The organism is Fundicoccus sp. Sow4_H7, from assembly GCF_052115865.1.
In the GTDB taxonomy this organism is placed as follows: domain Bacteria; phylum Bacillota; class Bacilli; order Lactobacillales; family Aerococcaceae; genus Fundicoccus_A.
This window is the reverse complement of record NZ_JBQKME010000003.1, coordinates 57,672-115,342: the sequence shown is the minus strand read 5'-3', so window position 1 is coordinate 115,342 and position 57,671 is coordinate 57,672. Positions and strand designations below refer to the sequence as shown.

Here is a 57,671-nt window from a genome sequence, read left to right as displayed (position 1 = left end):
TTGGATATTCAGTTCGTTTTCATTAGGTTGCAGCGTAGCTTGGTAGACAAAATAATCAAAAACAGACTGTAATTCTGTGAATAGAAAACTCACTGACAGTCTACTTTGTTGATTTAAACGTTGTTTTTCTACCCAATCTTCATAATTTAAAATTAAAATCCTTCGATTAAATAAATAACTTTCCGTTTGAAGATTAGCTGTTGAAATTTTTTGAGCTTCCATTAATATTAAATCAGTTTTCTTTGCTGCTTTAATTAAAGATGAGTAAAAAGGATTCACTTTGTTGGCCAGCGTTGACCGACAATATTTCTCAAGTAGTGGTTGCACGACTAATTCATCTCGGATTTCCGCATAATCCCCTGTCTGTGTAGTAGACAACCAGCGAATCGTAGCCGCAATACTAATAATTTCTTGTTGATTTAATAAATGAATTTCCTTAGTTGCGATTAATTCTTCAAATGCAGGTAAATGTAAATAATGATTGTCCTTTTTTAAAACCACGACTGAGCCTTTATCCATTAATTCATCTAATTGCTCCACAAACCAATTTAGTCGATTTAGTGATTCAAATCCTATGACCATTGGTTTAGTAAAAGCTAATTGTTTGATAACGTCAACCAACTCACTATTTTTAATCGCTGGATTCATCTTTTCAAAGATTAACCTAGGATGATGGCTTATTTTCTCAACAATTAATTGACTTATTAAAGAATAATTTTGCTCATGTTCAATAGTTAGATTGTCATTGAAAACAATTGAATCATATTGTGTTTGAATTAAAAACATTTGTGGCTGGTCAAAAAATTCTTTTTCATCATGTGGCAAATGCACAATATAGGGATATAATCGATTAAATAATTCATTGTCTAAGTTAAGTACTTCATCCCCTAGTTTTGATAATATTTGCATCGTTATATAAGCATCACTGGCGGCATCATGTGCATCCTTATAAGGCAATTCATAATAATTCGCGAGTTGGGTTAAATTAAAGCCATCCGCCCACGGCACTAAAATTTTTGCTAATTTTACGGTATCGATAGCAGACGGATTAAAATTTACTTCATTTGCCCAAAGAAAACTCTCTTGCAGCATGACTAAATCAAAAGCTAAATTATGAGCAACAATCAAACAGTCTTTTAACCGTTCGTACCATAAAGGAGCCACTTGTTTGAAAGTAGGTGCTTTTTCTACAACATCTTGTGTAATTCCTGTTAACTGTTGAATATGTTGCGGGATGGCCATTTCAGGATTGATGTACATATTATGTTGCCCAAGTATTTTACCATCTTGGTAAATAACCGCTGCGATTTGAATCATACGATCACCTTTTTCAAAGTTAGGACCTGTTGCTTCAATATCAACGACAGCAATTTTCTTCATTAAATATGACCTCATTTCACTGAATCTTTTAAATAGGAACTAACAAAAGCTTCAATTGCCTCCTGTGTATTATCAAGCTGTTGTAAAATAATATTTCTTTCGATTTCAGCAATCAATTCACCAACAATTGGTTTCCCTTTCGTTAAACCTAACATCTTCATAATATCAGCTCCATTGACAACGATGTCTGTTCTTTGTTTAATCGGTAATGAATTAAACATGACTTCAATGGATGGTTTTTGGATAATCGCTTGTGACTGCATATATTGTTCTACTTCCAATAAAATTTCATTTTGATAATGATAGACCGTTTCAAGATCAATTTGATTTGCTTTAAATAACGGAATTAATTCAACAATATTTTTTATATCTTTAATGGTCTGATTACTATGGGTCCATACTTTCAGAAAATGTCTTTTATCTGTAACACTGTTAAAAGGCAATTCCATTAAGAATATGGCCCAACTCATGGATTCTGAAAATTCATAATCGTGTTGATGCATGGCATAATATTTCTTAGCAAGTTGATCTAACACTTCTTGAATATTAGCCACATTCATCATTGGTAAATATCGATAAATATTGGCATCAATCAATAATTGATAACTATCATTGAAGTATTTACCTTGCAAAAACTTTGTCATTTCAATTCGAATGCGTTCCATTGAAACTTGATTAAGGTTTTTCGCTAATGCCTTCATAGAACGGAAAGTTTCTCCGTCTACAGTAAAACCGAGTTGCGAAGCAAAACGAATAGCCCGGAATATGCGCAAAGCATCTTCGTAAAAACGCTCCATAGGATTGCCAACAGCGCGAATTATCTTTGCATCTAAATCAAGTTTCCCACCATGGTAATCATATAATCGTCCATTCATATCGAAAGCTAAGGCATTAATCGTGAAATCACGACGTAAAGTATCTTCTTGCAAATTTCTGACAAATTGAACATTATCTGGATGACGGAAATCACTGTACGAATCTTCCGTTCTAAAAGTTGTGATTTCATATGTTTCTTTTTGCCAAACAACAATCACCGTTCCATGTTGTTTCCCTAAGTCAATGGTATTAGCAAAAATCATTTCAACTTCATCTGGACGAGCACTTGTTGCAATATCGATATCATGTATGGGTAAATTCAATAGTGTATCTCTTACACACCCACCAACAAAATAAGCCTCATAGTTATGAGACTCAATTTGCTTCATCACTGATTTTGCTTTTTGAAATAGTGGATTAGTCAAACTATAAATCATAATCAGTTCCTTTCAATTGCTCAATCAAATTGACAAAGTAATCAGCTTGTTCGTAATTATGCTGATCCAAAGCTTCATCTAATTGCTGGGTAATGTATTTAATATAGGCTTGTGTACTTAGATGGTTTAAAGTTTGATTCGTATTTTTAAGTAAATCTTCATCCTCTGGCACAAATGGATTTTCCTCAAACACATCTAATACATAGGCCAACTGAAAGTATTGTGGGACATTCAATTCTAAATAAAAGAGTTCTTTTTTATACATCATATTTAATCTCAAGTCATGAAAAGCTTGCTCATAATTTGTATACGTTCGTTGATTTTTATAGTAAATAAAAGGCACAGCCGAATTATATTGATAAGATACATATATTCCTCTAGGAGCATATTTAACTTGATCAGTAAATACAATGGTCTCCATAATATTCGGTTGTTTAATTAAATAATTCATTAGATATGTAACAGATGGATTAACATGTTCATATCGATTGACAATCTGAGTTAAAAACTCTCTTTTCATTTGATTCTTATTCAACATACGGCACCTCCATTTATCGTCTTATTTTTCTCCACCAAAATGATTTTCTATTTGCTTAGACAAAATAGTTAATTCTGGTGATTGATAAATACTTGTTTCAAATCGTTTAACAAGTTTCCTTGCTTCTTCATAATTATTTTCATTCATTAAAAAACGACTATAATCTAAAATTAAATCTGGTTCGTTAATTAAATAATCAATTGCTTTCATAAAGTACTTATTTGCTTCTTCTGAGTTAGCTAAACTTTCAAATGTAATGGCATATAAATAACTCAAGTAATTTTGATCGTCAAACTCTTCTCCTAACGTACGTAGTTGATGTAAAGCAATCGCAGGGTTATTTTCTTTTAAGTAATATTTTACAATCAGTGAAATAATTTGATACTGATCTACTTCTTCGTCAGCAAGGAAATAATAATCTTCCAGTTTATTAATGAGCTCAATGCTGACTTCATCCACTGTTAGAGCAACTTCTACTAATTTTAATATCGTTGGATCAAAAGGCGGCAAAGATTTGGCTAGCCAGGTAATTTCTTTTTTCAAGGCAGATTGTCGATTAGTGTCTTGATAGAGTTCCATCAATAGAAAATGACTTTCAAAATTGTCTGGATTCATTTGAATGGATTTTTCCGCCATCGCAATCGCTTTTTCGAATTGCTTAGACCTTTGATAGGCAATTGCTAATAAATAATAATCTTCATCACCATTCTCTAAGTTCTCATTAGCATACATTTCTTCAATTTTTTCGATATTCATCATTTCTTTACTGATTTCGAAATTGGCTAATTTTTTCCGTATTTCTAATTGATTAATTTGGTTGGGAAAATATTCATAGGCAACATTTAAATAGTACTCTGCTCGATCTACGATGCCATGTTCTTCATATAATTTTGACAAAATAATATAAGGTTCTACTTGAGTCGGAAATTCTTTAATCAATTCGATTAACAATTCCCGTGCTCCATTATAATGATCTAGAGCATTTAAAATTTGTGCTTTTAAAAAAGCATATTTATACGTTAATTTACTAGGACTAACTTCATCAAGCCAATCATTTGCTTGCTCATAATATTGATATTGGTAATAAGCTAAAGCAATTTGATAGCCAACATTTTTTAGCGGATTTATATCATAAAGTCTTTCTAAAATAACAATACTAAAATCACGATAGCCTAAGCGATTTAAATACTGTGCAATATCTAACAGTGCTTGATAAGATTCTTTTTCATCAGCTGCTGATTGATAATATGGAGCTAAACTTACGTTTAAATCTTCAATCGTTTCAATTGTTTTAATTTCATCTAATATTTGGTCAAACAACGACATCCAATAACCTCCAGTTATTCATTAAATATATTATAACATGAAGCTCACGATTAACGTTATGTAAATGTGAAGAATTATATTACTTTTAAAATAATAATGAGCGTTCAAATAAATATTAGCCTATATGGGAGTTTAGCCAATAAAATTATCCAAAAAAAACCGTCAGAGCCTAGGCTCCAACGGTTGAATAGTATAAATTATTTTACTGCGTCTTTAAGAGCTTTTCCAGCTTTGAAGCCTGGAACTTTGCTTGCAGCGATTTGGATTTCTTCACCTGTTTGAGGGTTACGTCCTTTACGAGCTGCGCGGTCGCGAACTTCAAAAGTACCGAAACCAATGATTTGTACTTTTTCGCCTTCAGCTAATAATTCTTGAACTGTTTCAAATAATGCTTCAACAGTTGCTGTAACGTCTTTCTTAGTTAAATTTGTTTTCGCTGCTACTTTTTCTACTAATTCTGCTTTGTTTGCCATAATAAATTCCTCCCATATAATTGCTAATAAGCAAGTTTTTGAAATTTCATTGTTAAAACTTTTAACAATTATTTCATATCTAAGAATAGCATATCAAACTTGATAATACAACATTTAGGACTTGATTCGATGCATTTTAATCGATTATTCACGTTCACGGACAATTAACCTTAAAGGAGTCCCATCAAAATAGAAAGATTGTCTTAATTGGTTTTCTAGAAAACGTTCGTAACTAAAGTGCATCAGTTCCTTATCATTGACAAAAACAACAAATGTTGGTGGATTGACTGCAACTTGTGTTAAGTAGAATATTTTTAATCGACGACCTTTATCGGTAGGTGTAGGATTCATCGCAACGGCATCCATTAAAACATCATTTAATAATGATGATTGAATACGACGATTACGGTTTTCATAAATCGTTACTAAAAGCTCTGGTAATCGATTTAGGCGTTGACCTGTTTCAGCGCTGACAAATAAAATCGGGGCAAAACTTAAATATTGGAATTCTTGACGAATATCTTTCGTAAATGAATCAAATAAATTATCGCTTTTATCAACTAAATCCCATTTATTGACTAAGATTACGATACCTTTATTAGCTTCATAGGCATAACCTGCTACTTTTTTATCTTGTTCACGAATACCTGTTTCAGCATCAAGAACTAAACAAACAATATCACTACGCTCAATAGCAGACATTGCACGAAGAACACTATATTTCTCTGTTTTTTCATATACTTTCCCACGTTTACGGATACCTGCCGTATCAATCATGGTAAAAGTATTACCGTCTTCATCAGTAAAATAAGTGTCTACAGCTTCACGTGTAGTTCCTTCTATGTTGGATACAATTACTCTTTGCTCATTTAAAATTGCATTAACTAAACTTGATTTGCCAACATTTGGACGGCCAATAAAACTAAATTTAATGGAGTTGTCCTCATCTTGATGGCTAGCATCCTCTGGGAAATTAGCAATAACTTCATCCAATAAATCACCAAATCCGGTTCCATGGGCGCCAGAAACAGGGAAAGGTTCACCATGTCCCAAAGCATAAAAATCGAAAACTTGTAATCTTTCTTCTGGATTATCGGTTTTATTAACAGCTACGACAACAGGTTTCTTAGTTCGATGAAGTTGATTAGCAATATTTTCATCAATATCCGTTAATCCTTCACGAGCAGAAACAACAAAAACAATCACATCGGCTTCATCCATGGCTATTTCAGCTTGATAACGAACTTGATTCATTAAGGGTTCATCAGACAGATCAATCCCACCTGTATCGATTAATCGAAATTCACGACTTAACCAGCTTGCGGTTGCATAGATACGGTCACGTGTAACACCCGGTTCGTCCTCAACAATGGATAAACGTTCTCCAATTAAACGATTGAAGACTGTCGACTTCCCAACATTCGGTCTACCAACCAAGGCAACAATTGGTATACTCATAAATTCACCTCATTTGTTTTAAAAATAAGAAAAGACTGATGCATCAAGCGTCAGTCTTCATATTAAATGAATATTTAATTATTCATCATCACTTTCAGATCTTAAAGCTTTTAACTCATCGGCACCTAATAAATCAGCAAATGAGAATCCAGAATCTGAACTATCATCTGATGCAAATGTATTTGCATTGTTTTGTTTATTATTACGTGGACGATTGTTATTTGATTGAGGTCTGCGATTTGATTCAGCAGGAGCTTGTCCTTCTTCAAATGCTGGTTTATCTAATAAAGCTTTAATAGATAATGATAAGCGTTGCTCTTCAGGGTTAGCACTTAATACTTTAACTTCAATTTCTTGACCTTCTTCTAGCTTCTCGTGTGGAGTTGCAATGTGGTCGTGTGAAATTTGAGAAATATGTACTAAACCTTCAACAGCTGGGAATACTTCAACAAAGGCACCAAAGCTTGTTAGACGTTTAACAGTACCTGTTAAAACAGATCCTTCTGGCGCTTTTTCTTCAATATCATCCCATGGTCCAGCTAATGTATCTTTAATAGATAATGATACACGTCCTCTTTCTTTATCTACAGATAAGATTTTAACATTAACATTATCGCCAATTGTTAATTTATCACTTGGTTTGTCAATGTGTTCATGCGCAATGCGGCTAATATGAACTAAACCATCAATTCCACCTAAGTCAATGAACGCACCAAAGTTCGTTAAACGAGCAATAGTACCTTCAACAATTGAACCTTCTTCTAAGTCGTTTAAAATTTCAGCACGTTTTTCTTCACGTTCTTTACGTGCAATTTCTTTATGAGATAAAATTAAGCGGTTTTCGCTTGGTTCAATCTCAACGATTTGGAATTCTAAAGTTTTACCTTTGTATGGTGAGAAGTCTTCTACAAAGTAGTCTTCTACCATTGATGCAGGTACGAAACCACGAACACCAGCATCAACAACTAAACCGCCTTTAACAACATCTTTAACAGGTGCTTCAATTGTTTCACCGCGCTCAGCTTTTTCTTGGATTTCTACCCAAACTTTTTTAGCATCGATACGTTTTTTAGATAAATAATAATTTCCATTTTCTTTATCTTTAATTGGGCGTAAAACAACTAATTCTACTTCATCCCCAATATTTAAAATTTCTGATGGATCTTCAAAAGGTGTAGCAGACAATTCTTGACGTTCAATAACACCTTCTAAACCGCCACTCTCTTTAATTGCAACACGTACTTGTTTATCATCAAATGCAAGCACATCTGCTAATACAGTATCACCAACTTTAATTTCAACAACGCTGTCTAATGCATCTTCCATTGTTTCCATTGTTTCCATTGTTGCTGGTTCTTCTGCTTCAGTTGTTTCTTCAGTTGTTTCAGCTTCTGTAGCTTCAACTTCTTCAATTTCAACAGTAGTTTCCTCAACTACCTCTTCAGTTGTCTCTTCAACTGTTTCTTCATTATTAACTTCTTCGTTCAATTCATTGTTCTCAACAAACTCTGCCATGTACCAGTTCCTCCTAATAAGCAATTGCCTTAAAATTGTCGCCAAAAATGTATATTGGTCCACATAATTATATTTTATCAAATTTTTTAACTATCGTCCAGTAAAGGATTGCTTTATTAGATATAATCTTAAATTTGATAGAATACATCTTATAAATTATCATCAATATTTTGAATAATAAATTCTATAACATCATTAGTTGATAAATCACTTGAATCAATTAAAATTGCATCGTCCGCTTTTTGTAATGGGCTATTTGCTCTTGTAGAATCATATTGATCACGTCTGATAATATCAGCTTCAATTTCTTCTAAACTTTGTGAGGTCATATTATTTTCTAAATTTTGTTTATAACGGCGCTCTGCCCTAACTTTTGACGATGCAGTCAAGAAGAATTTATATTGTGCATTTGGTAAAACAACTGTACCAATATCACGACCGTCCATGATAACCGATTGGTCACTCGCAATTGCTTGTTGTTTTTCAACTAACAAATCTCGTACAACAGAAATGGCAGACACTTCTGATACATTTTGAGTAACTTCCACTGAACGGATTTCTTTGGTAAGATCTTCACCATTAATAAATAAATGAAGTTCTTGATTGATATATTTAAAATCAAAGTCAATGTGTTTAATGAACTCTTCAATTTTTTCTAATTGATCAAAAGCGATCTGCTCTTTCATTAATAAATAAGTTACTGCTCGGTACATTGCACCTGTATCAATGTAAGTGATATTTAAACGTTGCGCGATTTCTTTTGCAACTGTACTTTTACCAGATGATGCTGGCCCATCAATAGCGATTGCGATTTTTTCCATATATTTGCCTACTTTCAACTTAATATCATAATTTGTTTACTATATACACCATTTCAACCCCTAGCCCAAACAGGCTAGGGGTTGAAATGAATTTTAAATAGTTATGTAATGCCTTGAATTATGGCACAACGATTTGCATTCCAGGATAAATTGGTGTTTCAATTGTTGCTCCATTCATTTGAACGAGCTCATAAACATCGACACCGAAGCTTACAGATATACTCCACCAAGAATCTCCTGCTTGGATTGTATAACTTCCTGTCGCAGGTGTCTCTGGTATAACTGGTGTTTCTGGAACATAAACTTCAGCTGATTCAACTGGTGGTTGAATTGGCGTTTCTGGTACTTCAACTGAAGATTGTTCAACGACTGAAGACGATTCTTCAATTTCAATTGAACTTACACTTTCTTCACTTGAAGCAGATTCAGATTCTGAAGAACTTTCATCAGACTCTTCTGATTTACTCTCTGATTCACTAATAGAACGATTAATCGATAGATTTTCCATAGAAGAAGTTTGAGCGCCTTCTTCTTTACGAGTAGCATTCACTGCCCAATATAGCATAAAAGGCGAAATTAACACGACAACAATAAGGAATAATAAAACTTTTGACAAGGTTGTTGCTTCCTTGTTTGGTTGGTTACGTGCTGATCTTGAAAATTGGCGTTTCTTAGGATTTTCATCTTGACCAAAGCCACGATTCCAAGGCATTTTATTATTTGATTGTTGATTTGAACGACTCACATTTTCATGACGTTCATTTTGATTCTCATTATTTTGATTTGGATAATTATCATTTGACATTCAAATTCCTCCTACATGTGTTACAATATTTAATGTATTAACAGAATATTAAGTTATAAAGCATGAGCTCGCAACACTTTCTGAACTATACTAACATAAATATACACGATATTGTCTTAAATTAACAAAAGTTAAACGCTTTTACATTAATTTGATGCTTATTTGTAAACTAATTGTAACATATGGAGGAGTTTTTGTGAAACTATTTGTTAAATCTGAAAAATGCATCGCCTGTGGAAGATGTTATTTAAATTATCCAGACCTATTTGACACAAATGATGAAGGAATTGCGTTTGTCAAAGAAAGTGCCAATGAAAAAGACCACATTAGCAGTCGCAATGCAGTCTTTGAGTGCCCTACGCGTGCGATTCAGATGATTGAATCGAATGAGGCAATTTAATAGTTTCTTGGTAATTAGGGTATAGAATTTGACGTTTTTCTAAAATAGGTACGATTGATCTTAAAACAATAATTTGTCCAATACTTAAAATAATTCCTTTGATTAGATTAAATGGCACAATTATGGATAAAACATAATCAAAGAAGTCATTAATTGGAAAATTTAAGACGGTTGTATAAATAGGAAGAGCTACATAATAATTAAATATAGCCATTGTTAAAACTAAGGCAGTTGTTAAGCTAAGACTCAATGAAATTGTTTTAGCCATTGATTGTTTAGTAGATGTAAATTTCAAAATATAATGTGTTGGTAAAAACATCACTAATGTAGCCATAAAACTCATGATAACACCAATTGGCAAACCAGCTTGACCACCACTAGTAATATAGTTGATTAAATCTCGAATTCCTGCAACAGTAATTAATCCGACCGGACCATAAGTTAACATTCCAATGAAGGCCATTAAATCACTAAAATCTATTTTCAAAAACGGAGCTGCAGGTAAAATTGGAAAATCAAAAAACCGTAATACAATTGCCCATGCCCCTAAAATAGCTAACAAAATCATAGTTCTAACCGACAACTTTCTTTTAACCATAAATCTTTCTCCTCTATTTCGTCTTACAATAGAGCCTTATGCAATAAAAAAATACGCCATCTACCAAGTCCTCAGCAAATAGCGTACATTAAATAATCTTTAAAAAGATATATTGCACAAAATTCTTCTTCCATCCAGACTTTACTGTCGGTTCTGGAGTTACACCAGATCAACCAAAACAAAATTATTTCGGTTCGTGGACTTTACCACCGGTCGGGAATTTCACCCTGCCCTGAAGACGTTATTTAATTTTATGATACTATCATAACATAATTGTAAATAAATTCAAGTCTTTTTAAGTGGCTTTGTTCATTTCTTCACATTTTTTTATTCAGTAAATTATATCTTAATTTGCTGATCCTTTAGCCAATTTGCTTAATTTATCAACTTCAAAAGCTGTTAATTCACGCCAGTCACCTGGATTCATTTTATGTAAGTTCAAGAAGGAAAATCGTTCACGTTTTAACTTAATCACTTCATGTCCAACTGCTTTAAACATTTTTTTCACTTGATGGTTCCAACCTTCGTGGATCGTCAACTCTACGATGCTTGTATTTTGCTTGATATTCTCTTGTAAGACTTTCACTTTAGCACGACTAGTTCTCTTCCCATCAATTACAACACCATTGGTTAGTTTAAATATTTCATCAGAAGTCATTATACCTTCTACTTTTGCCACATAAACCTTATCAATTTGGTATTTCGGATGCATGAGTAAATTAGCAAATTCACCATCATTTGTCAGCAATATTAATCCTGTCGTATCATAATCTAAGCGTCCAACTGGATAAATGCGTTCATCAATCAAATGAATATAATCCGTTACCACTTCTCTACCTTTATCATCCGCTACTGCACTAATAACATTTTTAGGCTTATATAATAAAATATATCTTGGTTCTTCTTTATAAATTGGCACTCCATCAACTTCAATCAAATCACTAGTATTCACTTTAGTGCCTAATTCAGTTACTTTATCACCATTGACAGAAACACGGCCTTCTAAAATCAATTCTTCAGATTTTCTTCGACTTGCGACACCTGCATGTGCCAGTACTTTTTGTAATCTTTCCACACTTCCACCTCCTAATTTTCATACTCGTTTTCTTCATCAAAAAAATCGACTTGCCATTCTTTTATATTAAACAAATCACTATAGGAGGCTTCAGAATTTAATGGAAGTTCTTGAATCTCTGGCAAATCATTGAGTGATTTCAATCCAAAGTAGTCCATAAAATAATCTGTGACAGCATACAAAATCGGTCTTCCAGGTGATTCCACACGGCCAACTTCTTTTATTAAATCACGGCTTTGTAGCCGTTGTATCATGGCTGCTGAATTTACTCCTCTAATTTGGTCAACCCCCATACGGGTGATTGGTTGTCGGTAAGCAATAATAGCTAATGTTTCAACCGCTGAGCGCGATAGCTGTGTTACAAATGGTGAACGAGCAAAATCCACTAGTACTGATTCTAACTCCTTCTTAGTAACCAAACGATAGCGTTGATTATAGTTAACTAATTCAATTGGACTTTCAGGATTTTCTTGTAATTCTATTTGTAATTGCTGCAGTGCATTCGAAATGGACTCTAAATCTACAGCTAAAACTTGCGCCAGTTCTTCTCGGCTAACACCGTCTTCCCCTGCTACAAATAATAGTCCGTGAATTTGCATTTTTATGGTCAAATAGTCACATCCTTTGCCAATCTAATACGTTTAATTTTAATCATTTCCAAGGCATGAGGTTGATGGAAAATAATTTGTTGCTTTCTTACTAATTCGAGCATCGCTAAGAATGTTGCAATATATTCCTGCTTTGAGCCAGAAGATACAAGATCGGTTAATTGAATTTCATCTTCAAAATTCATCTCGTCAAGTAAAATCATAATATCTTTAATTTTCTCATCCACTGTAATTGGGTCATGTTGTATTTCTTTTAATTGTGGTTTGCGTTCAAAGGCGTTCACTAAGGCTTGAATCATTGCTTGATTTAAAACAGCGACACTTAATTCATTTTCTTCTAAAGGAATAAAAGTTTGATGATGTGATAAATCTACTGGTTGGCGAGTGTATAATTTAGCCCTTTGTTCCTGTTTTTCCTCTAAACTATCGGCAACCGATTGAAATTGCTGGTATAATAATAATTGTTGAACAAGCAATTGTCTGGGATCTTGCCCTTGATAGTCGTCATCCATTTCAGTACTAGGTTCAATAGGCAACAAAAGGCGACTCTTTATTTCTAATAAAGTCGCCGCCATCACTAAATAATCCCCTGCAATATCTAACTCTAATTCTTGCATTGAGCGAAGATAATTCATATATTGAGTTGTTATTTCATGCATAGGAATATCATTAATATCAACTTTAAGTTGTTTGATTAAATGCAGTAGTAAGTCAAATGGCCCTTGATAGGCTTGTAGCTCCAACTTTAAACTTTCTTGACTCATGCTTCCTCTACTCCATCAATTGCTTCATGGTATCTTTTTGACCATCTTGCTAACAGATCACTCGTTTTAATAGAACCAATTAAAGTTGCATTAGGATACAATTGGCGTAAATTTTGATAAATACTAAAACCTACACCTTCATTTCGAAAAGAAGGGATTACAGCAATCCGTGGAACTAAAATCGTTTCAATCTCATCTTCAGACGCATCATCTAAATGATTACGTTCAATTGTAACGATGCCGACAAAATTATCTGATTGATCATCTTTATATAAATAAATTTCTTTATCTGGGTCATTACGATATTCTTCAAGCAACTTTTTCTGCTCTTCAGTCGAAGAATGATCCAAAGTATAAGATAATAAACCCATAACAATTTTTTCATTTTTATTTTTCGAACGTATTAACATCTATTTCCCCTCCTTTTCAAAAATCACTTGTTGAATCATAACATTATCTTTCACATAATTCAAATAAATATCTCTGCCGCTATCTTTTATACAACCGTTAAATGTATAAACTATAACTTTAATATCAATTTTTCAATCAATTGCTTAAATTTAGGTTTTACTATAGTTGAGACTTCAACCACTTCTTCATGATTTAAACTCGATTGCATTCCAGCAGCTAAATTTGTAATACAAGAAATACCAATGACTTCAAGTCCACAGTGTTTGCCAACAATGGCTTCTGGTACCGTAGACATCCCAACAGCATCTCCACCAATTGTACGTGCAAATTTAATTTCAGCAGGTGTTTCATATGTTGGTCCTGTAAACCAAGTATAAACACCTTCTTTTAAAGAAAGATTGAGTTCTTCATCAATTTCATGAAGTAACTGTTGACCTCTTTTACTATACGTTTCAGTCATATCAACAAATCGAGGTCCATGTGCATCGAGATTTTGACCAATTAAGGGATTTTCACCTGTTAAATTAATATGATCGGTTATAATCATCAAATCACCTGGTGTAAAGTTTTCATTGACCCCACCAGCAGCATTCGTAATGATAACTGTTTTGACACCAAGTTCTTTAAAAATACGAACTGGATAAGTGACTGTTTGTAAATCATAACCTTCATAATAATGAAAACGACCTTGAAGAGCGATAACTTTTTTAGAAGCTAAATCTCCATAGACAAGTTTTCCAGCGTGACCTTTAACAGTTGAAACAGGAAAATCAGGTATTTCCTCATATGGAATTGATATAGCTGATTCAATTTGATTGGCTAAGTCACCTAAGCCTGATCCTAAAATTAGGGCAACTTCAGGCTCTGTCATGCCCTTATCTTTTAAATAATTAACCGTTGTTTCAAACATACTATCTCTCCTCTTTATTTTAATTGACTTAAAAATGTTTGACCATTTTCAGTTTTTTCAATATTAAAATTATCTGAGATTGTGGCAGCTATATCACTGAAATAACGAGCATCAAGTTCCTTAGCTTCTTTGAATGAAGGACTGTAAACTAAGATTGGGACATACTCACGTGTATGATCTGTTCCAATATAAGTTGGATCATTTCCATGGTCAGCAGTAATCATCAACAAATCATTTCCTTTCATATGAGAAATAATTTCAGGTAAACGTTGATCAAAGTCTTCAAGAGCTTGCGCATAACCTTCAGGATTACGACGATGACCGTATAAGGCATCAAAGTCTACTAAATTGGTAAAGCTTAAACCATTAAATTCTGTATCCATGACTTTGATTAATTGATCAACGCCGTCCATATTAGACTTAGTCCGAACAGATTTAGTAATACCTTGGCTGTTAAAGATATCATCAATTTTCCCAACTGCGACTACATCGTAGTTGGCGTCTTTAAGAAAATCTAATGTTGTTTTTGAAAATGGATTTAAAGCATAGTCGTGACGGTTACTTGTTCGAGTAAAGTTTCCTGGTTCTCCTATATAAGGACGTGCGATAATTCTTCCAAGCATATAAGGATCATCTAAAGTAATTTCACGGCAATATTCACAAATTCTGTAAAGTTCGTCTAATGGTATGATATCTTCATGGGCAGCTATTTGCAGCACTGAATCGGCAGAAGTATAAACAATCAAATCACCTGTTTTCATTTGATGTTCACCTAGTTCATCAATGATTTCAGTTCCTGAAGCAGGTTTATTCCCTACTATTTTACGACCAGTAAAATCTTCTATTTGTTTAATTAATTCGTCAGGAAAACCATCTGGAAAAACACGGAAAGGAGTCTGGATATTTAAGCCCATTAATTCCCAATGACCTGTCATCGTGTCTTTACCAGCCGATACTTCTTCTAATTTTGTCCAATAAGCTTTGGGAGAATCTGTCGTCTCTATACCCTCAAGAGCTTCAATATTCCCTAAACCAAATGCTTCTAAGTTAGGCAAAGTTAAGCCAACCGTTTTAGCGATATTTCCTAATGTATGGGCTCCTACATCATTAAACTCGGCTGCATCAGCTGCTTCACCAATACCAACTGAGTCTAAAACAATTAAATGTATACGATCAAATGTCATTTTATATCTCCAATCTTTTATGCTCTGGGAAAAGTCTTACGATAAACTTCTTGAAGCCTTAATTTAGATATATGTGTATAAATCTGTGTGGTAGATATATCAGAATGTCCTAATAACTCTTGGACCATTCTCAAATCAGCTCCATTTTCAAGCAAATGAGTTGCAAAGGAATGTCTTAACATATGTGGTGAAACAGATTGTTTAATCCCTGTTTGTTGAACATATTTTTTTAAGTTTTTCCAAATTCCCTGCCGGCTAAAAGCTACGCCACGTTCAGTTATAAATAAGGCCGTTGTTTCTTTAGCATTTTTTCGACTAAATCCAGGCCGCACTTCATCCAAGTAACGCTGAATCCAATAAGATGCCTCATCACCTAAAGGTACAATCCGCTCTTTATCACCTTTACCAATCGTTTGAATAAAGCCTAAATCTAAATGTAATTCTTCTAAAGAAAGATGAATTAACTCACTAACCCTTAAACCTGTTGCATACATCAATTCAAAGATAGCACGATCACGCAAGCCCCAAGTTGTATTAGTATCGGGGGCTTCAATAATTTGATCGACTTCATTCATAGTCAAAGCTTTCGGTAATGACTGAGGTTTTTTAGGTAGTTGAATGGTTTGAACTGGGTTTTTATCAATATGTCCTTCTTTAAGAAGAAAAAGGAAAAATTGTTTTAAAGCAGATATCATTCGACTAGTTGAGCTAGCAGCATAATGACTTAATTTTAACTGTGCTAAATATAACTGTATGACAGCTTGATTAATATCGGCTAAAGTTTCGATTCCTTGCTCTTCAATAAATAACTTAAACTTGTTTAAGTCACGCATATAAGAGTTTACTGTATTCTCAGCCTTACCTTCATCTATAATCATATAGTGTTTAAAATCTAAAAAATAGCTATCTAGAAAGTTAGTCTGCGTCATTATTGTCACCTTCTGACAATAACCAAATTCCTTTACCTTTTTCATGTTGTATTAAGCGTTGCTTTAACAATTGACCTACTGCCCGTTTGAATTGGCTTTTACTGATGCCAAGTTCTCGTTGAATCTCTTGTGCATCCGATTTATCATGATATGGCAAAAATTGATTGGCTTGTCTGTTTAATAAAACCATTAGCATTTGAGCATCATCATCAATCATTTCATGCGCTCTAGGTTTTAAGGATAGATTCATGCTTCCATCTTTATGAACATCAATCACACGTCCACGAACAGATTCTCCCATTCTCAAAGGTGAGATTTGTTCATTTTCATGAATAAACACACGATAGCCTTCAACAGAAATGCCAATTGCACCATCTAATTTCATTCTTATTATCCGAGCATCAATTGTCTGATTTTTCGTATTTTCTTTGGCAGGCTTATATAACTTGCTTAATTCTTCATCTGCTGCTAATTTACCCCATAAGCGATTTTTAGCATCAACTTCCCAAGTTAAATAGAGTTGATCACCTTTACGTGGCCAAATGTCTTTATTTTCAGGTAAATCATCAAGTGATACAACAACATCTTTATCAATTAAACCAACCGATACAAAAGCCCCTAAGTCTTTACGAACTTGAGTGACTGTCCCCCAACCAAAATAGCCAGGTCGTATATCAGGAAGTTGATATTGCAAGACTTTACGACGATTCATATCTTCATAAATCAAACCTTCAATGGTTTCACCTTGCTGAAAAGTCTCACCATCTAATTGATTTTTGGCAACGGTAAAAGTTTCTCCATTTACTTGTGCGAAATAGCTTTTATCATTTTCATCTGTAATGATTGCTTCTACAATTTGTCCCCATCTATTCATTATTTCACGCCTCCTTTACTTCTTAATATATAATTTTCTACATTTTATTCGGTGCCTTAATCCCTAATAAGGTTAAGCCATCTTTTAAAACAATGGTTACTGCTTTTACGATGGCAACCCGTGCTTGAATTTGGTCATCTTCATCTAAAATACGGGTATTACCATAGTATTTATTAAATAATTGGGCTAATTGGACAACATACTTAGCGACAACAGAAGGTTCATAGCGGTTAGCAGCTTGTTGAACAATCATTGGATAGTCATCTAGTTTTTTTACAACAGCCCAGGCATAGTTGTCATTGATTTCCAATATAGCTTGTGTATCAATTTCGCCATGGAATTTTTCCAGAATACTATGAGCTCTCGCGTGCGTATATTGTACGTATGGACCTGTTTCACCTTCAAATTGAACAACTTCTTCTAAATTAAAATCAAAGTTATTTAAGCGGTCGGTTTTAAGGTCATGGAAAACAACAGCTCCAACCCCAACTTGATGAGCAACTTCCTCTTTGTTCTCTAGGTCTGGGTTTTTAGTCACAATTTGTTCCATTGCTAATTCAATGGCTTCATTAAGGACATTTTCAAGTAAAACTATTTTACCTTTACGAGTCGATAATTTCTTACCATTTAAAGTTATTAAACCAAATGGAATATGATGCATATCATCGGCCCATTCACGGTCTAAGCGTTTTAATACAGCCTTTAATTGCTTAAAGTGATTAGATTGTTCGTTTCCTACAACATATAAACTTTGATCAAATTGATATGTATTATAACGATAGTAAGCTGTTGCTAAGTCACGGGTCATATACAATGTTGCCCCGTCAGATTTCTTAATCAAAGCAGGTGGTAAGTTTTCAGCTTCTAAATCAACAATTGTAGCACCATTGTCAATAGTTGAAACACCTTTTTCAGCAAGTTCATCAATGATAGCTTGCATTTTGTCATTATAAAAAGCTTCACCATTATAAGAGTCAAACTGAACATCTAACATATCATAGACACGTGTAAATTCTTTTAGAGATTCATCTTTAAACCATGTCCATAACTGATGCATTTCTTGGTCGCCTTCTTCTAAATTTTTGAAAGCGGCTCTTGCTTCATCTTCTAAACTAGGATCATGTTCAGCTTTATCATGGAAATCGACATATAACTTAACCAACTCATTGACTGGATCAGCAGTTACGGCTTCTTCATTACCCCATTTTTTATAGGCTACAATTAATTTACCGAATTGCGTTCCCCAATCACCTAAGTGATTAATACGGATAACATTATAGTTTAACTTTTCTAAGATATATCCTAGTGAGTTCCCAATAACGGTTGAACGTAAATGTCCCATCGACATAGGTTTGGCAATATTCGGAGAGGACATATCAATAGGCACATTTTTTTGATTACCGATATCAGCAGCCCCATAGTTACTGCCTTGAGCTAAAATGTTATGTAAAATTTGGTTACTCGACTCAAAGCGATTCAATAAGAAATTAATATAGGGTCCGATGACAACTACTCGATCAAAAGCAGAAACATCCATTTGTTCAACTAAATCTTGTGCAATAAGGTTAGGTGCCTTACGGAATGTTTTTGCTAAAGAAAAGACTGGGAACGCTAAGTCACCATGTTCAGGATTAGCTGGTACTTCAATTAACCGTTCAATTTCTTTTGCATCCATATGCTCCTCAAGTAGAGGTAATAAGCTATCAATAATTTGTTGTTTGCCTTGCATCTATCTCTCTCCGTTCTTTCAATAAAAATAACCTCTAGGATATCACCCTAGAGGCGAATTTAACAAGTAAAATCCATAGTTTCTTCCGCTTTTTCATTTAAAACTGACTCATAAAATCAATTCAAATACCAAGAGCCAATTTTTCTATTAATCTAAACCTGTCGAAAGTTGTCCTAAATCGCATAAAGACATCCATTAACTTCACGATTTCGTTAGTCATTATAACATACTCATTGCCTAGGTTCAATAAATCAAGGATAAGTAAAAAACTGACATTAAGTGTCAATTAAACTTAATGTCAGTCTTTATTTATTGAATTAAATACTAATGGTTGCACCACGGAAGATAACGCCGCGACGAGCATCAACAGTGATTAATTCATTGTTTTTAATGTTTTCCACTGCATCTTTAGTACTTACAATTACTGGAATACCACGTTCTAAACCAACGATAGCTGCGTGAGACGTAATTCCGCCTTCTTCAGTAATAATTGCGCCAACTTTTTCTAAGGCTGGTGCATAATCTTTATTAGTTGATTTAGTTACTAGGATTGATCCGATTACAGCATTTTTGTTAGCTGTTTCTGCATCTTCAGCTACAACTGCTTTACCGATAAAGTGGGCATTACCAATACCTTCACCTTTAGCTAATTGCGTACCGATAATTTGGATCTTCATAATGTTAGTTGTTCCAGCTTCACCTACTGGTACACCAGCGGTAATAATAATTAAATCGCCTTCTTTTGCATATGATTCTTTTGTAGCTAAATCAGATGCTAGGTCTAACATTTCATCTGTTGAATCTGGACGATCAATCACATAAGGTTCTACACCCCATGCAAAAGCAAGTGAGCGTGCCACTTCTTCATCAAAGGTAGCAGCTAAAATATTAGCATTTGGACGATATTTAGAAATCATTAAAGCAGTGTGACCTGATGAAGTTGCAGCCACAATTGTTTTAATATTTAAGTTTTTAGCTGTATGTCCTACTGCTTGACCAATAGCTTCAGTCATATCAGATTGGTCGTAACGTTTTAATGTCATTGCATCTTGACCAATTAGAGCTTCTTCAGTTCTTTGGCAAATGTTAGCCATTGTCGTAACAGCTTCAACTGGGAAATCACCAGCAGCTGTTTCTCCAGATAACATAACAGCATCTGTACCGTCAAAAATAGCATTCGCTACGTCCCCTGCTTCTGCACGAGTTGGACGAGGATTTCTTTGCATTGAATCTAACATTTGTGTAGCTGTAATAACTGGTTTACCAGCTTCATTACATTTTTTGATCATTGATTTTTGAATAATTGGTACTTCGTGAGTAGGAATTTCAACCCCTAAGTCACCACGAGCAACCATGATACCATCTGAAACCTCTAAGATTTCATCTAAATTATCTACACCTTCTTGGTTTTCAATTTTAGAAATAATCTTAACGTTTGGTTTACCTTCTTCTTCTAAAAGACGACGGATTTCCATAACATCTGAAGCACGACGAATAAAGCTTGCTGCAATATAATCTATTCCGTTTTGAACACCAAAACGAATATCTGATTCATCTTTTTCAGTAATACCAGGTAAATTAATTGAAACGTTAGGAATATTGACACCTTTTTTAGATTTAATAATTCCACTGTTTTCGATACGTGTAACAATTTCATTATTTTCGTGGTCAATTTCAGTGACAAGTAAATCAATAAGTCCATCATCTAATAAAATATGGTTGCCAGGTTCAACGTCATTAATTAATTCTGCGTAAGATACTGAAAATCTTTCAGAATTTCCTAAAACTTGATTCATTGAAACACGAACTTCATTTCCACGTACTAATTCGACTAAGTTGTTTTCCATATCATGTGTACGGATTTCTGGTCCTTTAGTGTCTAACATAATTGCTGTGAAAGGACGTCCAGCTTCTTCTCTAGCTGCTTTTAAATTGTTAAAACGATTTAAATGCTCTTCGTGATCACCGTGAGAGAAATTAAAACGAGCCACATTCATACCCGCATTAATTAATTTCACCATCATCTCTTTAGAATCTGTCGCAGGCCCTAACGTACATACAATTTTTGTTTTCTTCATTCGTTATGTCTCCTTTAATTGTAATTGGCAATTTTTTTACTTATCAGTTAAATCTAAATTCAATTGGTATAAGTCATGTCTAACAATATGCGATTTTTCTTGCAATGTTTCAGCAATATCAAATGTTGCTAATTGTTCACCACGAATACCCATATAAATACCTTTTTGACCTTCTAATAATGCATCTACAGCTTTTGCTCCCATTAAAGTAGCAAAAACACGGTCACGAGCTGTAGGACTTCCACCCCGTTGAATATGGGCTAAAGTTACACCACGAATACTATGATCACGGTCTACTACTTTAAAATTGCTTACAAATTCATTAACACCCATTACACCTTCAGCTAAAACGATGATTGAGTGGTCTTTACCACTTTGACGGCCATTATTAACACGTCTTACCACATCTTCCATATCAAAATCAGCTTCAGGAATAATAATAGAGTCAGCACCAGCGGCTACACCAGCCCATGTTGCTATATCTCCTGCATGTCTTCCCATAACTTCAACAACAAATGTTCGGTTATGCGAAGAAGCCGTATCAGAGATTCTATCAATTTCTTCTAAAGCAACATTAGTTGCGGTATCAAATCCAATCGTGTATTCAGTTCCCGGAATATCATTATCAATTGTTCCAGGAATTCCAATAATTGGAAAGCCAAATTTTTGTAATTGTAATGCCCCATTAAATGTACCGTCTCCACCGATAACGATTAATGCATCGATTTCATTTGAACGCATCTGTTCGATTGCTTTTAATTGGTAAGTTTCTTCTTTAAATTCAGGATATCGCGCTGAATATAAGAATGTCCCACCACGACGAACTTTGTCTTGACAATCTTCTATTGTTAATTTACGGAAGTCTCCTTCGACCAACCCTTTATATCCATAAAAAACACCAAAAACTTCTATCCCATGGTGAGCGGACTGGTCTACTACTCCACGTATTGCTGCATTCATACCTGGTGCATCACCACCACTGGTCAAAATTGCGATACGCTTCATCATTTCACCTCAAAACATCTATTTTAAAATAAGCAGTGCCTTAACACTATCCTTTGTTATTCTACCATTAATTTTTCTATAAGTCATATAATATTCAAAATAAATATCATTTTTCTAATACATTGGTAACTATTTATAGATAACGTTTTTATAACCCAAAAATTGTTTTAATTTTTCTTGAACTTTAAAGCTATAAGAAATTCTAAAATGAGCAGATAATTCCCAATGATTATCTTGGCCTAAACTGACAATAATACGACAAGGTCCCGGATTTTCGGTAGCTAATTGTTTAATAAAGTCAATTTGACTTACATGATCATCGGCTGGACTGAGGCGAATATAACAAGTTGAATATGATTGGTTTATTTGACCTTTCTCTCTGTTTTGCATACTATCAATAGCATTAACTATAATCGTACGTTCATTATTTTTGTTAGTATCTACTAGCCCATCCACTTGAACAATGTTATTTTCCCTCAATAAATAATTCGTTTGTTTCCAAATATTAGGAAAAACAACTAAATCAATGGATTGAATTTCGTTACTTAATTCAACGAATGCCATAGGTTCGTTATTTTTAGTTTGAATTGTACGGATTGATTCAATCAGACCAATTGTTTTTATCCGTTCTTTCTTTTTCTTAGCAGATAATTGATCGATAGGAATATAAACTCCATCTTTAAACCAATCAGCATAGTTATCAATTGGATGACCTAAGGTACTAAATCCGAGCCATTCTTTCTCGATATTCACCATTTCTAAAAAGCTGTATTCCTCATGCCAATTAATTTTAGGTTCCAATTCTCCAAACAAACTGATACTACCTCCACTAAATTGAACACTTTTTATTAAATTATCCAAATTCAGAATAAGGGTTTGGCGGTTATAACCTAAATTATCAAAAGCACCAGTATAGATAAGCGGTTCAATATATTTGGCTTGGAGATATTTACTTGGGATGCGTTGCAAAAATTGTATGAAATCTTTAAAATTTCCGCCATGATGTCGTTCACTTAATAAGACATTAATCCAATCACGAGACATCTGTTTGATTGATTCAAAACCTAATTGAAGTTGTTGATGAACAATAGAAAAACCTGCTTGGCTTTGGTTAATATCAATTCCGTATATTTTACCAATGACTTGTCTAGCTTCATGTAAATAACTTAAATCCGCTTTTCCTGTATTTAAAATGGACATGTAAAAAGCTGCAGGATAATGAACTTTTAGGTAAGCTAATTGATAAGCTAAGTAAGAATAGACTACTGCGTGGGAACGGTTGAAACCATAACTAGCAAATTCATAAATATAGGCATATGTCTGCTCCGCTAGCTCCCTTGTCACACCTCGTTCGATACTGCCTGCAATAAAGGCTGCTCTTTTTTTAGTCATAATATCTACTTGTTTTTTCCCCATAGCACGACGTAAAATATCCGCTTCACCTAAAGAAAAGCCTGCCATAGTCTGACAAACTTGCATGACTTGCTCTTGGTAAACAATGATACCGTAGGTTTTTGATAAAATCGGTTCAAGCATAGTGTGAATGTAATCAAAGGATTCTTGTCCATGCTTACGCTTAATAAAATGGTCAATTTGCTTCATAGGACCTGGTCTAAACAAAGCATTTACCGCTACGATATCTTCAAATGTATCGGGTTTTAATTGCCGCAATACATTTTTCATGCCACTTGATTCAAATTGGAAAACACCGTTGGTGCGCCCACCACTAAAAATCTCAAAAACAGATGCATCATCCAAGGGTATACTTTCAATATCAAAATCTGGATCATTGACTTTAACCTGTTGAATAATCTCTTCCAAAATATGCAAATTTCGTAAGCCCAAAAAGTCCATTTTCAATAAACCAATATCTTCAATGTCATACATCGTAAATTGAGTGAGTAACAATTGATCTTGGCGATCAATAACAGGAACTAATTTATCAATTTCAAAATCACTGATGATGACAGCCGCCGCATGCGTAGAAATATGTCTTGGACTGCCTTCAATCGTTTTGGCAATGTCAAAGACTTGTTGATTTTCAGGGCTCTGTTGAACAAACTGACGGAATTGATGAGAATCATCATAGGCTTTTTGTAAATTAAGATTTAATTCATTCGGTATCAACTGTGACCACTGCTTTAAGACACGACTATCATAGCCAAACACACGTAAAACATCTCGAATAGCAGATTTAGCCCCAAACGTTCCAATCGTACTAATTTGTGCTACTTGGTTATATCCGTATTTCTCTGCTAAAAACATTAAGACCCGATCGCGTTTGCTGTCGATAATATCAATATCAATATCTGGCATATTAAACCGTTCAGGATTTAGGAAACGTTCAAATAGCAAGTCATATTTAATCGGATCAAGTGATGTTATTTTTAATAAATAACTCACTAATGAACCTGCCGCCGATCCCCTTCCAGGGCCAATACGAATGTCATTTTCATGACAATAGGAAACTATTTCCCAAACAATTAAAAAATAATCACTAAAGCCCATTTGTCGAATCGTATTTAACTCATAAGCTAAGCGTTGACGGTAAGTCTCATCATCATTTAAATATAATTTTTCTAATTGTTCAAAAGTCAATGCTTCTAAAAATTCATCAGATGATAAGTTTGAATTCGTATTAAACTTCGGTAATAATTGGTTGTTTTCAGGAAACACAACATGCAGCTGTTCGATTAATTCTTCAGTATTGCTGATACATTCCGATAAATCGTTTGCTTTATATAGTGCGATTAAATCTTCTTGCATGTATAAGTAATTACCACTTTGCATGCCCATTAAAGAACGATCAACCGTCTCGTTGTTATCAATAGCTTCTAAAACTTTCAAACTGAAAGCAGGATGGTCTTTTAAACTATTTAGCTCTTGATTGGCAACAATCGTTAAATTATATTTTTTAGCAAACTGTCTTACTATTTGTACTTCTAGGGCATTATATGGGTAGACAGCTAAACCTAAATAAATATTTTCTTGACCAAATAAGTCAATCCACCTCTTCAAAATTACTTCAGTCAAGTCGTAACGATCATGAATTAGGGCTTGTTCAAGTTCACTTTGTTTCCCCAATGTGATTAAAACCAAGTCTTCGGCTTCGTTTTCAATGTAATCCCACACTTTTTTAGCAGAATAATTCGGCTGATTCACCAGGCGTGATATTTTAATTAAATGATGATAGGCATTAAGATTTTTAGCATATAATAAAAGTGAATACTTCTGGTTTAAGTCCACTACGCCTTCAATCTCTAAGGTCATGCCAATTAAAGGTTTTAAGCCGTTTTTTATTGCATGCTGGTAAAAAGTATAGACGCCGTATAAAACATTGACATCAGCAATTCCTACATGCTTATAACCGTATTCTTTAGCCGTTATGATATAGTCTTCAATTTTCAAACTACTCTTTAATAAAGTAAAAACAGTACGAACATTTAATAACAAAATTAGTCACCTCCATATAAAAATTATTTTAAATTATTCCTTATCTATTGTTATTTAATATAAAAGTGCTAAAATTAACATCGAAAGAAGGTTAAATTATGAAGTATATTATTACAATCATTTGGGGCTTTATCTTAGGTCATGTCGTGTATTATTTAGGTAGTTCATTAACATCTACTCCTTACGACTTTACCTTAGCAACAATTTTAGGTTTGGTCATGGCTGTTGCCACAGTTGTTTTAGCACAAATTCTTTTAAAATCAGATAATGAAGAAGTTAAAAAATCATAATAAATATAAATTTATAAATCAATTATAGTATAAAAGACACTCCTTAACCAACTGATGGGAGTGTCTTTTTTATTGACTATTTTTATAAAATCAACATGGCATCGCCAAAACTAAAAAAGCGGTATTTATTTTGAACGGCATGATGATAAGCTGCCATGATTTGATCGCGATCATAAAATGCACTCACAAGCATCATTAATGTCGATTCAGGTAAATGGAAATTCGTGATTAAATGATCAACGACTTGATAGTTAAATCCCGGCGTAATAAATATTGATGTCCAACCGGTGCTAGCAACAATTTGTCCATCATGTTCTTTAGCGATTGTTTCTAATGTTCTTACACTTGTTGTTCCAACTGCTGTAATTTTTCCACCATTGGCTTTTATTTTTCTTAAGGTCGTGGCTGATTCATCGGATAACTGATAATACTCAGCATGCATGTGGTGGTCTTCAATTCGCTCTGCTGAAACTGGACGAAATGTACCCAATCCAACATGTAGGACCAACGGTACTATTTGAATCCCTTTTGCTTTTGCTTGTTCAAGTAGTTCAGGCGTAAAATGTAAACCTGCGGTCGGTGCTGCAGCTGAACCATTGGTTTTAGCGTAAACCGTTTGATAGCGATCAGGATTGTCTAATCTTTCTTTTATGTAAGGAGGTAAGGGCATATTACCTAATTGTTCAAGAATTTCTAAGAAGACACCTTCATAAGTGAATTCAATGATTCGTCCACCATGCGGCAATATTTCGATAACTTCTGCTTGTAATTGGTTATCTTGACCAAACGTAATAATTGTGCCGACTTTGGTGCGTTTAGCGGGTTTTATTAGCGTCTCCCATTGGTTGCCACTAGTATTATTTAATAAGAGAACTTCCAAATGAGCTAATGTATCTGCTTTAGTTCCCATTAGACGTGCTGGTAGAACGCGGGTTTCATTAATGACCAAGGCGTCCCCTTCATCTAAGTAGTCTAAAACATGATTAAAGTTAGTATCTGTTAATTGATCGTTTTCTCGATTAACGACTAATAAACGCGAAGATGAACGATCTTCTAAAGGGGTTTGAGCAATCAGTTCTTCTGGTAAGTCATAGGCAAAATCTTTTGTTTGATACATTAGTTATTCTCTTCCAATCTATACAATCTATCTATTTTTAAATGGTCATAAGCTAAATCTGTTACGACACGTCCTCTAGGAGTTCGTTTTAAAAAACCATTTTGAAGTAAAAACGGCTCGTACATATCTTCAATCGTTTCGGTATCTTCACCGATATTTACTGAAATCGTCTTAATCCCAACCGGTCCTCCATCATAAAGTTCAATCATGGCAGTTAATAGTTTTCTATCAATCGCATCGAGACCACGCTCATCAATATCTAAAATCGTTAGAGCTTCTTGCGTCAAGTTTTTAGTGATGTGGCCATCTGCTTTAACTTGGGCAAAGTCACGGACTCTTTTTAAAATACGGTTTGCAATTCGAGGCGTTCCTCGGCTCCGTAAAGCTATTTCACGAGCCGCTTCTTCTTCAATTTCAGTGTCAAAAACTTTGGATGAGCGCTCAACAATCATATGTAAATCATTGGTGGTGTAATAGTCCATATGGGCTAAAATACCAAACCTATCTCTTAATGGCTGTGTTAGCATACCAGCACGTGTGGTAGCTCCTATTAAGGTAAAAGGCGGCAATTCAAAATGGACGGCATGTGCCCCACTCCCTTGACCAATGACGATGTCAACATAGTAATCTTCCATGGCTGAATATAAAACTTCCTCAATCACACGTGGCAAACGATGAATTTCATCAATAAATAAAATATCACCTGGATTCAATTCATTCAAAATAGCCAGCAAATCACCTGAACGTTCAATAGCTGGTCCACTCGTTGTTTGGATATTGACATTTAATTCATTAGCCATAACCATTGCTAAGGTTGTTTTCCCTAAACCTGGAGGGCCATAAAACAAGACATGGTCTAGTGCTTCTTCACGCATTTTGGCGGCTTCAATATAGATGCTTAATTCAGATTTGATTTTATCTTGACCTATATATTCTTTTAAAAATCGAGGTCTCAAACTAAATTGGAGAGCATCAGCTTCTTGAAATTGTCCTTCTACAATACGATTTCCTTCTTCCAATATGTGTCACCTCAGTATTATTTATTTAAAAGAAGTTTAAAGGCTAAGCTGAGGGCTTCTTGAGTTGTTGTTACAGCAGCTTCTTGAATTGGTGTTTCAATGCGCTTAATTTCTCTTTGTGAGTAACCTAAGCCTGAAAGTGCTTCTGTTACTTCGTTTAATATAAGGCTGTCAGTTACAGCAACATTTTCAACACTTTCTGTCCCAGCTATATCTGGAATAAAATCAAGCTGCCCCTTTAAATCCAAGATCATTTGCTGAGCTGTCTTTTTACCAACACCCGGAAATTTTGTTAAATATGTGCTATCGCTCGATTCAATGGCTCGAATTAAACCTTCATGGTCGTTTGCTGCTAAAATTGATAAAGCACTTTTAGGGCCAATACCTGAAACACGATTAAGTTTTAAAAATAATTGTTTTTCATAAAAATCAATGAAGCCATATAATATCATCGCGTCTTCACGGACAACAAGTTCCACAAAAACAGTTAAGGTTTGATTAAGGGATTCTTGTAATCGGTAAGGGTTAGCGGTTTGGATTTGATAACCTATTCCAGCTGTCTCCAAGACAATATAAGTAGGAGCAATTTTAGTTAATTGCCCCTTTATATATTCGTACATCATATTATTTTACCAATTCTTTATATTCGCCATAGCCTTTAGCATCCATTTCTTCTAATGGAACAAAACGTAAGGCTGCAGAATTAATACAATAACGTAAGCCACCTAATTCTTCCAAACCATCATTAAAGACATGACCTAAATGCGAGTCTGCATTTTGGCTTCTAACTTCAATACGACGGATAGCTAGACTGTCATCCACTTCTTCTACAATGCTCGCTTGATTAATCGGTTTCGAAAATGATGGCCAGCCACAACCCGCATCATATTTATCGGTTGAAACAAATAATGGTTCTCCACTCACTATATCTACATAGATTCCTTTTTCATAGAAATCATCATATTCACCTGTGAAAGGTCTTTCGGTAGCATTTTCTTGTGTTACTTTATATTGAATGTCATTCAGTACTTTTATTTCATTTTCAAATTCATTTTTACGCATGTTAAAACCTCTTTCTTTTTACCTTATTGTTCTTTATCATAGCGAAGTCGGTTATTATTATCAAATATTTAAGTATTCCTAGAAAAAGCTCGGAGTATCATGTGGGTCTTGGATTCGTTTAAATAACTTTTCCAATGTATTGGTAGTTATGGCAACTAAAACCGGGCGACCATGTGGACAAAAATAAGGATCATTCAGGTTAGCCATTTGATTGATAAGGGCTATTGCTTGAGTTTTATCTAAATAATGATTGGCTTTTATAGCTCCTCGACAACTTTGCATAATGATTGATTTCTCTTTTACTTGCGGAATTGTTAATTCCGGATTTTCTACAAGTAAATCAGCCATGTCACTAACAAGCTTTTCAACTTGACTTGCCTCTATCCAATTAGGATATGATTCTAACTGAAAACTATTAGGTCCAAATGGTTGAAGGTCGATACCCATTTTGGATAAGCGAGGTAAAGTATCTTCAATCTCTGCTATTTCACTCTGCCTAAAATTAAGTATTAAAGGTAGGAGCAGTTGTTGTTGGTCATCTGTTCCAAATTCATCTGCCATCATCTGCTCATAGCGGATTTTTTCTTGAGCGGCATGCTGATCAATCATGTAAAATCCGCCCTCATATTCGGCAATTAAATAAGTTCCATGTATTTGACCGACATAGCGTAATTGCCTGAAATCAACACGTTTCTCTTGTGATGTTTCTTTTTCTAATCTTCTAGGATATTCACTTATATCAGATTCATTTTCTGTAAGAAGTTCGTTTAAAGTCGTATCTACTTCATTTTTATATTGTTGGGCAACAGATGCATTTTCATTAATCATTGAATTGCTTAGTGCCCTAGCTAAATCTTGACTTATATCTTGATTACTTTTTGGGGAACTGGATTGCTTTGTTTGATTAAAATCAAAAGGAATGACTTCTGTTTTAACTTGTGGCTGATAATTCGATTGACGGTTAAGATTTGTTAAATCTGCATTCGGTACTGGATTTAATTCCATTAAACGTGTCCGGATTGTCTCCGTGAGTAATTTAGTTAACTCTTCTTCCTTACCAAAACGTACTGTTTGTTTATTGGGATGGACATTTACATCGACCAATTGCGGATCTAATTTTATATGAATAACAACGATAGGAAAGCGGCCAATCATCAATTGTTTTCCATAAGCATTCAATAAAACTTGGGTTAACTTATTACTTCTAATAGGACGTTCATTGACTAACCAATGGATATAATAACGGGATGTACGGGTAATTGAAGGCGGTGAGATAAAGCCTTCTATAGAAAAATCATTGTCCGCATTTTTAATGGCTAACATGTCACGGGCTAATTGTGGCTGATAGACATTAGCTAAGGTTTGCCTTAAATCACCATTTCCGTAAGCTAAAAAGATCCGTTGATCATTATTATTTAATTGGAAACGAATAGTAGGATTGGCTAAAGAAGTATCCTGAACAAAATTAAGTATGTGCTTGAGTTCATTTTTAGTTGAAGTCAAATGTTTTAATCGTGCGGGTGTATTGTAAAATAAACTATTTACAACAATGGTCGTTCCTGTTTTTGCCTTTGCAACCCCTTTATTGACTAAAGTCGAACCTTCAACTTCAATGAAATTCCCTTGGTCTGGATTTTCATGGTAGGTCGATTCAATGCGAACTTTAGCAACTGATCCGATACTGGCCAAGGCTTCCCCTCGAAAACCTAAGGAATTAATTCTTTGTAAATCAGCTAAACGGAATATTTTACTCGTTGCATGTGGTAAAAAAGCCATTTCTAAGTCCGTTGCATCCATTCCTTCACCATTATCCGATACAACAATTTGCTGAATACCTGATTCTTTTAAGGAAATAATAATTTCTGTACTACCGGCATCAATTGAATTTTCCACCAATTCTTTAACAACAGAAGCAGGTCTTTCAACGATTTCTCCTGCTGCAATTTGATTAGCGAGTGTTTCATCCATTTGTTTAATTTTCCCCATGAAACCACTCCCTCCTTAATTATCTTAGCTTATTCTGTAATTCAAAAAGCAACTGCAAAGCGTCGATTGGCGTTGTTTCGTTAAGGTTTAACTGTTTAAGTTGATCGATAACTTCTGCCTTTGCTGGATCTTGCGGAGAAGTCTCTCCTATACTAAATAAATCGAGTTGAACATCATCTTTTTGACGAAGTAATGAAGCGTTAGACTCTAATTCAATCAAAATTTCTTGACTCTGCTGAATTATTTCTTGAGGTAAACCAGCAAGTTTAGCTACATGAATACCATAACTTTTATCAGCAGGGCCTTCAAATATTCGATGCAAAAATACGACTTCGCCATCATGTTCGGTTGCTCCCACATGAATGTTTTTAAGCGTAGGAACAGACTCTTCTAAAGAGGTTAATTCATGATAATGCGTAGAAAATATTGTAATCGCTATTACATGCTTAGCGATATAATGAATAATTGCCTCTGCTAGAGCCATCCCATCGAATGTTGCCGTCCCACGCCCTATTTCGTCAAATAATAACAATGAACGCGATGTCGCTTGAGTTAAGGCTTGTTGTGTTTCTATCATTTCGACCATAAACGTACTTTGACCGCTGGAAATATCATCTGAACTACCAATACGCGTGAAAATTTTATCCATAATCGGCATCACTGCTTTTTTAGCAGGAACAAAACAACCTATCTGGCTTAATATGACTGCATAGGCGACTTGACGCATATAAGTACTCTTTCCTGACATATTTGGACCGGTTAATAATAATAAATATTGATCGTCTTTAATTTCAACATCATTGGCTACAAAATTACTAGCGCCAATCAAATATTCAACTACTGGATGACGACTTTCAACAATAGACATTGCCTGTGTATCAGTGGTTAAGATGGGTCGTACATAACCTTCTTCCTCACTAATTTTCGCAAAATTGCATAGGACATCTAATTCAGCAATTTGTCGTGCTAATACTTGTAAGCTTTGAATCGATTCATTTACTTTTTCACGTAAGGATAAAAACAATTGATATTCCAAATCCGTTGACTTTTCAGTTGCCTCTAATATTTTCTTTTCAATTGTTTTAAGTTCTTCAGTAATAAAACGTTCATTATTTGTCAAAGTTTGCTTGCGCTCATAACGATCATCTTTTAATTGGGTGGCTTGGAGTCGACTAATTTCAATATAGTAACCAAACACCTTATTATAACCAACTTTTAAGGTTTTTAAGCCAGTTTTTTCTCGTTCAGATTTTTGTAAATCCATTAACCATTCTTGCCCATTTTCAAGCGATTCACGGTATTCATCTAATTTGTCATCATAGCCTGATTTAATAATATTTCCTTCTGTTAAACTAATCGGAGGTTCATCTACTAAAACATCCTCTAGCAGTTGTCGCAATTCAGAATGTTCTTCTAATAACTCAAATTGAAAGTCTTTATTGACTAAGTCAAAGCTTGGGTCTTGATTAATTCGCTTAACGATTTCATTAATAGTAGGAATTTGTTGCAACGACTGCCTTAAATGACTCATATCACGCGCATTAGCAGTCCCTAAACTAATTTTTGAAACTAACCGCTCTAAATCATAAACATTAACAAATGATGCGGTTAAATCAATTCGATCAAAATAAGTATTAATTAATGTTTCAACACGTTGGTGGCGTTTTTCTAAAGCCTGTATGGACAATAAGGGTTTATCTAACCACTGATGTAATAAACGGCCCCCCATTGCTGTTTCAGTCTTATCAATTAGCCATAACAAACTCCCTTTTTTTCTTTGGGTTCTAAGCGAGCGTGTTAGTTCTAATTGCGTTTTAGCATAATAATTCATTTGTAAAAATGCATTAATTTCATAGCGTTCAATGGCTTTTACATGGTTCACCGCTTGTTTTTGAACATTGAGTAAATACTTAAATAAGTAATCTAAGATAATTTTTTCTTCATCGTTGGCATTCTTTAAGTCCCATGAAAAAGCAATTTCTGTAGGAATCCTTTCATTTTCAAAAAAACTATAATGTGTGGTAACCTTTTTTTGGAGTTCACTTATCCACTCAGCATCTTTTTGATAATATACAATTTCTTTAATGGTCAAGGAACGAATTTCATTGATTAATGCCAACAAATCATCTGTCGCGGTTATTAAAGCATCTCCTGTAGAGACATCAATATAAGCTAAGTAGTATTTATTATTTAATAAAGCGACACTGGCTAGATAATGATTCTCTTTTGATTCTAATGCTTCATCTTGAAGGATTGTACCTGGAGTAATGACTTTTATAACTTCTCTGTGAACCATTCCTTTGGTTAATTTAGGATCTTCCATCTGTTCGCAAATGGCGACTTTTTGGCCTGCTTCAATTAAACGTTGAATATAGGATTGGGCAGAATGATATGGAACACCACACATTGGTATCGGATTGTCAGCATTTTTATTTCTAGATGTTAAGGTAATTTCTAAAATTTTTGATGCTTCAATGGCATCTTCATTGAACATTTCATAAAAATCACCTAGGCGAAAAAACAAAAATGCATCTGGATATTGAGCCTTTATTTGGTTGTATTGTTCCATCATGGGAGTCGTTTTTGTTTTTGTTTTCGTCATCGTTTCACCTTGTCCTTGCTAATAGATGTATTTAATAAAAATCGTTTGTCTTAATCGTTACATTTTGATGTGTGTGTTCTTTATCCGTTAAATAAATCGGTTCAATTCTTGAAACTAATCCTGTTTGATCATTGATATCTAAATAGACCGCACTTAATAGAACATGATTTGATACGGATTCTTCTAGTCTGGTTGGAAGTTGGCTAACGAATCTTTGGATGACATCTGAAGGTTTAAATCCAATGATACTTTCTATTGAACCTGTCATACCAACATCCGAAATAAAGGCTGTCCCACCTTTTAATATACGGGCATCTTTGGTTTGGACATGCGTATGTGTTCCTAAAACAGCTGTCACTTTACCATCAAAAAGCCAGGCAACCGCTTGTTTTTCACTTGTTGTTTCCGCATGTATATCTATAATAATGTGTTTTGTTCTTTTACGAACATTTTCAATTAATTCGATTAATGTATAGAAAAGATCTTGTGCCGGGTTCATAAAAGCATTCCCTAATATATTAATAATGGCTAATTCTATGTTATTTATTTTAATAAAACGGAGTCCGTGTCCTGGGGTTGTTGTCGGCAAATTATATGGTCTGATTAAACTGTCAGCCTTGTCGATAAATGTAAAGATTTCTCGATTGTCAAATGCATGATTACCTAAGGTAATGGCATTCACACCTTGATTTAATAACCATTTATATAGTTTTTCAGTAATCCCTCGACCATTACTCAAATTTTCACCATTTGCTATCGTAAATTGTGGTCGATAATGTTTTTTCATCTGTGGTAAATATTTTTCAATTGCCTTTTGTCCACTCGTCCCAACGATATCTCCAATGAATAAAACCCTCATAAAATCCTCTTCCTAATTTTTATCTAACATTCATTTTAACAATCTATCAGCTAAATTGAAAGTATCGGCTTAAGTATCTCTTTCACTATAGATAAATAAAAAATAAGAACCTCGAAAATTGAGGTTCTTAAGTAAAGTTAAGCTAATGCTTGTTATTTTGCGTATTCAACCGCTCTAATCTCACGAATAACGGTTACTTTAATATTTCCAGGATATTTCATTTCTTCTTCTATGCGTTTTCTAATATCTCTTGCTACTTGTACAGCTTGAGCATCGCTAAGTTCGTTAGGTTGAACAATAACGCGGATTTCACGTCCCGCTTGAATTGCATAACTTTGAGTCACTCCTCCAAAGCTGTTGGCAATTTCTTCTAGTTTTTCTAAACGACGAATATAACTTTCAAGTGATTCACTTCGTGCACCTGGGCGTGCGGCAGATAAAGCATCTGCAGCTGCAACTAAAACTGAAATAGATGAAGTTTGCGCTGTATCACCGTGATGCGAAGCGATGGCATTAATAACTGTTTCAGGCTCATGATATTTAGTTGCTATTTCAGCACCAATCTCAACGTGGGAGCCTTCAATTTCATGATCTAGAGCTTTACCAATATCATGTAATAAACCAGCTCTCTTAGCCAATACGATGTCTTCTCCTAATTCAGCAGCCATTACACCTGATAATTTTGCTACTTCGATACTGTGTTGAAGTACATTTTGGCCATAACTTGTACGATAAGCTAAACGTCCGAGAATTTTTATTAAATCAGGATGAAGTTGATGCACCCCAACTTCAAAGGTTGCTTCTTCACCGACTTCACGTATTTTTTCGTCCACTTCCTTACGTGCTCGCTCCACCATTTCTTCAATTCTGGCAGGATGAATTCGTCCATCTTGAATTAATTTATCTAGGGCAATTTTTGCGATTTGACGACGAATCGGATCAAAACCACTTAGAATAACTGTATCAGGTGTATCATCAATAATTAAATCGACACCGGTCAGACTTTCTAATGTGCGAATATTTCTACCTTCACGTCCAATGATGCGCCCTTTCATTTCGTCATTTGGTAAATGTACGACGGTGACAGTATTTTCAGTGACAATGTCTGAAGCGCTACGTTGAATTGCCTGTAAAATTATATTTTTAGCATTACGATCGGACTCATCTTTTGCTCTTTGCTCAGCATTCTTAATTAAAACAGCTATTTCTTGTGACAATGACATCTCTGTTTCTTCTAAAATAATGTCTCTAGCTTCACTTCTTGTTAGCATAGCAACTCGTTCTAATTCATTTTGCTGGTCTACAATTAATTGCTGAATTTTTTCTTCATTGAGAGTTAATGCATTATTTCTTTTGATATAATCTTCTTCTTTTAATTCAATATTTGACTCACGTTTATCAAGAGTATTACTCTTTTTATCAAGTTTATCTTCTCGTTGATTCAAACGTTTCTCCAATGAAGCTGTTTCTGCTTTTCTTTCTTTCAACTCTTGCTCAATTTCATTACGGTACTTTAAATTCTCTTCCTTCGCTTCAAATAGAGCCTCTCGTTTTAAAAGTTGAGCTTGTTGAATAGCGTCATCAACAATTGTTTCAGCGTTTTCTTTCGCATTTGATATTCTTTTTTCATCTGAAGTCTTCTTCACATAAAATCCAACAATAAAACCAATAATTAAAGCAACTATCGCGAAGGCGTATGATACTAAGTCCATAATTTCACCTCCGAATCTTCTTTAATTTTTATATTCATTTTATAAATTGATGTAAAATAAATAGTGTGAACACACACACTTTAATAATAGTGTTAAAAATCAAAACTGTCAATATTTTCATGTTATCGCCGTAATATTGTGGAAAAGAATAGTTTATCTATATTAATAACATTAAACTAATTAGTGCAATTCGCAAGGAAGGTTATTCAATTAGTGCAAACCAATTTATATAACATTTTACTTTTTAAGTGTGTTTTTATACAGATTAATAGCTAATCGTATTAATCAATTTAGATAAGTGATATAGTTGTTATTGATAATTAGTGTTTTGTTGCGATTTTAAAATATCATTAATCTTATTGTTTGAACGGAATAATGCGATAATTCAATGTTTGAATATATTTTATTTTAAATAAATAAAAAATCCAAAGTTTTTATTATTTAGTTTGCATTATGGAAATGCGACAAATAAAAAAAATTGGATTAAATTATTCTTTAGTTTATTTAATTTTATCCTAATCAGTCAAAGGTAATTCTGTTACAAGATCTTCTAATGATTCAGCGTCATTTGCTTTAGATCCTTCATCATCAATTTGATAATGCGCACGCACTTTTGCATCAATGTCCTGACGAATTTCAGGATGATTTTCTAAAAATTGTTTGGCATTTTCTCGTCCTTGACCAATTCTTTCTTCACCGTAAGAATACCAAGATCCGGCTTTATTTATTACATCAATTTCTGCAGCCATATCTACTAATTCTCCCGTTTGAGAAATACCTTTACCATACATAATATCTACCATGGCTTCTTTAAAAGGTGGAGCAACTTTATTTTTGACAACTTTGATCCGTGTGCGATTCCCAATCAACTCTGAACCATTTTTAATTGATTCGGTTCTTCTAACTTCTAGACGAACAGAAGAATAAAATTTAAGTGCTCGACCGCCTGGTGTTGTTTCAGGATTTCCAAACATAACGCCAATTTTTTCACGTATTTGGTTAATGAAGAAACAAATGGTTTTAGTCTTATTGACTGAACCAGATAGTTTTCGTAATGCTTGTGACATTAAGCGAGCTTGTAACCCCATATGGGAGTCTCCCATCTCACCTTCGATTTCTGCCCGGGGAACAAGCGCTGCAACCGAGTCAATAACGACAATATCAACTGCGCCTGAAGAAACTAAAGCATCAGCAATTTCTAATCCTTGTTCACCTGTATCAGGTTGAGATAATAATAGCTCATCAATATCAACACCTAATTTAGCGGCATAATCAGGATCCAATGCATGCTCAGCATCAATAAAGGCAGCTAAACCACCTTTCTTTTGAACTTCAGCGATGGCATGTAAGGCTACAGTTGTCTTACCTGAAGATTCTGGTCCGTATACTTCTATAATTCTTCCTCGTGGATAGCCCCCAACACCTAAAGCAATATCTAATGCTAATGAGCCTGTCGAAACAGTCGATACTTTTGTATCTGTTTTTTGACCTAGCTTCATAATTGAACCTTTACCAAAACTCTTTTCAATATTTTTCATTGCTACTTCTAAAGCTTTTTGTCTATCTTTATCTACCATAATGATCCTCCATTCTCTTGTAACTATACTTTAACTAATTTTAGCAAAACAATCAAGTAAAAAGCGAACATTTGTTCTGTTATTTTAAATATTCTCTTATTAGATTTAATCCTTCATTTTTACTCTGAAGACGGACAATTGAACGTGGTTTATCAGAGATATTTAATTCAATGACAGTCGTTGCTTCATTTTTCTTTGCTAAGGCAATGAAGACTTGTCCAACTGGATGTCCCTCCAATTCATCTGGGCCTGCTACACCTGTAAATCCTAAGGCTAAATCGGAATGACAGATTTCTAAGCAATTTTCTGCCATCGCTATTGCGACTTGCGAACTGACAACACTTTTTTCTTCAATAATTTGTGGATCGATGTTTAATAATTCGATTTTAGCTTGATTACTATAGGTGACAAAACCACCCTTTAATATTTTTGATACGCCTTCAATATTTGTCAAAGATTCTAAAACCAATCCACCTGTTAAACTTTCAGCAATACTTAATGATTTATTATTTTCAATTAATAGATCAATAACATGATGTTCAATCAAATAATCTTGTCCATAGCCTAAAAAAGCAGAAGGAATTCGATTTATTATATCATTTGCTAAGTTCTGATTAATTTGTTGCGCCTCATGTTTAGTTTTAGCGTTGGCAGTGAGTCTAACTGTGACTTGTTTTGGCTTTGCGTATAAGGCTATTGTTGGATTGGTCTGCTGTATAATAAGATCGTCTAATTCTTTTGCTACTTGTGCTTCGCCTATACCATAAAAGTTCAAATAAGAAGATTCAATGGCATCTTCTTTTTGAAAAATAGACTGGATATAAGGTTTTGCATAATGATCGAACATGTGATTCATTTCAAAAGGTGGACCTGGTAAAACAATGATAACTTGATTATGTTTGTCTTTCGTCATATATATAGCAGAACCACACGCTAAACCAACTTCATTAAAAAAACTCGTCCCGTTTTTAAAAGTTAAGGACTGGAAAAAATCTGTTTCTGATAATTTCCGATCTTGCGAGCTAAAATACGTCTGTATTTTATTCCATTGGTCGCTATCTTCAACTAACTCCGTTTGAAAATATTTTGCAATAACAAATTTTGTTATATCATCACGCGTTGGCCCAATACCACCGGTAAAAATAATTAAATCACTTCGATTAGCAGCAATTTCTATGGCCTCTAATAGACGATTTTCATTATCACCTACTGTTTGCTGAAAATAAACACCAATTCCCATATCCAATAGTTTTTGACTCAGAACAGAGGTATTTGTATTAACAGTATAGCCCATTAATAATTCTGTTCCTATAGAAATAATCTCAGCTTTCAATCAATTTCCCTCTCTCTATATATACATAACAAATCGTCAATTCCATTTTCTTAGCTATAACAAAAATCGTACTTTTACCTTTCTTATTCCTATCTTTATTATTATAAAGAATAAATAAAAGTAAAAGTACGTATCTTGAGTTATATTAAAGGTCTTTAAATAAGAAACGTGCCTGATAAAAATAATCAAATCCTGAATAAACAGTAAAAATTAAACAAATAGTATATAAAATATTAGCAATTGGGATATTGAAGTAACTAAAACCTATATCATTAAATAAATAAAATACAATTGCAAACATTTGCGTTAATGTTTTTATTTTACCTGGCATTTTGGCAGCCATGACTTTCCCATCAGTTTGTGCAAGTAATACACGTAAACCTGTTACCATGAGCTCTCTACCTAAAATTATGAATACAGTCCAACCCCAAATAACTTGGGCTTCAACTAGTAAGATTAAGGCTGCCATAACGAGTAATTTATCTGCCATAGGATCAAAGAATTCACCAAATGAAGTGACCAAATGATGTTTTCTCGCTAAATACCCGTCTACATAATCCGTGCTACTTGCTATAGCAAAAACAATACCAGCCAAAAGTTGATTTACAGGAATCTCTGTATTTAGCCAATTAACTTGGCCCAAGTCTAGCGGAAGGACTAATAATAAAATAAATACAGGAATTAGTAAGACGCGTACTGTCGTAATTTTATTAGCGATATTCATATATTAACACCTTTATTCATTATCAGGATTTAGAACAGCAGGTCCTTGGAATTCGGGTGACGTTTCTTCAGATTCAGCTGCATTATCTTCTAAATCTAATTCAATACTTTCAACTGTTTCATCTGTTGGTTCAACATCATCTGCTAGAACAAAAGTAATCGTATCGCCATAATATGCACTCATATCAATTTCAACACCGTTGACCGTAAAAGTACCACCTTCTGGGTATCCGATATCCATTCTAAGTGTTTCCACACCTTGACTAACAGTATGTTCAAATGATTCATCTGCCGTAATGGTCGTATCAACAACCAGTGATCCATCTTCAAAAATACCTACCCAAACATATCCACTTGCTTCAACGGCAAAGTCATAGCTTGAAAATGGTGAATTAAGGGCATAAACAGGACCTGAGCTTTCTGTTTCTAATAAAGTAATAACTTCTCTACCAACACGTAGATCGTTTTCACCTAATTCTATAACTTCGCTCTCAGCGGATTCAATGTTACTTTCTGAAGAAGATTCAGCGACGGCACTTTCAGGCTCAACTGAACTAATTACAGAATTTTCAATTAAACTTTGCGAGCTTGATGTCTGATTTTCTCCTTGCCCAATATTTGTAATCGCAATAATCAAAGAAATCATAATCATAACGATAATGGCAATTAATAAGATAAGGGGTAAATATGAAAGGATCATTTCCATAATATTTTGTTCGTTTTGATTACTGCGACTATCTAAACGACTTGGTAATTCATTGATTTCTTCTAATTCAATGTCATCTATCTCATTAGAATTTATATCCAATTCTTGTTGGTAAGTTTCTAACAACTCGTCACCATTTAAACCAACCATATCGGCATATTGTTTTACAAATGCTCTTGCATAGAAATTACCAGGCATTTCATCGAAGTTTCCTTCTTCAATTGCAATTAAATATTTTTTTTGAATTTTAGTCATTTGCTGCAAAGTATTTAATGTATACCCTTTTTGAATACGGGCATCTCTTAATTTATTTCCTAATTCACTCATTGGCGTTGCTCCTTCTACTAGATAAATCTACGCTTTAATTATAGCATATAATATTAGGTAAAACATGAATATTTCACACTTTAACTCTTGTTTTATTATTAAATAATTCTTTCATCAATTAGTCATAAAAAATTCTTTTTTGCCATTAATTTAGTCTTTTATATGAATATTCGATGTTTAAAAATTAAAGAACACGATAGATGTATAATAACATGTATCGTGTTCTTATATAATATTTACTTAAATATTATTTAGATTTTATATAGGTTGTACCATTAGCTGCTGGTCCTGAGGATTTCCCAACAAAGCTTACTAATACAATAATTGTTATGATATATGGTGCAATTTGCAACCATACAGATGGAATTGAACTTATAACAGGTAACTGAGTTCCAACGACCGCAATACTTTGCGCAAAACCGAAGAAAATAGCTGCTAACATAACACCAATTGGGTTCCATCTACCAAAAATCATTGCTGCCATCGCCATAAATCCTTGTCCAGTAATGGTGGTAATTGAAAAAGTGTTTGTAATTGATTGTGCCATAACAGCTCCACCTAAGCCACCGAAAAAGCCTGATAATAAGATCCCTGCATAACGCATTTTATAAACATTAATACCTAAGGTATCTGCTGCTTGAGGGTGTTCCCCTACTGAACGTAGACGTAAACCAAAGGTTGTTTTATATACAACAAACCAACATAAGATTGCAGCTAATATCCCTACATAAGCAGGTAGCGAAACTGAAGTAAAGAAAATTTCTCCAATAATTGGAATATTTTTTAAAACAGGAAATGAGAAGTATCCATAAGAATTTAAAATACTAGGTGTCTGCCCAGCTCCATCGAATATCACTTTTGTGAGGAAAACACCTAAGGCTGGCGCTATAAGATTGAGTACTGTTCCTGAAATAATATGATCCGCTCTAAAATTTACAGTTGCAACAGCATGTATAAGTGAAAAAATAACACCTGCAGCGCCTCCAAACAACATAGCTACCCAAGGTGTCCAGCTCCCGAAAATGTCAGCTAAAAGTAAGTTCATTAAAATAGAAGTGAAAGCTCCCATAACCATGATTCCTTCTAGACCAACATTGACTGTACCACTACGTTCTGAGAACATGCCTCCAATAGCTGTATAAATTAATGGAGCAGAATATACTAAAGTTGAGGAAACAATTAAACTTAATATATTTACCATTAGTCATCACCGCCTTGCGTGATTATTTCTGTATTTGAAAGTTTAGGTTTTTTACGACGATCCAAAAAGTAAGTGATGATATAGGCTGAACCAACAAAGAAAATAATAATTGCAGTTACAATGCTAACTATCTCTGTAGGAACTTGCGCGACTAGAGGAATCATGGTTCCCCCTGATTTTAATCCACCAAATAAAATACTAGCGAACAATATACCTAATGGATTATTGCCACCTAATAAAGCTACCGCCATACCATCAAATCCAATAGCAGGCGCTACTCCATTCATTAAGAAGATATTTCCGAATTCCCCTAGCCCGTTCATAACGCCTCCAAGACCAGCTAAGCCCCCAGAAATAACCATTGCTAAAATAATATTTCTCTTAGCGTTCATACCAGAATATTGAGCAGCATGACGATTCAAACCAACAGTTTTCAATTCAAATCCTAAGGTTGTTCGTGTCATAAAAATATAAACAGCTATAATCGCAATAATTGCCAAGAAAAAGCCTAAATGAAACCGAGAATTATTGGTTAATTCGGATAACCAACCTAATCGTAAAGTTGCATTTGCACCAACTGCCGGTGTCTTATCTGCACGATCGGTTAAAACATATCTTATTAAATAATCTGTTACAAATACAGAAACATAGTTCAACATAATTGTTACAATAACTTCACTGGCGTCAAAAAATGCTTTTAAAAGACCTGCAATTGCCGCCCAAAGTGCGCCAGCTGCTATACCAGCAATAATTGCTAAAGGTAACACAATCCAACGGCTAGCATCTGGTAATAATAGCCCAATCCAAACTGAAGCTAACCAGCCACATAAAGCTTGTCCAGATAAACCAATATTAAAGAAACCTGCTGTATATGCAACAGCGAAACCTAAACCAGTAAATATTAGCGGAGTTGCCGCCCTTAATGTTTCTCCAATACGATATGCATCGCCTACAGCTCCTTGGTATAATGCCTTATAACCTGCTACTGGGTCAAAACCAAAGACTAACATAATAATGGCACCTGCAAGAAAGCCAACGACAATTGAAATAATAGGTACTAATAAGTTAATCCATTTTCTACTCATCAGTCTTTGCGCCTCCTTGTCCTCGGTGTGCTAAAACTTCCTCAAATGAAGTTCCAGCCATTAATAAACCAATTTCTTGTTCATTTGTTTCATCAACTAGCATATTTGCCACAATCTTCCCATCATGCATTACTAAAATGCGGTCAGATACATTTAAAATTTCATCTAATTCGAAACTCATTAGCAAAACAGCTTTATTATTATCTCTTTGTCGTATTAATGCTTTATGAATATATTCAATTGCTCCCACATCAAGTCCACGCGTAGGATTAGCAGCAATTAAAAAATTAGGTTGCAAGTCTAGTTCCCGTGCAATAATGGCTTTTTGTTGGTTACCACCAGACAATGCCCGAGCTGGAACTTTTTCTGAAACAGTCCGAACATCATACTGTTCAATTAAGCGTAGAGCCTTTTTCGTAATTTCTTTGAAGTTTAGGAATCCAGTGTTTGAATATGGAGCTTGATAATATTGTTTTAAAACCATATTATCTTCTAATTTCATATCTAAAACTAAACCATATTTGTGTCTATCTTCAGGAATATGGGCTAGACCCATATTAGAAATTTCACGACTAGATTTATTATTCAGTTCTTGTCCATTCAATATAATCTGACCGCTTTCGATTGGCATAAGTCCAGTTAAGGCTAAAATCAGTTCAGATTGACCATTACCATCAATCCCAGCAATCCCTACAACTTCACCATTACGAACTTCAAGACTTAAATCTTCAACTGCCATGACACCACGATTATCTTTAACAAATAAATTTTCTACTGATAAAGCAACATCTGTTGGTTGAGCAGGGTTTTTCTCAGTTTTAAAGCTTACTGAACGGCCAACCATCATATCAGCTAGTTCACGTGTAGAAACACTCTCAACATCAACCGTATCAATGGATTCGCCACGTCTTATAACAGTACAACGATTAGCGACCATTTTAATTTCATCTAGCTTATGGGTAATTAATATAATAGCTTTCCCCTCATTTGCTAGTGCTTTTAATGTTTTCATTAATTCATCAATTTCTTGAGGTGTTAGGACTGCAGTTGGCTCATCGAAGATCAGAATATCTGCTCCTCTATAAAGAGTTTTTAAAATCTCAACCCTTTGTTGCATCCCTACACTAATACTTTCAACTTTCACATCTGGATTAACAGATAGACTATACTGTTTAGACAATTCCATGATTCTTTGTCGTGCTTTATTTTTATCTAAAAAAATATTATTGACAGGTTCATTACCTAAAATAATATTTTCAACAACCGTAAAATCTTCAATCAACATAAAGTGTTGATGAACCATTCCTATACCTAACTGATTCGCTTCTGTTGGTGAGTCAATCGATACTTTGTTGCCATTTAATAAAATATCTCCAGAAGTAGGTTCCAACAACCCTGATAAAATGTTCATTAAAGTTGATTTCCCTGCTCCATTTTCCCCAAGCAAAGCATGAATTTCGCCTTTTTGTAGTTCAAGATTGATATTTTTATTGGCGTAAAAATCACCGAATTGCTTCGATATTCCACGCATCTTAATAACCGGAACTGATGTTGATTCCATGTCACTCCTCCAATCATCTATAAAAAAACTAAGACAATAAATAAATCCATAAAAACGATAAACATGTAACTTTTCTTTATTTTAACCTTTAAAATCACACATTACCAATAAATTATTGCAAGAATGTTAAAATTAATTAAAAAAATAGCAAAATCTGTAAAAACTTGATAGTTATAACCAAAAAATAGGTTAAATACATAAAGAAATCCGAACTTTTAATTATTGTGTAATAGCAAACTGAAAATTCAACTTCAAGTAAAAGTTGATTATAAATTATAATCATAATAACGTTCGCTATAAGGATTATAATTCGTGTCAGTAAGGCGTCTTAATTACAAGACGTTTCCACTTCATTAAAAGTTCGGATTTTTGTTACATAAATGAATAGATTATCTTATTGTCCAATTTAGTCAAATTAATGTTTTAAAATTATTCGCCTGGTTTTTCTGGAACTACAATTTCACCATCAATAATTTTTTGTGTATATTCTGCAACTGCTTCAAGTGCTTCTTCTGATAATTCACCATCAGTTAAACTAACACCACCGTCAGCTAAACCATAAACAGTCAATCCACCTTCGAAGGTTCCATCCATTGCTGATTCTGAGAATAATTTCACAGATTCGCCAACGTTTTTAAGTGTTGAAGTTAAAGTTAAATTACGGATTTCGCCATCGATTTCAACTTGTCCTTCTTCTTCTTGATCACGGTCAACACCAATTACCCAAATATTTAATGATGGATCATTTGTTACTAAGTCACGCGCTTCAGAGAATACACCGTTACCTGTATCACCTGATGCATGATAAATAATGTCAGCACCATTTGAGTACATAGCAGCTGCTAATTGACGTCCTTTAGAAGCATCACCAAAGCTACCTGCATATTCAATCGAGATTTCAATGTCAGGGTTAACTGCTTTTACCCCTTCAACAAACCCAGCTTCAAAACGGTCAATAACAAAACCTTCTTGTCCACCAATAAAACCAACATGGTTTGTTTCTGTTGTGTGAGCTGCTGCAACACCAGCTAAGAATGCTGCTTCATTATCTAAGAATGTTAACGATGCTACGTTTGGTAAATCAACGACAGAGTCAACAATTGCAAAATGTCTTTCTGGGTTTTGTTCAGCTACTTCTGCAATAGCATCTTCTAATTTAAATCCAATACCAAAAATTAAATCAAAGTTAGCTTGTAAAGCAGTATTTAAGTTTGGAATGAAGTCAGAATCACTGTTAGAAACTAAATATTCATATCCATTAACGCCGCGTTCTAATCCATGTTCCTCACCAAGTGCAATTAAACCTTCCCATGCACTTTGGTTAAATGAACGGTCATCTACACCACCGATGTCTGTAATCATAACAACTGAGAAGTTCTCATCATCTTGTGCGGATACTGTTGTAGCAACAGGAGCTACGGCACTTGCTAATAATAATGCTGATGCGGCTAAGCCAAAAAATTTCTTCATTAATTTTTCCCCCTAAATATTAATTGCTTATTTCATGAATTATTATAAAGTAAGCAGTTAAAAAAAGCAATATGAAATCGGTTAAAAACGAATGATAATTATCAATCGTTTTTAATCGTTCATATTTTTGAAAATCTATTCTTCTATATTCATCTGACCAACCAGTACTTGACGCGGTTTACTTCCATCTTGTTCACTTACTAGACCCTGAGCCTCTAAATCATCCACTAACCTTGCTGCCCGGTTATAACCAATCCTAAATCTTCTTTGTAATTGCGAGATACTAATGGTTTCTAATCCGTATAGCATTTCAACTGCTTCTGGATAATATTCATCATCTGAGACTTCCATATCCATATCATTTTCTTCAGTTATGACGATATTTTCGTCATAATTAACATCTTGTTGTTCTTTTATATATTCTGTAATTCGTTCGACTTCTCGATCAGAAATATAAGCACCTTGTACACGAATTGGTTTATTTCTCCCCATTGGTTGAAATAGCATATCTCCTCGACCAAGTAACTTCTCAGCTCCTACACTATCTAAAATCGTCCGTGAATCTGTTCCACTCGAAACAGCAAAGGCTAATCTTGAAGGAACATTCGCTTTAATAATACCTGTAATAACATCCACAGACGGTCTTTGTGTCGCAATAATCATATGGATTCCTGCTGCACGAGCCATTTGCGCCAGGCGAATAATCGCATTTTCAACATCATTACTTGCTACCATCATTAAATCAGCTAACTCATCAATAAATACAACAATTTTTGGTAAAGGTTCAAGATTATGTCCTTCTTCAGCATTCCAATGATCAAGATTTTCATTATAGCTATCTATATTACGAACTCCGCTAGCAGCAAATAATTCATAGCGTCGTTCCATTTCTTGAACAATTTTATTTAAAGCTTGTGCAGCTTTTCGCGGATTAGTAACAACGGGTGCTAGTAAATGAGGGATATCATCATACATGGTTAATTCTACTTTTTTAGGATCAATCATTAAAAACTTCACTTCTTCAGGCTTAGCCTTCATTAGTAAAGACACAATGATGACATTCATTCCAACAGATTTACCACTACCAGTTGCCCCAGCTATCAATAAGTGTGGCATTTTACTTAAATCAGCTAAACAAACCGTTCCTGAAATATCTCTTCCTAACGGAACTTCTAATAAATTTGGGCTATCCAATGCAGCATCAATGATCTCCCAAAAAGACACAGGACTTACTTGAGTATTTGGAACTTCAATACCTATTAATGACTTACCAGGAATAGGTGCTTCCATCCTAATATCTCTAGCAGCAAGTGCTAGAGCAATATCATCTGATAAAGAAACAATTTTACTTACTTTAACACCAATGGCAGGTTGCACTTCGTATTTAGTAACGGATGGCCCCAAATTAGCTTTGACAATTTTGGCGTTTACCCCAAAACTTTCAAATGTTTTTTCTAACTTATCAATATTTTTATTAATTCGGGCATATTCTTCTGACTGGTCAACGGGTGGTATTTTATTCAGTAATGCTTTCGTAGGCAATTTATAATTTTTGCTATCTTTCTTTTTCTTATGTGCTTTTTCTTTTGCCGATACAGAATCTTCAGAAGTGGACAGAGCCTCATCCAATGCATCGGCTGTTAAGGCCAGACTGTGATTCGCCTTATCTTGCCAACGGCTGGCAGAATTAATCACTTCTTCTGATGGTTTTGAACTTTGATTGATATTTTCATTTTTAGGTCGATTTTGAATCGATTCAATCTCTATCGTATCCATTTCAAGCTCTACTTCTGGAGTATCATTTTTTTGTTGTTGAACAACAACTTCATCAGACTCATATGAATGTTCATCATCAAAGGTTTCATTTGCTTGATCAAAATAATCTAAATCTAATGTTTTTCCGTCTAAATAAGTTGCTCGCATAATCGAAGCAGTTGTTGCTTGAGGACTAGTTGCATCAAAAGGTTCTTCTAAAGATTTTTCTTTATCTAATTTGATAGGCTGGTATTCTAAATTACTCTCAGGATTATTATTGGATAAATTTTCATTTGAGCCTATAAATGAGTCCATTAAACGATTGAAAATGTTAGTTCGTTTTTTAACTTCTGGCAGCGGATCTTCACTCTCATCAACAACTTCTACTAGTTCAGATGATCCATCACTGTTGTCCTTAAATGTTTTATCTTTTTCAAACACTTCAGTCGCTTTTTTGAAAGAATTTTTTATACTTCTTAAAAACTGAACAAAATAAGCCCATAAATCTTTCATTGCTTGCTGAAAAGCATGAATATTAATTCCCACCAACATAAATAAACCAATAAAAAATATAAGGACTAAGAATATATGCGCTCCCCAAAATCCAAATAAATAATTAAAGCCCATATAAAGAACTGATCCAAGTAAGCCTCCACCTAAAGATACTTTATTTTGACTTGTTAAGAGCTCATTTCTAAAAGTCGCAAGTGTTTCTTGTATGACATCAGTATTTATAACTCCTGGTGTATGAAAACTTTGAAAATGTAGGATTGTCGATATACTTGCGAGGATTAAAACAAAACCGATAAACTTCACTAGATTAATCGATATAATTTTTCCCGAAAATATCATTTTAAATCCAAGATATAAAAATGATACTAATACTAAAACATAAGCTTCACCGACAAATAAGCGGATGGAATTAGCCATTAATAAACCAATAAAACCCCAGTTAAATAAACCAATAATAGAAAAAAAACTAATAAAAATCCCAAGGATTAAATAAGTGACCTGATAATGGGACGTTTGTTGCTTGTTACTAGCCTTCGATTTTGTTTTCTTGCTAGTCGTCTTTTTAGTAGACAAAAATGTTTCCTCCTTCAAAGCATAACATGTGGTATTTATTTATTTCTAGAAACAGTTTATTGTATAATTAGTCTAAAGAATATTATAGCATGTTAAATGTGAAAGTTTAAAGTCCATAATTTATAAGGAGAATAAATAAAAATGCATACATACGAATTAATTGTTTCTGGTCGAGTCCAAGGTGTCGGCTATCGAAATTATGTTCAAAAATTAGCAAAAAAATTTAACGTAAATGGAACTGTTAAAAATTTATATTCTGGCGACGTAAGGATTATTGCGCAAACTAAAGAAACAGTGATTGATCAATTTATTAATAATATACAAAAACCTCAACACTCATTAATGAAAATAGAAAATGTTAAGAAAACTAAATTAGATACATCTGAAGTATATAATAACTTTACCGTAGAATACTAAGACGAAAGTATTAAGATTCACAAAAAAGCAACGATAATACGATTTTTATATTGAATTTTCCCTCATATTCTTTTATAGTGGATAGGTATGAAATTTTTATCGGAGCGTGAAAAATGAAAAATAGACAACGTAGAACCCAAATGATTGGATTATTGATCTTCGTCGTTTTAATAGCTAGTGGATGTGTTGGCTATGACGAAGCTGGGAATCCATCAGGTTGGATTTATGAGTATTTAGGGGTTCCAGCCTCAAACTTTCTTGATTTTTTAGCAAATATTTTTGGTGGTAGCTATGGTATTGCTATTATTATTGTAACCTTAATTACACGACTATTAATGTTACCATCCTCATTAAAGATGACAAGAGATTCAATGATCAGTCAAGCTAGAATGAAGATTGCACAACCAGAAATTGATGAAATAAAAGAAGATATTGAAGCTACTGAAGATCCACAAGAAAAAGCAGCCTTGAATAATGAACTGATGGCTGTTTACAAAAAATATGATATTAGCATGTTTGGCGGCCTATCCGGATGTTTACCTCTCCTAATTCAAATGCCAATTATTTCAGCAGTTTATGCTGCTATCCGTTCATCTGACCAAATCATTAAGTCAACTTTCCTTGGTATTTCTTTAGGTGAACAAAGTATTATAGTAACAGCTTTAGTTGTTATCTTTACTTTTGCACAAGGTTGGATGATGCAACAAACGCAACCACAAGCAGCTAATGGTAATAACACTGCACAACAAACGAATAAAACCATGATGTTAATGAATCCAATAATGATTGGTTGGATTACTTATATCTCTGCCGCTGGTTTAGGTATTTACTTCTTAACAGGTGCCATTTTTGGTATTATTCAACAATTGTACTCTAATTATGTTGTTAGACCAAAAGTACAAAAAATGATTGATGAAGAAGCAGAAAAACATAAAAATACACCAAAACGTAAACGTAAACGCAAGGTTGTAAAAGCCACAACGACTGAAAACCAACGCTTAGTACCTACTAAAAATGAACTACAATCTGGTCGAAATGCTGGAAAACAACGTAACGCTGGTAAGCAACAACGACGTTAATATTAAAAAATCCGACTATCTTTCATTTCAAAAGATAGTCGGATTTATTTTTTATAGGGATTTATGCTTAGCAATCTGCTTACTCTTATAAATTTGACGTGTATCACTTAAAATAGGAAATTCTACATAGAAAATCGACCCATGATGAAGAACACTATCTGCCCAAATTTCACCTCGATAGGATTTAACCAATTGTTGAGCAATACTTAAACCTAAACCATTCCCACCTTTATCGCGAGATCGGGCTTTATCGACTCTGTAAAAACGACCAAAAACGCGGTCCTTATCTTCAACAGACATCCCTTCTCCAAAATCTTGAACAGCTACTCGAATAGCCGTTACACTCGTACTCAAAGCTACATGGATTTCCTTACGGTCTGTACTATATTTAACGGCATTATCTAACAAAATAATAAATATTTGTTCAAAGTGATTGCGAAAGACTTTGACATACAATTCATCAGGATCTGATTCGATATCCAAATAGAATTGAAACTCAGGATATAACATCACAAAATTATTAAAAACTTGTCGAATCGTTGAATAGACCTCAGTAATTTCATCTTTATAGTCAATATCTACATGATCTGCCCGCATTAAATCTAGCATTTCTTGTACAAGTCCTTTCATACGCGTAATTTCTTGTAAAGAAGCTGAAATGGATTCTTCTAAAATTTCCGGATCTTCCTTCCCCCAACGATTAAGCATCGTTAAATGACCTTCAACGATTGCAACAGGTGTTCTCAGTTCATGGGAAACATCCTCTACAAATTGTTTTTGATGTTTAACATAATTATCAATTTTATCTAACAAACGATTAATATGATCACTTAAATCACTCCACTCATCCGTAGAGCGAGGTTTTCTTACACGTAATTGAGATAAGCTTTCGGCTTCAACTAAGTCCAAAGAATTAACCAAATAAGTTAATGGTCTTAAAAATAGACGGATTAACAAGAAAGAAATGGCTAAAGCAAATAGGATAATCCCAATCAAGATAACATAAAGATTATTTTGCATTTGTGATTTAATATCATCAAATAATTGTGGCATCACAATATATTGAAACGACCCTACACTTTCACCTGTATTTTCCGAAATTATCTTAGTACTACCGACAAGTGCCATTTGGTTATTAACATCCATTCGTTTTAAACTATCAGAATATTCAACCGGATTTAAGTTAATATGTTGCGTTTCATACACTAACTGCTGTTTTTCATTAAAAAATCGATATACAATATCATTTGATTCAAAATAAGTTAGAAATTCAAGCGTAGAATCATGTGTATTATTAAGGTCATTATTATTCGCTTCATCTAAAACAGATTGAAAATGTGTCCGTTGTATTGGTTCATCCATCGATTCTAAATAATTAATGGCCGCTTCAAAAAAATATTGATGATTTGCCTGTATCTGATTCAACTGTATATTAAGTGCATTTTGCTGATAAATTAGACTACTAAAAAAACCAAATAAAGTTAACGTCACAAAAAGTAAAATACCCCATTTCCATTTTAAGGAAATGGGTTGTTGATTATTAAATATTCTCTTAAACATGATTATGTTCTCATGACATATCCTGTACCACGAACAGTTTGAATATGACTGTCTTGTCCTGGCACATCAATTTTATTACGTAAATAACGAATATAAACATCAACCACATTGGTCTCAACTTCTGATTTATATCCCCAAACCTTATCAAGTAATACTTCACGAGATTTAACCATATTTAAGTTTTCCATTAAATATAAAAGCAACTCATATTCACGTTTAGTTAAATCAATCACTTCATTACCGCGTTTAACAATTCGATTAGCTTTCTCAATCGTTAAATCACGATATTTAACGGTTGGTTGGTTAGCATTATGTTGTTCTTCTTCTGTATCAATACGACGGAATAAAGCTCTTAAACGTGCCAATAACTCTTCAATAGCAAATGGTTTAACAATATAGTCATCCGCACCTTGGTCTAATCCCGAAACTCTATCCATAACAGAATCCCTTGCTGTCATAATAATTATTGGTGTGTCTTTAATTGGTCGAATACGACGACACACTTCTAAACCATTTAATTGCGGCAACATTAAATCAAGCAAAATAACATCCCAATCTTCATTTAAAGCTGCTTCAAGACCACTACGACCATCATAACAAATCATTGTTTCATAACCTTCATGTTGAAGTTCTAAATCAACAAAACGGGCTAAATTTTTCTCATCTTCAATTATCAAAATTCGTTGTTTACGATCTTCTGACATCTACTGACCTCCTCTATTCATACCCAAATAAATATCATATATACCTATTGTAAGTCATTTATGTTAACATGAAAAGCTAAATCAAACAAATGTTAAACTTTAATTATATAAAAAGAAGAAATTTAATCTATTTTTAATAAAAAACATTGAATAATAGCATTAGGCACTTTCTATCTCTAAAAAAGCCAACGTTTAACAATTCATATTAAGTTAAAATAATACTTACTATTTATATATTCAACTTAATTTTATCAAATTTTAACATGTTTTTAAAGTAATCAGCACAAATAACATTGAAACTACCACATTATTTGGTTAAGATATTATCAATAAGTTTTATTAAAAGGAGCATAAAATGAAACCATTTAACCAAAAAAAAGCAAGCAGAATGGATAAGCTCGTTAAGACAACTGCTATTATTATGGTAACTCTTATGATTGTATCACTCATAATTAGCGTGTTAGTTGGCATCAAGACTTTCATGTAAAAATTCAAACAAAATTATAGGTTCAATGATGTTATGATGACATCATTGAACCTTTTTGATTATTTAATATTAGATTTCACTTTTCCAAACCATTTTGAAAAGCCACCATTTAAAATAAATACATCTTTATAACCATTTTTTCTTAACGTATTCGCTGCTCGTGAGGCAAGTGTCATTGAATCGTCATAAAGATAAATTGGCTGATCCTTACGTAATTCTTTATAGCGCATACTGAATTGAGAAATAGGTATATTTCGTGCACCTAATATATGTTTTGCATCAAATTCTGGTTCCTCGCGAACATCAACCAATTGTACCCGACGAATGATATCATCTAATTCATATGACTCTACGACAGTAGCACTCCTACGTCTTAAAATATAGTGATATAATTTATAAATACCGTAAGTTAGAAATCCTAACCCAATTAAAACTAATAATCCAATTAAAAAATCCATGATAAACTCCTAACTAAACGCTTCTTCAACCAGTCTGGCAGCTCCAATAACTCCAGCATCATTACCAATATCTGCTAAACGTAATGAAGTTGATTCAAATATTTGTGGGAAAACATATTGTTTAAAATAAGGGTTGATTAAATCGATTAAATATTGACCAGCTGCTGATACACCGCCACCTAAAATAATATATTTAGGATTAACAACATTGGCAATATGAGAACATGCTAAAGCCATGAATTTCGCCCATTGGTCAACAATTTCACCAGCAAAGAAGTCATTATTTTGTGCTTCGTTAAATATATCTTCTGCACCAACATTTTCTCCATCATCAATTTGGCGTTTTAATTCTGAATTACCTTCGTAACGATCTGAGAAATAACGCGCTAAATTAATAATCCCTTTTCCAGATGCTAATATTTCTAAACAGTCTGTCTTACCACAGGTACATTGTACATCCATATCAGTTGTAATTTGAAGGTGACCAATTTCACCACCACCGCCTTGGCCGCGGACAATTTTCCCTTCATTAATCACACCGCCACCAATCCCGGTTCCTAGTGTCATCATCACAACGTTTGAAGCTCCATTTCCTGCGCCCTTCCATTGTTCTCCAAGAGCGGCAACGTTGGCATCATTATCAATATAAAAAGGAATATTGAAAGCATCTTTCATTTGTTCACCAATGCGTTGTAATTTAGTCCAATTTAAGTTATAGGCACCAATAACAGTCTTATTATCTGCATCAACAACACCAGGTGATCCCATACCAATTCCATAAAAGTCATTAATATCCATTTGAAATAGCTCTAAGTGATCTCTAATTGAATCAATAATATCTGGAACAATCGCTTCCCCATCATTAATAATATTTGTTCCGATACTCCATTTTTTCATGATTTCACCATCTGGAGAAACAACAGCCATTTTTACTGATGTACCTCCTAAATCAACACCAAGTATATATTTACTCAATACAATCATCCCTTCTTAATTGTTTATTAATAATTACCGATAATAAGCATACACTTTTAGTGTACCAAACCAAATCAAAACTAATGAAATTCCAATTAAAGCAACAAGAGCCAATGCTTTATAACGTTTAGGAAAATCATTTTTTTGAGGAAGTCCTAATACAAAACTAATTAATATTCCATAAATAGCTCCACCAATATGACCCCAGTAATCAATACCAGAACTAAAAAAACCCATAACAATATTGATTAGCAGTAAAAAAGAAAAAGATCGAGCGCGAATGGCTAAATACCTAAAATTAGGATATAAATAGGATAAAACTATAAAGGCAGCAAAGGTACCAAACAAAGCTGTACTGGCACCTGCAGATACGTTTCTACTAAATGCAAAGGATAAAAGATTTCCACCAATGGCAGAAACAATATATAAAATGGCAAATCGAACATGACCCATAATCGTTTCTAACTCGGAGCCAATAAAATAAATGGAAATGCCATTCATTAAAATATGTTCAATGCCGATATGAATAAAAGCTGCAGTAATTAAACGCCACCATTCGTTATTAAAAACAATAAGTTCGTTAAATTTAGCCCCCATCGCTATTAAAACCATCGAATTTTCAGTCGTCCGATACCTTATTAGCATAAACAGATAGACAGCTATACAAATGAATAAAAATATATAAGTCATGTATGGAGAATTTTTGCTTAACTGAAACCGTCTGTTAAAGAAAGTATTTGTTCGATTCACTTATTCACCTCTCTTACTATTTTTCTCACAGATATTTTTATTATACCTAATATAACCATCAATTTGTAGTAATCACCTATAATTTTTATCAACAATGCTTAAAAAAGAAAAGCCTGCTATTTATAACAACAGCAAGCTTTTCATAAAACAAATTAATTATTTTTTAACTTCACGGTGTAAAGTTACTTTTCTTTCTCTTGGGCAATATTTTTTTGCTTCAATGCGGTCAGGGTTGTTACGTCTATTTTTGTTAGTTAAATAATTACGTTCCCCACATTCCGTACATTCTAAGTTAATGTTAATGCGCATCGTGTTCCCTCCCTACTGGCAATAAAAATTAATGTTCAAACGAACAATACTGTGATATTATAGCATTGATTTCTATGTTTATCTATCTTTTTTTAAAAAAACATTTTCTTGTATACATATTTGCATTTTTTAAAATATTAATCATAATGTAATATGATATACGTTGAAAGTTTTTTCAGTTTTGTTAAAATTAGTAAATGAACAAATGAGCGAAAGAGGTGCTGGAATGGATATTTGGATCTTAGTTATTGTTTTACTGGTTATTGCTGTTATTTTATTGGTATTATCTTTGTATAATAACGATACAAAAGATATTGAAAAACAACTAAATGAATTTACTACGCAGCAATCACAAGAAATGTATAGTATTAAAAGTCGACTTTCAGAATTAGAAAAAGATTATCACTTTGATAATGATAATACTGATCGTCAGTTAGAAGATCAAGATTTAGTTGACTATGACAATACAACTGAAGTTACTGAAAATGTTACGATTACAGAAACTACTATAGCCGAAGTATCTGACGATACACGTGATGAAGTAATTCGTCTCTATTCTCAAGGTTATACGATGCATGAAATTGGTCATGAGGTCAATTTAAATACAAGAATCATTCAAGACATCATCGATGATTATATCGAAAACCGATAGAAAGAGGTCTAAAAATGAATAAAAACACTCTACGGTCGATGGGTTTAGGATTTCTAGCTGCAGCTGTTCTAACAGGAGCATTTGCTATATTCTTTCAAGGTAATGTCCCGGTTGAAGGCATTCAAATTTCTTCCGTTTTAAATAATCAACAGCAATACGAAGAAGAATTATCACAATATCGTGAGGAAATGAGTTCAATCTTGTCTGAACGCGAATCGTTAGAATCAACACGCGATGTACTAAATACATCTATCGCATCATTAAATGATTTAAATGAAGAACAAAGTCGCCTAATTTCTTCATACGAAAATGAACGTTCAAGTAGTGAATCAACTGAAACCGATGAATCTTCCAATTCAAATGAAGAAGTTTCCGACAATGAATCTCAAGTCGAATCAGAAGAATCGACAACTAATACAAATTCGAATAACGATACTTCAACCACACAAAATACTTCTAATGGAGAATTTGTGAGTGGTACATTCACGATTAATTCTGGCGAGGCTTCAACAGAAATAGCGAATCGTTTAGAAAGTGAAGGTTATATTGTTTCTGCTACTGAATTCCAAGACTTAATAGAATATTGGGGCTTAGAATCAATATTACAAGCCAATTCATATCAACTAAATTCAGACATGTCAATTAACCAAATTGCTGAAATTTTAACCAATGGACAATATTACTATATTCCATAAAAATAACCTCTAATTAAGCGAATTTACTCGGCTTAATTAGAGGTATTTTTATTTTAATCTAAATCGACTTAGCTCAATTGCGGCAGCTTCAGCTGAATCAGATGTATGAATTAAATTTTCAGTAGTAGCAACGGCGTAATCTCCACGTATGGATCCTGGCATTGCGTCTTTTGGATTTGTTGGACCAGCTAAAAGGCGCATGCCTTCTATACAAGAAGGTCCATGTATATTCATTAAGACAACTTGACCGCGTAACATATAGTTTTCAAGTTTTGGAAAAAAATCTTTTTCGATATGATGACTATAGTGTTCACGGACTATGTCGGCATCTAATCTTGTAGATTTTAATTGTAGTATTTGGTAACCTTTTGCTTCTATCCGACTAATAATACTTCCAACTAATCTTCTTTCTAAAGCATCTGGTTTAAGCATGACAAATGTTTCTTCCATTGTATTTCCTCCAGTCCATACTTTTTAAACAGCAGTAAGATATTTATTAATATATAGAAAAATTCGACTTTTTTAAA

The 57,671-nt window shown here is 33.9% G+C and carries 52 protein-coding genes, 1 pseudogene and 1 riboswitch (1 of these 54 only partly in view); of the genes and pseudogenes, 7 read left to right on the top strand and 46 right to left on the bottom strand.

The features are described from left to right. From ACTQ54_RS04630 to ACTQ54_RS04590, 9 genes are all read right to left on the bottom strand, one after another. Positions 1-1,380, bottom strand: the 5' portion of a protein-coding gene (locus ACTQ54_RS04630) for an exonuclease domain-containing protein (RefSeq protein ID WP_441754988.1). It extends 1,143 nt beyond the left edge of the window; only the first 1,380 of its 2,523 coding nucleotides appear in the window; its start codon is at positions 1,378-1,380; the stop codon falls past the left edge of the window. Positions 1,381-1,391: 11 nt separating this feature from the next. Beyond that, on the bottom strand, positions 1,392-2,633 hold the full coding sequence (locus ACTQ54_RS04625) for a CCA tRNA nucleotidyltransferase (RefSeq protein WP_441754987.1): 1,242 nt from the start codon (positions 2,631-2,633) through the stop codon (positions 1,392-1,394). Then, a complete protein-coding gene (locus tag ACTQ54_RS04620; RefSeq protein WP_441754986.1) occupies positions 2,623-3,171 on the bottom strand; it encodes a YpiB family protein in 549 nt (182 codons plus the stop codon). Before ACTQ54_RS04620 ends, ACTQ54_RS04625 begins: the two co-directional genes overlap by 11 nt. A gap of 21 nt (positions 3,172-3,192) precedes the next feature. Then, the gene (locus ACTQ54_RS04615; protein ID WP_441754985.1) at positions 3,193-4,497 is read right to left on the bottom strand and encodes a tetratricopeptide repeat protein; all 1,305 of its coding nucleotides are present in this window, start codon (positions 4,495-4,497) and stop codon (positions 3,193-3,195) included. A 197-nt stretch (positions 4,498-4,694) separates the two neighbouring features. Then, a complete protein-coding gene (locus ACTQ54_RS04610; RefSeq protein WP_441754984.1) occupies positions 4,695-4,970 on the bottom strand; it encodes an HU family DNA-binding protein in 276 nt (91 codons plus the stop codon). 144 nt (positions 4,971-5,114) lie between these two features. Further along, the gene (gene der, locus ACTQ54_RS04605) at positions 5,115-6,428 is read right to left on the bottom strand and encodes a ribosome biogenesis GTPase Der (protein WP_441754983.1); all 1,314 of its coding nucleotides are present in this window, start codon (positions 6,426-6,428) and stop codon (positions 5,115-5,117) included. Positions 6,429-6,506: 78 nt separating this feature from the next. After that, positions 6,507-7,772, bottom strand: a complete 1,266-nt coding sequence (gene rpsA, locus ACTQ54_RS04600; RefSeq protein ID WP_441755083.1) for a 30S ribosomal protein S1 — start codon at positions 7,770-7,772, stop codon at positions 6,507-6,509. 320 nt (positions 7,773-8,092) lie between these two features. Continuing rightward, the gene (cmk, locus tag ACTQ54_RS04595) at positions 8,093-8,764 is read right to left on the bottom strand and encodes a (d)CMP kinase (protein ID WP_441754982.1); all 672 of its coding nucleotides are present in this window, start codon (positions 8,762-8,764) and stop codon (positions 8,093-8,095) included. 118 nt (positions 8,765-8,882) lie between these two features. Further along, positions 8,883-9,569 (bottom strand): LysM peptidoglycan-binding domain-containing protein, encoded by a 687-nt coding sequence (locus tag ACTQ54_RS04590; protein ID WP_441754981.1) that lies wholly within the window; start codon positions 9,567-9,569, stop codon positions 8,883-8,885. Between the two features lie 196 nt (positions 9,570-9,765). On the opposite strand from ACTQ54_RS04590, the gene ACTQ54_RS04585 reads away from it, so the two are divergent. Beyond that, positions 9,766-9,969: a ferredoxin gene (locus tag ACTQ54_RS04585; RefSeq protein ID WP_441754980.1), complete on the top strand. Its 204-nt coding sequence runs from the start codon at positions 9,766-9,768 to the stop codon at positions 9,967-9,969. Here ACTQ54_RS04585 and ACTQ54_RS04580 read toward each other — a convergent pair. The 13 genes from ACTQ54_RS04580 to ACTQ54_RS04520 form a co-directional block, all read right to left on the bottom strand. After that, on the bottom strand, positions 9,926-10,567 hold the full coding sequence (locus ACTQ54_RS04580) for an ECF transporter S component (RefSeq protein ID WP_441754979.1): 642 nt from the start codon (positions 10,565-10,567) through the stop codon (positions 9,926-9,928). The two genes, ACTQ54_RS04585 and ACTQ54_RS04580, sit on opposite strands and share 44 nt — an antisense overlap. A 118-nt stretch (positions 10,568-10,685) precedes the next feature. Beyond that, a riboswitch (FMN riboswitch) is annotated at positions 10,686-10,811 on the bottom strand. A 102-nt stretch (positions 10,812-10,913) separates the two neighbouring features. Continuing rightward, positions 10,914-11,642 carry a pseudouridine synthase gene (locus ACTQ54_RS04575; RefSeq protein WP_441754978.1) on the bottom strand — a complete coding sequence of 243 codons (729 nt, stop codon included), beginning with the start codon at positions 11,640-11,642 and terminating at the stop codon, positions 10,914-10,916. A gap of 11 nt (positions 11,643-11,653) precedes the next feature. Further along, positions 11,654-12,253 carry an SMC-Scp complex subunit ScpB gene (scpB, locus tag ACTQ54_RS04570; protein WP_441754977.1) on the bottom strand — a complete coding sequence of 200 codons (600 nt, stop codon included), beginning with the start codon at positions 12,251-12,253 and terminating at the stop codon, positions 11,654-11,656. Next, positions 12,250-13,014, bottom strand: a complete 765-nt coding sequence (locus ACTQ54_RS04565) for a segregation and condensation protein A (RefSeq protein ID WP_441754976.1) — start codon at positions 13,012-13,014, stop codon at positions 12,250-12,252. The genes scpB and ACTQ54_RS04565 overlap by 4 nt, the downstream gene beginning before the upstream one ends. Continuing rightward, positions 13,011-13,424: a GNAT family N-acetyltransferase gene (locus ACTQ54_RS04560; protein ID WP_441754975.1), complete on the bottom strand. Its 414-nt coding sequence runs from the start codon at positions 13,422-13,424 to the stop codon at positions 13,011-13,013. Before ACTQ54_RS04560 ends, ACTQ54_RS04565 begins: the two co-directional genes overlap by 4 nt. Before the next feature lie 110 nt (positions 13,425-13,534). Then, positions 13,535-14,353 (bottom strand): purine-nucleoside phosphorylase, encoded by an 819-nt coding sequence (locus ACTQ54_RS04555; RefSeq protein WP_441755082.1) that lies wholly within the window; start codon positions 14,351-14,353, stop codon positions 13,535-13,537. After that, on the bottom strand, positions 14,350-15,519 hold the full coding sequence (gene deoB / locus ACTQ54_RS04550) for a phosphopentomutase (RefSeq protein ID WP_441754974.1): 1,170 nt from the start codon (positions 15,517-15,519) through the stop codon (positions 14,350-14,352). Before deoB ends, ACTQ54_RS04555 begins: the two co-directional genes overlap by 4 nt. 17 nt (positions 15,520-15,536) lie before the next feature. Then, positions 15,537-16,448 carry a site-specific tyrosine recombinase XerD gene (xerD, locus tag ACTQ54_RS04545; protein WP_441754973.1) on the bottom strand — a complete coding sequence of 304 codons (912 nt, stop codon included), beginning with the start codon at positions 16,446-16,448 and terminating at the stop codon, positions 15,537-15,539. Continuing rightward, entirely contained in the window at positions 16,435-17,322 is an 888-nt protein-coding gene (locus ACTQ54_RS04540; RefSeq protein WP_441754972.1) for a CvfB family protein, read from the bottom strand. Before ACTQ54_RS04540 ends, xerD begins: the two co-directional genes overlap by 14 nt. Before the next feature lie 37 nt (positions 17,323-17,359). Further along, the gene (gene argS / locus ACTQ54_RS04535) at positions 17,360-19,051 is read right to left on the bottom strand and encodes an arginine--tRNA ligase (RefSeq protein WP_441754971.1); all 1,692 of its coding nucleotides are present in this window, start codon (positions 19,049-19,051) and stop codon (positions 17,360-17,362) included. 317 nt (positions 19,052-19,368) lie between these two features. Further along, a complete protein-coding gene (gene pyk, locus ACTQ54_RS04530; protein ID WP_441754970.1) occupies positions 19,369-21,129 on the bottom strand; it encodes a pyruvate kinase in 1,761 nt (586 codons plus the stop codon). A 36-nt stretch (positions 21,130-21,165) separates the two neighbouring features. Then, positions 21,166-22,134 carry a 6-phosphofructokinase gene (gene pfkA / locus ACTQ54_RS04525; protein WP_441754969.1) on the bottom strand — a complete coding sequence of 323 codons (969 nt, stop codon included), beginning with the start codon at positions 22,132-22,134 and terminating at the stop codon, positions 21,166-21,168. Positions 22,135-22,263: 129 nt separating this feature from the next. Beyond that, positions 22,264-25,587 carry a DNA polymerase III subunit alpha gene (locus tag ACTQ54_RS04520; RefSeq protein ID WP_441754968.1) on the bottom strand — a complete coding sequence of 1,108 codons (3,324 nt, stop codon included), beginning with the start codon at positions 25,585-25,587 and terminating at the stop codon, positions 22,264-22,266. 98 nt (positions 25,588-25,685) lie between these two features. Here ACTQ54_RS04520 and ACTQ54_RS04515 point away from each other — a divergent pair, with 98 nt between their 5' ends. Then, positions 25,686-25,877 carry a YjzD family protein gene (locus ACTQ54_RS04515; protein ID WP_441754967.1) on the top strand — a complete coding sequence of 64 codons (192 nt, stop codon included), beginning with the start codon at positions 25,686-25,688 and terminating at the stop codon, positions 25,875-25,877. A gap of 82 nt (positions 25,878-25,959) precedes the next feature. On the opposite strand, the gene queA is transcribed toward ACTQ54_RS04515, so the two are convergent. The 17 genes and pseudogenes from queA to ACTQ54_RS04430 form a co-directional block, all read right to left on the bottom strand. Next, entirely contained in the window at positions 25,960-26,994 is a 1,035-nt protein-coding gene (queA, locus tag ACTQ54_RS04510) for a tRNA preQ1(34) S-adenosylmethionine ribosyltransferase-isomerase QueA (RefSeq protein WP_441754966.1), read from the bottom strand. Next, the gene (ruvB, locus tag ACTQ54_RS04505) at positions 26,994-28,013 is read right to left on the bottom strand and encodes a Holliday junction branch migration DNA helicase RuvB (RefSeq protein WP_441754965.1); all 1,020 of its coding nucleotides are present in this window, start codon (positions 28,011-28,013) and stop codon (positions 26,994-26,996) included. The genes queA and ruvB overlap by 1 nt, the downstream gene beginning before the upstream one ends. 17 nt (positions 28,014-28,030) lie before the next feature. Further along, positions 28,031-28,633 (bottom strand): Holliday junction branch migration protein RuvA, encoded by a 603-nt coding sequence (gene ruvA, locus ACTQ54_RS04500; protein WP_441755081.1) that lies wholly within the window; start codon positions 28,631-28,633, stop codon positions 28,031-28,033. Between the two features lie 4 nt (positions 28,634-28,637). Further along, positions 28,638-29,075 carry a peptide-methionine (R)-S-oxide reductase MsrB gene (gene msrB / locus ACTQ54_RS04495; RefSeq protein WP_441754964.1) on the bottom strand — a complete coding sequence of 146 codons (438 nt, stop codon included), beginning with the start codon at positions 29,073-29,075 and terminating at the stop codon, positions 28,638-28,640. Between the two features lie 78 nt (positions 29,076-29,153). Beyond that, complete coding sequence (gene mutL / locus ACTQ54_RS04490) at positions 29,154-31,061, bottom strand: DNA mismatch repair endonuclease MutL (RefSeq protein WP_441754963.1); 1,908 nt, start codon at positions 31,059-31,061, stop codon at positions 29,154-29,156. 19 nt (positions 31,062-31,080) lie between these two features. Further along, positions 31,081-33,663: a DNA mismatch repair protein MutS gene (mutS, locus tag ACTQ54_RS04485; RefSeq protein ID WP_441754962.1), complete on the bottom strand. Its 2,583-nt coding sequence runs from the start codon at positions 33,661-33,663 to the stop codon at positions 31,081-31,083. Positions 33,664-33,694: 31 nt separating this feature from the next. Next, complete coding sequence (locus tag ACTQ54_RS04480; RefSeq protein ID WP_441754961.1) at positions 33,695-34,522, bottom strand: TIGR00282 family metallophosphoesterase; 828 nt, start codon at positions 34,520-34,522, stop codon at positions 33,695-33,697. A 152-nt stretch (positions 34,523-34,674) separates the two neighbouring features. Continuing rightward, positions 34,675-36,234, bottom strand: coding sequence for a ribonuclease Y (gene rny / locus ACTQ54_RS04475; protein WP_441754960.1), 1,560 nt, complete (start codon positions 36,232-36,234; stop codon positions 34,675-34,677). A 515-nt stretch (positions 36,235-36,749) separates the two neighbouring features. Next, entirely contained in the window at positions 36,750-37,811 is a 1,062-nt protein-coding gene (gene recA, locus ACTQ54_RS04470) for a recombinase RecA (protein ID WP_441754959.1), read from the bottom strand. Between the two features lie 79 nt (positions 37,812-37,890). Then, entirely contained in the window at positions 37,891-39,144 is a 1,254-nt protein-coding gene (locus tag ACTQ54_RS04465) for a competence/damage-inducible protein A (protein WP_441754958.1), read from the bottom strand. 145 nt (positions 39,145-39,289) lie between these two features. Beyond that, positions 39,290-39,868 (bottom strand): CDP-diacylglycerol--glycerol-3-phosphate 3-phosphatidyltransferase, encoded by a 579-nt coding sequence (pgsA, locus tag ACTQ54_RS04460; protein WP_441754957.1) that lies wholly within the window; start codon positions 39,866-39,868, stop codon positions 39,290-39,292. Positions 39,869-40,042: 174 nt separating this feature from the next. Next, positions 40,043-40,900 (bottom strand): annotated as a pseudogene (locus ACTQ54_RS04455) (helix-turn-helix domain-containing protein); the annotation flags it as partial. Positions 40,901-41,147: 247 nt separating this feature from the next. Next, complete coding sequence (locus ACTQ54_RS04450) at positions 41,148-42,101, bottom strand: ABC transporter permease (protein WP_441754956.1); 954 nt, start codon at positions 42,099-42,101, stop codon at positions 41,148-41,150. Next, the gene (locus ACTQ54_RS04445; RefSeq protein WP_441754955.1) at positions 42,101-43,186 is read right to left on the bottom strand and encodes an ABC transporter permease; all 1,086 of its coding nucleotides are present in this window, start codon (positions 43,184-43,186) and stop codon (positions 42,101-42,103) included. Before ACTQ54_RS04445 ends, ACTQ54_RS04450 begins: the two co-directional genes overlap by 1 nt. Beyond that, positions 43,179-44,747: an ABC transporter ATP-binding protein gene (locus ACTQ54_RS04440; RefSeq protein WP_441754954.1), complete on the bottom strand. Its 1,569-nt coding sequence runs from the start codon at positions 44,745-44,747 to the stop codon at positions 43,179-43,181. The genes ACTQ54_RS04445 and ACTQ54_RS04440 overlap by 8 nt, the downstream gene beginning before the upstream one ends. Positions 44,748-45,176: 429 nt before the next feature. Then, a complete protein-coding gene (locus tag ACTQ54_RS04435; protein WP_441754953.1) occupies positions 45,177-46,217 on the bottom strand; it encodes a BMP family lipoprotein in 1,041 nt (346 codons plus the stop codon). A 135-nt stretch (positions 46,218-46,352) separates the two neighbouring features. Next, complete coding sequence (locus ACTQ54_RS04430) at positions 46,353-49,058, bottom strand: DNA translocase FtsK (RefSeq protein ID WP_441754952.1); 2,706 nt, start codon at positions 49,056-49,058, stop codon at positions 46,353-46,355. Positions 49,059-49,199: 141 nt separating this feature from the next. On the opposite strand from ACTQ54_RS04430, the gene ACTQ54_RS04425 reads away from it, so the two are divergent. Together ACTQ54_RS04425 and yidC are read left to right on the top strand one after the other, a co-directional pair. Continuing rightward, positions 49,200-49,475, top strand: a complete 276-nt coding sequence (locus ACTQ54_RS04425; RefSeq protein ID WP_441754951.1) for an acylphosphatase — start codon at positions 49,200-49,202, stop codon at positions 49,473-49,475. Positions 49,476-49,588: 113 nt separating this feature from the next. Beyond that, positions 49,589-50,554, top strand: a complete 966-nt coding sequence (gene yidC / locus ACTQ54_RS04420) for a membrane protein insertase YidC (protein WP_441754950.1) — start codon at positions 49,589-49,591, stop codon at positions 50,552-50,554. Between the two features lie 51 nt (positions 50,555-50,605). Here the strand turns inward: yidC and ACTQ54_RS04415 are convergent, their stop codons facing one another. Beyond that, the gene (locus ACTQ54_RS04415) at positions 50,606-52,114 is read right to left on the bottom strand and encodes a sensor histidine kinase (protein ID WP_441754949.1); all 1,509 of its coding nucleotides are present in this window, start codon (positions 52,112-52,114) and stop codon (positions 50,606-50,608) included. Positions 52,115-52,116: 2 nt separating this feature from the next. Then, positions 52,117-52,818 (bottom strand): response regulator transcription factor, encoded by a 702-nt coding sequence (locus ACTQ54_RS04410; RefSeq protein ID WP_441754948.1) that lies wholly within the window; start codon positions 52,816-52,818, stop codon positions 52,117-52,119. 355 nt (positions 52,819-53,173) lie between these two features. Here ACTQ54_RS04410 and ACTQ54_RS04405 point away from each other — a divergent pair, with 355 nt between their 5' ends. Next, positions 53,174-53,305 carry a DUF4044 domain-containing protein gene (locus ACTQ54_RS04405; protein WP_441754947.1) on the top strand — a complete coding sequence of 44 codons (132 nt, stop codon included), beginning with the start codon at positions 53,174-53,176 and terminating at the stop codon, positions 53,303-53,305. 59 nt (positions 53,306-53,364) lie between these two features. Here ACTQ54_RS04405 and ACTQ54_RS04400 read toward each other — a convergent pair whose 3' ends face one another. The 4 genes from ACTQ54_RS04400 to rpmG all read right to left on the bottom strand — a co-directional run bounded on the left by ACTQ54_RS04400 (position 53,365) and on the right by rpmG (position 55,797). Continuing rightward, positions 53,365-53,763, bottom strand: a complete 399-nt coding sequence (locus tag ACTQ54_RS04400) for a rhodanese-like domain-containing protein (RefSeq protein WP_441754946.1) — start codon at positions 53,761-53,763, stop codon at positions 53,365-53,367. A gap of 9 nt (positions 53,764-53,772) precedes the next feature. Beyond that, positions 53,773-54,738, bottom strand: a complete 966-nt coding sequence (locus ACTQ54_RS04395) for an ROK family glucokinase (RefSeq protein ID WP_441754945.1) — start codon at positions 54,736-54,738, stop codon at positions 53,773-53,775. A gap of 33 nt (positions 54,739-54,771) precedes the next feature. After that, entirely contained in the window at positions 54,772-55,488 is a 717-nt protein-coding gene (locus ACTQ54_RS04390) for a rhomboid family intramembrane serine protease (protein WP_441754944.1), read from the bottom strand. 156 nt (positions 55,489-55,644) lie between these two features. After that, complete coding sequence (gene rpmG / locus ACTQ54_RS04385; RefSeq protein WP_313794082.1) at positions 55,645-55,797, bottom strand: 50S ribosomal protein L33; 153 nt, start codon at positions 55,795-55,797, stop codon at positions 55,645-55,647. A 226-nt stretch (positions 55,798-56,023) separates the two neighbouring features. Between rpmG and ACTQ54_RS04380 the strand changes: the two genes are divergently transcribed. Together ACTQ54_RS04380 and ACTQ54_RS04375 are read left to right on the top strand one after the other, a co-directional pair. Beyond that, positions 56,024-56,449 (top strand): hypothetical protein, encoded by a 426-nt coding sequence (locus ACTQ54_RS04380; RefSeq protein WP_441754943.1) that lies wholly within the window; start codon positions 56,024-56,026, stop codon positions 56,447-56,449. A gap of 14 nt (positions 56,450-56,463) precedes the next feature. Then, complete coding sequence (locus ACTQ54_RS04375) at positions 56,464-57,144, top strand: hypothetical protein (RefSeq protein ID WP_441754942.1); 681 nt, start codon at positions 56,464-56,466, stop codon at positions 57,142-57,144. A gap of 48 nt (positions 57,145-57,192) precedes the next feature. Here ACTQ54_RS04375 and ndk read toward each other — a convergent pair whose 3' ends face one another. Then, positions 57,193-57,594, bottom strand: a complete 402-nt coding sequence (gene ndk, locus ACTQ54_RS04370) for a nucleoside-diphosphate kinase (protein ID WP_441754941.1) — start codon at positions 57,592-57,594, stop codon at positions 57,193-57,195. Positions 57,595-57,671: the final 77 nt, after the last annotated feature.

Coding starts and splice junctions, on each gene's coding strand:
- rpsA (WP_441755083.1), bottom strand. CDS start 7,772: ATGGAAACAATGGAAACAATGGAAGATGCATTAGACAGCGTTGTTGAA.
- ACTQ54_RS04410 (WP_441754948.1), bottom strand. CDS start 52,818: ATGTCAGAAGATCGTAAACAACGAATTTTGATAATTGAAGATGAGAAA.
- ACTQ54_RS04450 (WP_441754956.1), bottom strand. CDS start 42,101: ATGGTAAATATATTAAGTTTAATTGTTTCCTCAACTTTAGTATATTCT.
- deoB (WP_441754974.1), bottom strand. CDS start 15,519: ATGACATTTGATCGTATACATTTAATTGTTTTAGACTCAGTTGGTATT.
- ndk (WP_441754941.1), bottom strand. CDS start 57,594: ATGGAAGAAACATTTGTCATGCTTAAACCAGATGCTTTAGAAAGAAGA.
- xerD (WP_441754973.1), bottom strand. CDS start 16,448: ATGACGCAGACTAACTTTCTAGATAGCTATTTTTTAGATTTTAAACAC.
- ACTQ54_RS04445 (WP_441754955.1), bottom strand. CDS start 43,186: ATGAGTAGAAAATGGATTAACTTATTAGTACCTATTATTTCAATTGTC.
- ACTQ54_RS04565 (WP_441754976.1), bottom strand. CDS start 13,014: ATGAGTCAAGAAAGTTTAAAGTTGGAGCTACAAGCCTATCAAGGGCCA.
- ACTQ54_RS04560 (WP_441754975.1), bottom strand. CDS start 13,424: ATGTTAATACGTTCGAAAAATAAAAATGAAAAAATTGTTATGGGTTTA.
- ACTQ54_RS04375 (WP_441754942.1), top strand. CDS start 56,464: ATGAATAAAAACACTCTACGGTCGATGGGTTTAGGATTTCTAGCTGCA.
- cmk (WP_441754982.1), bottom strand. CDS start 8,764: ATGGAAAAAATCGCAATCGCTATTGATGGGCCAGCATCATCTGGTAAA.
- yidC (WP_441754950.1), top strand. CDS start 49,589: ATGAAAAATAGACAACGTAGAACCCAAATGATTGGATTATTGATCTTC.
- ACTQ54_RS04405 (WP_441754947.1), top strand. CDS start 53,174: ATGAAACCATTTAACCAAAAAAAAGCAAGCAGAATGGATAAGCTCGTT.
- ACTQ54_RS04625 (WP_441754987.1), bottom strand. CDS start 2,633: ATGATTTATAGTTTGACTAATCCACTATTTCAAAAAGCAAAATCAGTG.
- pgsA (WP_441754957.1), bottom strand. CDS start 39,868: ATGAATATCGCTAATAAAATTACGACAGTACGCGTCTTACTAATTCCT.
- queA (WP_441754966.1), bottom strand. CDS start 26,994: ATGTATCAAACAAAAGATTTTGCCTATGACTTACCAGAAGAACTGATT.
- mutL (WP_441754963.1), bottom strand. CDS start 31,061: ATGGGGAAAATTAAACAAATGGATGAAACACTCGCTAATCAAATTGCA.
- ACTQ54_RS04425 (WP_441754951.1), top strand. CDS start 49,200: ATGCATACATACGAATTAATTGTTTCTGGTCGAGTCCAAGGTGTCGGC.
- pyk (WP_441754970.1), bottom strand. CDS start 21,129: ATGAAGAAAACAAAAATTGTATGTACGTTAGGGCCTGCGACAGATTCT.
- pfkA (WP_441754969.1), bottom strand. CDS start 22,134: ATGAAGCGTATCGCAATTTTGACCAGTGGTGGTGATGCACCAGGTATG.
- ACTQ54_RS04540 (WP_441754972.1), bottom strand. CDS start 17,322: ATGAATAGATGGGGACAAATTGTAGAAGCAATCATTACAGATGAAAAT.
- mutS (WP_441754962.1), bottom strand. CDS start 33,663: ATGACGAAAACAAAAACAAAAACGACTCCCATGATGGAACAATACAAC.
- ACTQ54_RS04590 (WP_441754981.1), bottom strand. CDS start 9,569: ATGTCAAATGATAATTATCCAAATCAAAATAATGAGAATCAAAATGAA.
- ACTQ54_RS04415 (WP_441754949.1), bottom strand. CDS start 52,114: ATGTTTAAGAGAATATTTAATAATCAACAACCCATTTCCTTAAAATGG.
- ACTQ54_RS04435 (WP_441754953.1), bottom strand. CDS start 46,217: ATGAAGAAATTTTTTGGCTTAGCCGCATCAGCATTATTATTAGCAAGT.
- ACTQ54_RS04580 (WP_441754979.1), bottom strand. CDS start 10,567: ATGGTTAAAAGAAAGTTGTCGGTTAGAACTATGATTTTGTTAGCTATT.
- ACTQ54_RS04515 (WP_441754967.1), top strand. CDS start 25,686: ATGAAGTATATTATTACAATCATTTGGGGCTTTATCTTAGGTCATGTC.
- ACTQ54_RS04480 (WP_441754961.1), bottom strand. CDS start 34,522: ATGAGGGTTTTATTCATTGGAGATATCGTTGGGACGAGTGGACAAAAG.
- recA (WP_441754959.1), bottom strand. CDS start 37,811: ATGGTAGATAAAGATAGACAAAAAGCTTTAGAAGTAGCAATGAAAAAT.
- ACTQ54_RS04610 (WP_441754984.1), bottom strand. CDS start 4,970: ATGGCAAACAAAGCAGAATTAGTAGAAAAAGTAGCAGCGAAAACAAAT.
- ruvA (WP_441755081.1), bottom strand. CDS start 28,633: ATGTACGAATATATAAAGGGGCAATTAACTAAAATTGCTCCTACTTAT.
- rpmG (WP_313794082.1), bottom strand. CDS start 55,797: ATGCGCATTAACATTAACTTAGAATGTACGGAATGTGGGGAACGTAAT.
- ACTQ54_RS04400 (WP_441754946.1), bottom strand. CDS start 53,763: ATGGATTTTTTAATTGGATTATTAGTTTTAATTGGGTTAGGATTTCTA.
- ACTQ54_RS04380 (WP_441754943.1), top strand. CDS start 56,024: ATGGATATTTGGATCTTAGTTATTGTTTTACTGGTTATTGCTGTTATT.
- ACTQ54_RS04615 (WP_441754985.1), bottom strand. CDS start 4,497: ATGTCGTTGTTTGACCAAATATTAGATGAAATTAAAACAATTGAAACG.
- msrB (WP_441754964.1), bottom strand. CDS start 29,075: ATGCGTAAAAATGAATTTGAAAATGAAATAAAAGTACTGAATGACATT.
- ACTQ54_RS04620 (WP_441754986.1), bottom strand. CDS start 3,171: ATGTTGAATAAGAATCAAATGAAAAGAGAGTTTTTAACTCAGATTGTC.
- ACTQ54_RS04440 (WP_441754954.1), bottom strand. CDS start 44,747: ATGGAATCAACATCAGTTCCGGTTATTAAGATGCGTGGAATATCGAAG.
- der (WP_441754983.1), bottom strand. CDS start 6,428: ATGAGTATACCAATTGTTGCCTTGGTTGGTAGACCGAATGTTGGGAAG.
- argS (WP_441754971.1), bottom strand. CDS start 19,051: ATGCAAGGCAAACAACAAATTATTGATAGCTTATTACCTCTACTTGAG.
- rny (WP_441754960.1), bottom strand. CDS start 36,234: ATGGACTTAGTATCATACGCCTTCGCGATAGTTGCTTTAATTATTGGT.